At 71.9% G+C, this 57,010-nt stretch carries 45 protein-coding genes (2 of these 45 only partly in view); 28 read left to right on the forward strand and 17 right to left on the reverse strand.

What is annotated here, in order from left to right; all coding sequences use genetic code 11:
* Window positions 1-679 carry the 5' portion of an AAA family ATPase gene (locus ACLBX8_RS18495; RefSeq protein ID WP_447715609.1) on the reverse strand. 371 nt of this gene lie to the left of the window's left edge, so 679 of the gene's 1,050 nt are visible here — the first part of the coding sequence; its start codon is at window positions 677-679; its stop codon lies off the left edge, out of view.
* 257 nt (window positions 680-936) lie between these two features.
* Here ACLBX8_RS18495 and ACLBX8_RS18500 point away from each other — a divergent pair, with 257 nt between their 5' ends.
* Window positions 937-1,647, forward strand: a complete 711-nt coding sequence (locus tag ACLBX8_RS18500) for an MgtC/SapB family protein (RefSeq protein WP_056533658.1) — start codon at window positions 937-939, stop codon at window positions 1,645-1,647.
* Window positions 1,648-1,707: 60 nt separating this feature from the next.
* Here ACLBX8_RS18500 and ACLBX8_RS18505 read toward each other — a convergent pair whose 3' ends face one another.
* Window positions 1,708-2,040 (reverse strand): hypothetical protein, encoded by a 333-nt coding sequence (locus ACLBX8_RS18505; protein WP_447682144.1) that lies wholly within the window; start codon window positions 2,038-2,040, stop codon window positions 1,708-1,710.
* 347 nt (window positions 2,041-2,387) lie between these two features.
* Between ACLBX8_RS18505 and ACLBX8_RS18510 the strand changes: the two genes are divergently transcribed.
* From ACLBX8_RS18510 to ACLBX8_RS18520, 3 genes are all read left to right on the forward strand, one after another.
* Window positions 2,388-3,248, forward strand: a complete 861-nt coding sequence (locus tag ACLBX8_RS18510) for a C40 family peptidase (protein WP_447715610.1) — start codon at window positions 2,388-2,390, stop codon at window positions 3,246-3,248.
* A 136-nt stretch (window positions 3,249-3,384) separates the two neighbouring features.
* Window positions 3,385-4,386, forward strand: a complete 1,002-nt coding sequence (gene ispH, locus ACLBX8_RS18515) for a 4-hydroxy-3-methylbut-2-enyl diphosphate reductase (protein WP_091926965.1) — start codon at window positions 3,385-3,387, stop codon at window positions 4,384-4,386.
* A gap of 114 nt (window positions 4,387-4,500) precedes the next feature.
* On the forward strand, window positions 4,501-5,466 hold the full coding sequence (locus ACLBX8_RS18520) for a homoserine kinase (RefSeq protein WP_020094031.1): 966 nt from the start codon (window positions 4,501-4,503) through the stop codon (window positions 5,464-5,466).
* A gap of 262 nt (window positions 5,467-5,728) precedes the next feature.
* On the opposite strand, the gene zwf is transcribed toward ACLBX8_RS18520, so the two are convergent.
* On the reverse strand, window positions 5,729-7,255 hold the full coding sequence (zwf, locus tag ACLBX8_RS18525; protein ID WP_042672970.1) for a glucose-6-phosphate dehydrogenase: 1,527 nt from the start codon (window positions 7,253-7,255) through the stop codon (window positions 5,729-5,731).
* A gap of 116 nt (window positions 7,256-7,371) precedes the next feature.
* On the opposite strand from zwf, the gene dmeF reads away from it, so the two are divergent.
* Window positions 7,372-8,364: a CDF family Co(II)/Ni(II) efflux transporter DmeF gene (dmeF, locus tag ACLBX8_RS18530; protein ID WP_447699731.1), complete on the forward strand. Its 993-nt coding sequence runs from the start codon at window positions 7,372-7,374 to the stop codon at window positions 8,362-8,364.
* A gap of 32 nt (window positions 8,365-8,396) precedes the next feature.
* On the opposite strand, the gene ACLBX8_RS18535 is transcribed toward dmeF, so the two are convergent.
* The 5 genes from ACLBX8_RS18535 to ACLBX8_RS18555 all read right to left on the reverse strand — a co-directional run bounded on the left by ACLBX8_RS18535 (window position 8,397) and on the right by ACLBX8_RS18555 (window position 18,638).
* Window positions 8,397-9,932, reverse strand: coding sequence for an efflux transporter outer membrane subunit (locus tag ACLBX8_RS18535; RefSeq protein WP_447699732.1), 1,536 nt, complete (start codon window positions 9,930-9,932; stop codon window positions 8,397-8,399).
* Window positions 9,933-10,102: 170 nt separating this feature from the next.
* The gene (locus tag ACLBX8_RS18540) at window positions 10,103-13,570 is read right to left on the reverse strand and encodes an efflux RND transporter permease subunit (protein WP_020094027.1); all 3,468 of its coding nucleotides are present in this window, start codon (window positions 13,568-13,570) and stop codon (window positions 10,103-10,105) included.
* On the reverse strand, window positions 13,567-16,692 hold the full coding sequence (locus tag ACLBX8_RS18545) for an MdtB/MuxB family multidrug efflux RND transporter permease subunit (RefSeq protein ID WP_447699733.1): 3,126 nt from the start codon (window positions 16,690-16,692) through the stop codon (window positions 13,567-13,569). The genes ACLBX8_RS18540 and ACLBX8_RS18545 overlap by 4 nt, the downstream gene beginning before the upstream one ends.
* Window positions 16,693-16,756: 64 nt before the next feature.
* The gene (locus tag ACLBX8_RS18550) at window positions 16,757-18,163 is read right to left on the reverse strand and encodes an MdtA/MuxA family multidrug efflux RND transporter periplasmic adaptor subunit (protein WP_447699734.1); all 1,407 of its coding nucleotides are present in this window, start codon (window positions 18,161-18,163) and stop codon (window positions 16,757-16,759) included.
* A 298-nt stretch (window positions 18,164-18,461) separates the two neighbouring features.
* The gene (locus tag ACLBX8_RS18555) at window positions 18,462-18,638 is read right to left on the reverse strand and encodes a hypothetical protein (RefSeq protein WP_020094024.1); all 177 of its coding nucleotides are present in this window, start codon (window positions 18,636-18,638) and stop codon (window positions 18,462-18,464) included.
* Between the two features lie 366 nt (window positions 18,639-19,004).
* Between ACLBX8_RS18555 and ACLBX8_RS18560 the strand changes: the two genes are divergently transcribed.
* From ACLBX8_RS18560 to ACLBX8_RS18575, 4 genes are all read left to right on the forward strand, one after another.
* Window positions 19,005-20,174: an aminotransferase gene (locus ACLBX8_RS18560; RefSeq protein ID WP_447699735.1), complete on the forward strand. Its 1,170-nt coding sequence runs from the start codon at window positions 19,005-19,007 to the stop codon at window positions 20,172-20,174.
* 153 nt (window positions 20,175-20,327) lie between these two features.
* On the forward strand, window positions 20,328-20,822 hold the full coding sequence (locus ACLBX8_RS18565) for a DUF4112 domain-containing protein (RefSeq protein ID WP_056533673.1): 495 nt from the start codon (window positions 20,328-20,330) through the stop codon (window positions 20,820-20,822).
* A 97-nt stretch (window positions 20,823-20,919) separates the two neighbouring features.
* Entirely contained in the window at window positions 20,920-22,140 is a 1,221-nt protein-coding gene (locus tag ACLBX8_RS18570; RefSeq protein ID WP_100252500.1) for an ABC transporter permease, read from the forward strand.
* A gap of 391 nt (window positions 22,141-22,531) precedes the next feature.
* Window positions 22,532-23,071, forward strand: coding sequence for a MucR family transcriptional regulator (locus tag ACLBX8_RS18575; RefSeq protein WP_447682152.1), 540 nt, complete (start codon window positions 22,532-22,534; stop codon window positions 23,069-23,071).
* A gap of 132 nt (window positions 23,072-23,203) precedes the next feature.
* On the opposite strand, the gene ACLBX8_RS18580 is transcribed toward ACLBX8_RS18575, so the two are convergent.
* Window positions 23,204-24,637 (reverse strand): FAD-linked oxidase C-terminal domain-containing protein, encoded by a 1,434-nt coding sequence (locus ACLBX8_RS18580; protein ID WP_091680973.1) that lies wholly within the window; start codon window positions 24,635-24,637, stop codon window positions 23,204-23,206.
* Between the two features lie 226 nt (window positions 24,638-24,863).
* Here ACLBX8_RS18580 and ACLBX8_RS18585 point away from each other — a divergent pair, with 226 nt between their 5' ends.
* Window positions 24,864-25,889: a KpsF/GutQ family sugar-phosphate isomerase gene (locus ACLBX8_RS18585; RefSeq protein ID WP_273560757.1), complete on the forward strand. Its 1,026-nt coding sequence runs from the start codon at window positions 24,864-24,866 to the stop codon at window positions 25,887-25,889.
* Window positions 25,890-25,985: 96 nt separating this feature from the next.
* Here the strand turns inward: ACLBX8_RS18585 and ACLBX8_RS18590 are convergent, their stop codons facing one another.
* From ACLBX8_RS18590 to ACLBX8_RS18600, 3 genes are all read right to left on the reverse strand, one after another.
* Window positions 25,986-26,780 (reverse strand): SHOCT domain-containing protein, encoded by a 795-nt coding sequence (locus ACLBX8_RS18590; protein WP_447699736.1) that lies wholly within the window; start codon window positions 26,778-26,780, stop codon window positions 25,986-25,988.
* A gap of 155 nt (window positions 26,781-26,935) precedes the next feature.
* Window positions 26,936-27,535: a nitroreductase family protein gene (locus tag ACLBX8_RS18595; RefSeq protein ID WP_012321248.1), complete on the reverse strand. Its 600-nt coding sequence runs from the start codon at window positions 27,533-27,535 to the stop codon at window positions 26,936-26,938.
* A 288-nt stretch (window positions 27,536-27,823) separates the two neighbouring features.
* On the reverse strand, window positions 27,824-28,891 hold the full coding sequence (locus ACLBX8_RS18600) for a GSCFA domain-containing protein (protein ID WP_042675851.1): 1,068 nt from the start codon (window positions 28,889-28,891) through the stop codon (window positions 27,824-27,826).
* Window positions 28,892-28,965: 74 nt separating this feature from the next.
* Here ACLBX8_RS18600 and ACLBX8_RS18605 point away from each other — a divergent pair, with 74 nt between their 5' ends.
* The gene (locus ACLBX8_RS18605) at window positions 28,966-30,015 is read left to right on the forward strand and encodes a WcbI family polysaccharide biosynthesis putative acetyltransferase (protein WP_447715611.1); all 1,050 of its coding nucleotides are present in this window, start codon (window positions 28,966-28,968) and stop codon (window positions 30,013-30,015) included.
* A gap of 78 nt (window positions 30,016-30,093) precedes the next feature.
* Here the strand turns inward: ACLBX8_RS18605 and ACLBX8_RS18610 are convergent, their stop codons facing one another.
* The gene (locus ACLBX8_RS18610; protein WP_020094013.1) at window positions 30,094-30,498 is read right to left on the reverse strand and encodes a response regulator; all 405 of its coding nucleotides are present in this window, start codon (window positions 30,496-30,498) and stop codon (window positions 30,094-30,096) included.
* Window positions 30,499-30,847: 349 nt separating this feature from the next.
* Between ACLBX8_RS18610 and pal the strand changes: the two genes are divergently transcribed.
* The 6 genes from pal to glmM all read left to right on the forward strand — a co-directional run bounded on the left by pal (window position 30,848) and on the right by glmM (window position 38,087).
* Complete coding sequence (pal, locus tag ACLBX8_RS18615; RefSeq protein WP_012321252.1) at window positions 30,848-31,342, forward strand: peptidoglycan-associated lipoprotein Pal; 495 nt, start codon at window positions 30,848-30,850, stop codon at window positions 31,340-31,342.
* 113 nt (window positions 31,343-31,455) lie between these two features.
* Window positions 31,456-32,445, forward strand: a complete 990-nt coding sequence (gene ybgF / locus ACLBX8_RS18620; protein ID WP_447715612.1) for a tol-pal system protein YbgF — start codon at window positions 31,456-31,458, stop codon at window positions 32,443-32,445.
* 107 nt (window positions 32,446-32,552) lie between these two features.
* Entirely contained in the window at window positions 32,553-33,590 is a 1,038-nt protein-coding gene (tilS, locus tag ACLBX8_RS18625) for a tRNA lysidine(34) synthetase TilS (protein WP_447715620.1), read from the forward strand.
* A 48-nt stretch (window positions 33,591-33,638) separates the two neighbouring features.
* A complete protein-coding gene (gene ftsH, locus ACLBX8_RS18630) occupies window positions 33,639-35,561 on the forward strand; it encodes an ATP-dependent zinc metalloprotease FtsH (protein WP_012321255.1) in 1,923 nt (640 codons plus the stop codon).
* 303 nt (window positions 35,562-35,864) lie between these two features.
* Window positions 35,865-36,677: a sulfite exporter TauE/SafE family protein gene (locus ACLBX8_RS18635; RefSeq protein WP_447699740.1), complete on the forward strand. Its 813-nt coding sequence runs from the start codon at window positions 35,865-35,867 to the stop codon at window positions 36,675-36,677.
* Window positions 36,678-36,746: 69 nt separating this feature from the next.
* A complete protein-coding gene (gene glmM / locus ACLBX8_RS18640; protein WP_447699776.1) occupies window positions 36,747-38,087 on the forward strand; it encodes a phosphoglucosamine mutase in 1,341 nt (446 codons plus the stop codon).
* A gap of 50 nt (window positions 38,088-38,137) precedes the next feature.
* On the opposite strand, the gene ACLBX8_RS18645 is transcribed toward glmM, so the two are convergent.
* Entirely contained in the window at window positions 38,138-38,479 is a 342-nt protein-coding gene (locus ACLBX8_RS18645; protein WP_020094008.1) for an MmcQ/YjbR family DNA-binding protein, read from the reverse strand.
* A 236-nt stretch (window positions 38,480-38,715) separates the two neighbouring features.
* Between ACLBX8_RS18645 and ACLBX8_RS18650 the strand changes: the two genes are divergently transcribed.
* The 3 genes from ACLBX8_RS18650 (at window position 38,716) to ACLBX8_RS18660 (ending at window position 41,192) form a co-directional block, all read left to right on the forward strand.
* Window positions 38,716-39,690 (forward strand): outer membrane protein, encoded by a 975-nt coding sequence (locus tag ACLBX8_RS18650; protein WP_020094007.1) that lies wholly within the window; start codon window positions 38,716-38,718, stop codon window positions 39,688-39,690.
* A gap of 275 nt (window positions 39,691-39,965) precedes the next feature.
* Complete coding sequence (locus tag ACLBX8_RS18655) at window positions 39,966-40,910, forward strand: outer membrane protein (protein WP_056533697.1); 945 nt, start codon at window positions 39,966-39,968, stop codon at window positions 40,908-40,910.
* 30 nt (window positions 40,911-40,940) lie between these two features.
* Window positions 40,941-41,192, forward strand: a complete 252-nt coding sequence (locus ACLBX8_RS18660) for a hypothetical protein (RefSeq protein WP_331297560.1) — start codon at window positions 40,941-40,943, stop codon at window positions 41,190-41,192.
* A gap of 16 nt (window positions 41,193-41,208) precedes the next feature.
* Here the strand turns inward: ACLBX8_RS18660 and ACLBX8_RS18665 are convergent, their stop codons facing one another.
* Window positions 41,209-41,757: an HNH endonuclease gene (locus ACLBX8_RS18665; protein WP_020094004.1), complete on the reverse strand. Its 549-nt coding sequence runs from the start codon at window positions 41,755-41,757 to the stop codon at window positions 41,209-41,211.
* A 521-nt stretch (window positions 41,758-42,278) separates the two neighbouring features.
* Between ACLBX8_RS18665 and ACLBX8_RS18670 the strand changes: the two genes are divergently transcribed.
* Entirely contained in the window at window positions 42,279-44,981 is a 2,703-nt protein-coding gene (locus ACLBX8_RS18670) for a DUF3772 domain-containing protein (RefSeq protein ID WP_447715613.1), read from the forward strand.
* Here the strand turns inward: ACLBX8_RS18670 and ACLBX8_RS18675 are convergent.
* Window positions 44,934-46,034 (reverse strand): diguanylate cyclase domain-containing protein, encoded by a 1,101-nt coding sequence (locus ACLBX8_RS18675; RefSeq protein ID WP_447715614.1) that lies wholly within the window; start codon window positions 46,032-46,034, stop codon window positions 44,934-44,936. The two genes, ACLBX8_RS18670 and ACLBX8_RS18675, sit on opposite strands and share 48 nt — an antisense overlap.
* Window positions 46,035-46,220: 186 nt before the next feature.
* On the opposite strand from ACLBX8_RS18675, the gene ACLBX8_RS18680 reads away from it, so the two are divergent.
* Both ACLBX8_RS18680 and ACLBX8_RS18685 read left to right on the forward strand, forming a co-directional pair.
* Window positions 46,221-46,700, forward strand: coding sequence for a CAP domain-containing protein (locus ACLBX8_RS18680; RefSeq protein ID WP_447699743.1), 480 nt, complete (start codon window positions 46,221-46,223; stop codon window positions 46,698-46,700).
* A gap of 377 nt (window positions 46,701-47,077) precedes the next feature.
* On the forward strand, window positions 47,078-48,853 hold the full coding sequence (locus ACLBX8_RS18685; RefSeq protein ID WP_447699744.1) for a glucan ABC transporter ATP-binding protein/ permease: 1,776 nt from the start codon (window positions 47,078-47,080) through the stop codon (window positions 48,851-48,853).
* 49 nt (window positions 48,854-48,902) lie between these two features.
* Here ACLBX8_RS18685 and ACLBX8_RS18690 read toward each other — a convergent pair whose 3' ends face one another.
* On the reverse strand, window positions 48,903-49,790 hold the full coding sequence (locus ACLBX8_RS18690; protein ID WP_056533709.1) for a YihY/virulence factor BrkB family protein: 888 nt from the start codon (window positions 49,788-49,790) through the stop codon (window positions 48,903-48,905).
* A 229-nt stretch (window positions 49,791-50,019) separates the two neighbouring features.
* Between ACLBX8_RS18690 and ACLBX8_RS18695 the strand changes: the two genes are divergently transcribed.
* The 5 genes from ACLBX8_RS18695 to ACLBX8_RS18715 all read left to right on the forward strand — a co-directional run.
* Window positions 50,020-50,928, forward strand: a complete 909-nt coding sequence (locus tag ACLBX8_RS18695) for a DMT family transporter (RefSeq protein WP_447699745.1) — start codon at window positions 50,020-50,022, stop codon at window positions 50,926-50,928.
* 126 nt (window positions 50,929-51,054) lie between these two features.
* Window positions 51,055-52,617 carry an FAD-dependent oxidoreductase gene (locus tag ACLBX8_RS18700; protein WP_447715615.1) on the forward strand — a complete coding sequence of 521 codons (1,563 nt, stop codon included), beginning with the start codon at window positions 51,055-51,057 and terminating at the stop codon, window positions 52,615-52,617.
* Between the two features lie 116 nt (window positions 52,618-52,733).
* Window positions 52,734-52,940, forward strand: coding sequence for a hypothetical protein (locus ACLBX8_RS18705; RefSeq protein ID WP_012321270.1), 207 nt, complete (start codon window positions 52,734-52,736; stop codon window positions 52,938-52,940).
* Between the two features lie 232 nt (window positions 52,941-53,172).
* Window positions 53,173-54,855, forward strand: coding sequence for an acyl-CoA dehydrogenase family protein (locus ACLBX8_RS18710; protein ID WP_100252510.1), 1,683 nt, complete (start codon window positions 53,173-53,175; stop codon window positions 54,853-54,855).
* A gap of 94 nt (window positions 54,856-54,949) precedes the next feature.
* Window positions 54,950-57,010, forward strand: partial view of a putative bifunctional diguanylate cyclase/phosphodiesterase gene (locus tag ACLBX8_RS18715; protein ID WP_447699747.1) — the 5' portion only. Its footprint extends 459 nt past the window's final position; 2,061 of the gene's 2,520 nt are visible here — the first part of the coding sequence; its start codon is at window positions 54,950-54,952; its stop codon lies beyond the right edge, outside the window.

Raw genomic sequence — 57,010 nt, forward strand, 5'->3', positions numbered from 1 at the left:
CGTCGACGTGGTGGGTGATCTCGCCCTCCACGAGGTCGAGGATCGCCCGCTCGGTGGTCTCGTCGGGCATGTCGACCACGACGTGGAGGAGGAAGCGGTCGAGCTGCGCCTCCGGCAGCGGGAAGGTGCCGGCATGCTCGATCGGGTTCTGGGTCGCCACGACCATGAACGGGTCGGACAGGCGGTGCGTCGTCCCCGAGACCGTCACCTGCCCCTCGGCCATGGATTCGAGGAGCGCCGACTGCACCTTCGGGGGCGCGCGGTTGACCTCGTCCACCAGCACGAGGGCGTGGAACAGCGGCCCGGGCAGGAACTCGAAGGTGCCGCTGTGCTGGCCGTTCGCCTGGCGCCACACCGTGGTGCCGGTGAGGTCGGCCGGCATCAGGTCCGGCGTGCACTGGATGCGCGCGAAGGAGCCGTCGAGGCCGTCGGCAAGGCGCTTGACCGCGCGGGTCTTGGCGAGCCCCGGCGCGCCCTCGATCAGCAGGTGCCCGCCGGTGAGGAGCCCGATCAGCAGGCGCTCCACGAGGCCGGCGCTGCCGATCAGGCCGCGCTCGAGCCCTTCGCGCAGCGCCATGACGCGGCCGTGCAGGGCGGTGTCGGGCGTGCTGCTGGACCCTTTGTCGGGTGCGGTGTCGGGCCTGCGTTCGGCGAGGGCGCCGCTCGTGGCGCCGCTCATGCGGAGAACGATCCGGTGCGGAGCGGATCCGCCCGTCGGGCCATGTCCCGGGCCATGTCCCGGGCCTTGTCCTGGGCCGTGTGCTGCATCCTGCACGTCTCCTCGGCCGGGTCCCGGATTCTTAAGGGATCCTCAGGCTCTTGCCGGTGTGCCCGCTGCCCGGTGCGGCCGTCAATCCCGCTTCGGACACGCTTTCCGGTCCCGGCCGGGCCATGGTGTCACGGTTCCGTCACCTCTCCGCTCCCATGAGACGCCGGATGACCAGCTACGCCGCCCTCCCCGAAGAACTGAAATCCGCGATCGGCCTGCTCGTGGCCTTCGTGCTGGGCACGATCATCGGGGCCGAGCGGCAGTACCGGCAGCGCACCGCGGGCCTGCGCACGGCGGTGCTGGTCGCGGTCGGGGCGAGCGCCTTCGTGGATCTCGGCATGCGCCTGACCGGTCCGGACGGGGGCGTCCGGACCGTGGCCTACGTGATCTCCGGCATCGGCTTCCTCGGCGCCGGCGTGATCATGAAGGAAGGGATGAACGTCCGCGGCCTCAACACGGCCGCGACCCTGTGGTGCTCGGCCGCGGTCGGGGCCTTCTGCGGCGCCGACCTGCCCCTGGAGGCGGTGTTCGTGATGGTGACGGTGCTCGCCTGCAACACCGCGCTCCGGCCGCTGGTGAACGCCATCAACCGCGCGCCGATCCGCGAATCCGCCACCGAGGCGACCTACGAGGTCCAGGTCACCACGGCGCCCGGCGAGGCCGGGCCGGCGCAGGACCTGCTGGTGGAGCGCCTGGAGGCGGCGAACTACCCGGTCGGCAGCGTCGAGATCGAGGAACGCGGCGAGAGCGCGGTCGACGTGGTGGCGACGCTCACGGCCAGCGCCGTCAAGGCGGAGGAACTCGACGCCGTGACCAACGAGCTGGCCCGCATGCCCGGCATCCGCCACGCCACGTGGTCGGTGCAGACCGCCGACTGAGCGCGGCGCGCGGGCGGGGCGGCGATCCGGAGGGCCGCCCTCCGGCGGTGAGCCGGGGCGTCAACGACGGGGGTCGAGGGGCCGGCTGCGGCGCTCGATCACCACGGTCGGGCGCGTGCGGCGCTCCACCACCACGGTGCGCGGGGCGCGGCTCGGGCTCGCCTGGGTCAGGATCCGCTCGGGGGTGCGCTCCGGCCTGGCCTTCTTGGCCGCCAGGACGTGGGGGCGGACCTCGTCGGCCGGCAGGCCCATCAGGCCGGCGGCGATCTCGACCTGCTGCTCCACGTCGTCCGCGAGGTCCTGCGCGGCGGCGACCGCCTCGCTCACGGTGGGCGGCTCGCGGCGGACGCGGATCGGTGGCAGGTCGGCGAAGCTCTTCTGCGTCTTCTTCACGGGGCGACTCGCGGTCTTCATGCACCAGACATAGCGCCTTCCGGGCAGGTTGTGCAGTGCATCAAAAACGTGTGATGGGCGCCTCCCGCACATGTCTCGCCGGCGGATAGCATGGGGGAAGACGCGGAGCTGACGCGCAGTGGCGCAGCTGTAAGGCCGGCTGCCGCGCGCTTGGGCAGGCTCGGGCCGCTTCGGGCATCCGGTGCCCGATCTGCCGGAGTTTCGGGCGTCCCCGCGGGCGAGTGCCGGCTGCTCCGGCCCGAAGGTGCGCCCCGATGCGTCATAGTGGCGCAGTCCGGCGAGCCCGCGCTTACCTGCGCTTCAGCCCGGCATGGTAGGGTCCGCGCATGACCGAGAGCCTCGATCCCCGGCTGACCCCGGCCCGGCCGCACGTCGCCGATCTCCGCCTGCGGGACCGCGTCCCGGCGGCGCGCTACGTCGCCGGGACGCGGCGGCGGGTGACCGTCCCGTCGGCGCCGCTGCGCCGCGCACCGGCCGCCGACGCGGGGCTCGACACCGAGGCGCTGCTCGGCGACGCGGTCGATCTCTACGACACGGCGGACGGCTTCGCCTTCGTGCAGCTCGCCCGCGACGGCTACGTCGGCTACCTGCCGGCCGACAGCCTCGGTCCGGCCGATCCGGAGCCGACGCACCGCGTCACGGCCCTGCGCACCTTCCTGTATCCCGAGCCGGACCTGAAGCGGCCGGTCCTCGGCCATCTCAGCCTCGGCGCACGCCTCGCCGCGACGGGGGAGGCGGGCGCCTACCTGGAGACGCCGGGCGGCTACGTGTTCGCCCGCCACTGCGCGCCCGTCGACGCGCGCGAGCCGGACTACGCCGCGACGGCCGCGCGGCTCGCCGGGACCCCCTATCTCTGGGGCGGCCGCACCAGCCTCGGGCTCGACTGCTCCGGCCTCGTGCAGCTCTGCCTCGACGCGGCGGGGCTGCCCTGCCCGCGCGACGCCGACATGCAGGAGCGGGCCCTCGGGCAGGCGCTGACGTTCGACCCCGCGCGCCCGGAGCTCGCGGGTCTGCGCCGGGGCGACTTCGTCTTCTGGCGCGGCCATGTCGGGCTGATGGTCGATCCCGAGACGCTGATCCACGCCAACGGCCACCACATGGCGGTCGCCGCGGAGCCGCTCGCCGGGGCGGTCGCCCGCATCGCGGCGCACAGCTTCGGCGCCGTGACGGGGATCCGGCGGCTCTGAGGGAGCCGGCGCGGGTCCCATTCCCGCGGCAATCGTGCTACAGAGGGGCCACGGAGGGGTTCCGCTTCCCTCTTCCCGCCCGGTTCCTGGGCCAGTCCTGTTGACAGGACAGCCCCGCCCTCGCCACATCCCCCGCATGACCGCCGATATCGCGACCCCCGAGCCCGTCCCGGGCACCGCCGGCAAGCCGCCGCTGGAGATCCTGCTCTGCGCCCCGCGCGGCTTCTGCGCCGGCGTGGTGCGGGCCATCGACGTCGTGGAGCGGGCGCTCGCCATCTACGGGCCGCCCGTCTACGTCCGCCACGAGATCGTGCACAACAAGTACGTCGTGGAGAGCCTGAAGCGGAAGGGCGCGGTGTTCGTCCGCGAGCTCGACGAGGTGCCGGACGGCGGCGCCCCGGTGATCTTCTCCGCCCACGGCGTGGCCAAGACCGTGCCGGCCAACGCTGATTCGCGCGGGCTGACGACGATCGACGCCACCTGCCCGCTGGTGACCAAGGTCCACCGCGAGGCCGAGATCCACCACAAGCGCGGCCGCCACGTGCTGCTCGTCGGCCATTCCGGCCATCCCGAGGTGGTGGGCACGATGGGCCAGCTGCCCAAGGGCTCGATCACCCTCGTGGAGGATCTCGAGCAGATCGCCGCCCTGACACCGGACAATCCCGACAACCTCGCCTGGGTCACCCAGACGACCCTGTCGGTCGACGACACCCGGCACATCGTCGACGCCCTGAAGAAGAAGTTCCCGAACATCACCGGGCCGCACAAGGACGACATCTGCTACGCCACCACCAACCGCCAGGAGGCGGTGAAGCAGGTGGCGCCGCTGGTCGACGCCCTGATCGTGGTCGGCTCGTCGAACTCGTCGAACTCGCAGCGCCTGCGCGAGGTCGCCGAGCGCGTCGGCTGCCCGATCACCCGCCTCGTGCTCCGCGCCGAGGAGATCGACTGGCCGGCCTTCGAGGGCATCCGCAAGCTCGGCCTCACGGCCGGCGCCTCGGCCCCCGAGGTCCTGGTCGAGGAGATCATCGACGCCTTCGCGGCCCGCTACGACGTGATGGTCGACACGGTCTCGACCGTGATCGAGGACATGGTCTTCCCGCTGCCGCGGGAGCTGCGCAGCGAGGCCGCCGAGTAGGCGGTCCGGTCCGACAGCGCCGACGCCCCGGGCTCGGGGCGCGCGGCGGGCTTTATGCGGGGGCGCTTCGGCGCCCCTTGCCGTATCGAACTTCCGACATCAGAGCGCAGACACGTGGCCGTCTACACCGAGGTATCCGACGCGGCGCTCGCCGAGTTCCTGTCCGCCTACGCGATCGGCAGCCTGCTCTCCTTCAAGGGCATCGCGGAGGGCGTCGAGAACTCGAACTTCTTCCTGCACACGACCGAGGGCGCCTACATCCTGACGCTCTACGAGAAGCGCGTCCGGGAACAGGACCTGCCGTTCTTCATCGGGCTGATGGAGCACCTCTCGGCCCGCGGCCTCGCCTGCCCGCAGCCCGTGCGCGACCGGGCTGGCCAGGCCCTCGGCCAGCTCTGCGGCCGGCCCGCCGCCATCGTGAGCTTCCTGGAGGGGGTCTCGGTCAAGGCGCCGGGCGTCGAGCATTGCCGGGAACTCGGCCGGGCCCTCGCGGAGCTGCACGCCGCCGGCCGGGACTTCCCGATGGTGCGGGACAACAATCTCTCGGTGTCCGCGTGGCGCCCGCTCTTCGCGCAGGCCGAGGCCCAGGCCGATTCGGTCGAGCCCGGCCTCGCGGCGCGCACCCGGTCGGACCTCGCCGTCTTGGAGGCGCACTGGCCCCGGGACCTGCCGGGCGGCGTGATCCACGCGGACCTGTTCACCGACAACGTCTTCTTCATCGGCGACGCGCTGTCGGGCCTGATCGACTTCTACTTCGCCTGTACGGACGCCTTCGCGTACGACCTCGCGGTCTGCCTGAACGCGTGGTGCTTCGACCCCGACGGCACCTTCCACCGCGACATGGCCGCCGCGCTGATCGCCGGCTACGAGGCCGTGCGGCCCCTGGAGGCCGCCGAGGTCGCGGCCCTGCCGATCCTGTGCCGGGGCGCCGCGCTCCGCTTCATGCTCACCCGGCTGGTCGACTGGCTGAACGTGCCCCCGGGCGCCCTGGTGAAGCCGAAGGACCCGCGAGAATTCGATCGCCGGCTCACCTTCCACCGCCAGGCGCGGGACGCGCGCGATTACGGCCGGGCGGGCTGAGACGCGGATGAGCCGGCGACCGGCTGGACAACCGGGTCGATCCATCCGCCGCGACCGGTTTGACAGGGCCGAACCCCGTCACCGCGAGCGCAGCGCCGTGGCCCAAGGTGGCGCGACGCTCGTCGCCGTGGCGCTGCCCTGGATCGCTTCGCTGCACGCGCACTGACGGCTGGGGCGCAGGGGGCGGCAGGCGGCCGCACCGCTTCGGGAAGGGGAGGCGCGCAACCGCCGACCCTCGCGTTCGAACGAATCGTCGGGCCGCTCAGTCGGTCTCGCCGTCCAGACCCAGCCAGTGGCGGCCGTCGCGGGCGAGCAGCGCGTCGGCCTCCGTCGGGCCGGCGCTGCCCGCGGGGTAGAAGTTCACCTCCGCCTGCGGCCAGCCCTTGAGCAGGGGATCGACCGCGGCCCAGCCGGCCTCGATGTTGTCGGCGCGCTGGAACAGCGTCGCGTCGCCGGTCATGCAATCGTAGAGCAGCGTCTCGTAGCCGACATTCGGCCGGTCGGCGAAGAAGTCCTTGTAGCGGAAGCCGGAGCGCACCCGGCCGATCTTCATCTGCGGCCCCGGCACCTTGACGTTGAACTCGGTGCTCACCCCGTGATCGGGATCGATCTGGATCCGCATCACGGTGGGCGCGAGGTCGGCCGTGGGCGTGTCCTCGAACATCTTGAACGGCGCCGGCTTGAACAGCACGGCGATCTCGGTGCGCCGCCCGGTCATGCGCTTGCCGGTGCGGACGTAGAACGGCACCCCGGCCCAGCGCCAGTTCTCGATGTTGAGCTTCAACGCGATGTAGGTCTCGGTGACCGAGTCCTTCGCCACGTGCGGCTCGTCCCGGTAGGCGGGCACGTCGCGCCCCTCCGAGGTGCCGGCCGTGTACTGGCCGCGCACCGCGTCCTCGGGCGGGATCGGCTTCACGGCCTCGGCGAGCTTGGCCTTCTCGGTGCGCACGGCCTCCGCGTCGAAGGAGTTCGGTGGCTCCATGGCGACCATGCAGAGCAGCTGGAACATGTGGTTCGGCACCATGTCGCGCAGCGCCCCGGTCGGCTCGTAGAAGCCGCCCCGCTCCTCGACGCCCACGGTCTCGGCCGCCGTGATCTGGATGCTGTCGATGTATTCCCGCCGCCAGACCGGCTCCAGCAGGCCGTTGGCGAAGCGGAACGCCATGATCGACTGCACGGTCTCCTTACCCAGGAAGTGGTCGATCCGGTAGAACTGGCTCTCGTCGCCCTGGCGGAGGATGCGGGCGTTCAGCTCCCGGGCCGAGGCGAGATCGGAGCCGAACGGCTTCTCGATGACCACGCGCCGGAAGGTGTCGCCCTCCTGCTTGAGCAGGCCGGCCTGGCCGAGCCCGTCCACGATCGTCCCGAAGAAGCGCGCCGCCACCGCGCAGTAGAACACCGCGCTGCCGGTGACCCGCTGCTTCACGGCCGCGAAGGTCTCGGGCTTCTCGAAATCGCCCTTGAGGTAGTGGAGCCGGTCCCGGATGAAGCCCCAGCTCTTCGGGTCGATATGGTCGGCGTGGAACTCCGAGGTCGGGTCCTTGCTGAACGCCTCCAGGGTCTGGGTGAGATTCTCGCGGAGCGATTCGTCCGTCCCGTCATTGTGATCGATGCCGAGGATCGAGAAGCCCTCGGACAGCAGGCCGGCGCCGGCGAGGTTGTAGAGCGAGGGCATCAGCAGGCGCTTGGTGAGGTCGCCGCCAGCCCCGAAGATCACCAGCGTGCAGGGCGGCGCCGGCTGCGTGCCGCAGGCTGCCGTGTCCTTGAGGGCTGTCGTCGGCTCGGCCATCCCTGACTCCCGTGTGGCTGCACTGCACCAAACCGGCCTGACAACCCGCCGCGGCGAGGCCCGTTCCGGTACCCGCTGGGCTATGCTGCGCCGAGGTTAGGATCAAGGAACCCCGCATGCATACCCATTCCCTCGAGCCCTGGGCCCACAGCCACGTCTTCCTGGGCGACCGGCACGATCGGCACGCCCGCCGGACCTGGGCGGTGGTCGCGCTCACGGCCGTCACGATGGTGGCGGAGGTCGCCGGCGGCACGTGGCTCGGCTCGATGGCGCTGGTCGCCGACGGCTGGCACATGTCGACCCACGCGGCGGCCCTGGGCGTCGCGGCGCTCGCCTACCACTTCGCCCGGCGCCACGCGGACGACCCCCGCTTCAGCTTCGGCACCGGCAAGTTCGGCGACCTCGCGGCCTTCGCCAGCGCGCTGCTGCTCGGCCTGATCGCCCTGCTGATCGGCGCCGAGAGCCTCGACCGGCTGCTGCACCCGGTGGCGATCGGCTTCGGTCAGGCGATCCCGATCGCCGTGCTGGGGCTCGCCGTGAACCTCGCGAGCGTCTGGCTGCTGCACGACGACCACGACGACCACGGCCACGACGACCACGCTCACCATCACGGAGGCCACGCGCACGGAGGTCACGCGCACGCGGGCCACGCGCATGGCGGCCACGGCGGCCACGACACGAACTTCCGGGCCGCCTACGTCCACGTCCTGGCCGACACGCTGACGTCGGTCCTGGCCATCGTGGCGCTGCTCGGCGGGCGCTATCTCGGCCTCGCCTGGCTCGACCCGGCCATGGGCCTCGTCGGCACCGCCGTGATCCTGGCGTGGTCGTGGAGCCTGCTGCGGACGGCCGCCCTCGTGCTCCTCGACGCACGGCCCTCGCCGGCGGCCACCCGGGAGATCCGGGAGCGCCTGGAGATCGGCGGCGACCGGGTCAGCGACCTGCATCTCTGGCAGATCGGGCCGGGCCACCGGGCCGCCGTGATCGCCCTCGTCAGCGACGATCCGCAACCGCCCGCCCACTACAAGGCGCGCCTCGCCGGGGTGAAGGGCCTGAGCCACGTCACCGTCGAGGTCCAGCTCTGCGGGGGGCACGCGGCGGCGGCCTGAAGGTCCCGCGCGGGCGCTCGGCCCGGCGGCCGCTACTCGTCGGGGCGGACCGCCTGGCCGCCCCGGTCGATCGGCAGGCTCGGGCCCTTCAGCTCGGAATCGCTCGGCAGGGCGCGCACGTCCCAGCCGCCGCCGAGCGCCCGGATCAGCGTGACCGCCGCAGTGAAGCGGTTCAGTCGCACCTGAAGGGCGTTGACCTCGTTGTTCACGAGCAGGTTCTGCGCGGTCACCACCGTTGTAAAGTTCTGGGTGCCGGCCCGGTATTCGTTGAGGGTGATCTCCACGGCCCTGCGCGACAGGTCCACGGCGGTGTCCTGCGCCCCCTGCTGCTGGCCGAGGATGCGCAAAGCCGCCATCTGGTTCTCGACCTCCGCGAAGGCGGCCAGCACCACCTGCCGGTAATTGGCCACCGCCGCGTCGTAGCCGGCCTCGGCCGAGCGCAGTGCCGCGGTGCGGGCGCCGCCGTCGAACAGCACCTCGCTGCCGGAGGCCGCCACCGACCAGACCTGGTTGGCCGCCGAGAGCAGGCCGTTGCGGGTCGCCCCCGAGATGCCGCCCTGGGCCGAGATCGTCACGGTCGGGAAGAAGGCCGCCACCGCCACGCCGATGCGCTCGCTCTGCGCCTGGACGAGGCGCTCGGCCTGGGCGACGTCGGGCCGCCGCTCCAGCAGGTCGCCGGGGATGCCCACCGGCACGCCCGGCGGGCTGCGCCCGATGCCGGATACCGGGATCGACACCTCGGAGGGCGGGCGCCCGATCAGGGTGGCGATAGCGTTGACGAACTGCACCCGGGTCAGGCGCACCGCGATGGCCTGGGCCTGGATGGTCTGGACCTGGGTCTGCGCGGTGATCACGTCGGAGCGCGCCGCGACCCCGGCGGCGTACTGGTTCTCGGTGATCGCCAGGGTCCTCTTGAAGTTCTCGACGTTCTCATCGAGCACCTTCTCGAGGGAATCGGCGTAGCGCACCGTCAGGTAGTCGGCCGCGATCTCCGCCTGGATGCTCAGGCGGGTCAGCGCGATCGTGGCGGCGTCGGACTGCGCCAGGGCCGCCTCGCTCTCGATGGTGCGGCGCGTGCCGCCGAACAGGTCGAGCTCCCAGCTCGCCTGGCCCAGCAGCGCCACGTTGGTGCGCGTGGTGGTGCCGCTGCCGGTCCGGGTGATGCTCGGCGCGCCGATCACCGTCGGGTACAGGGCCGCCTGCGCGGAGGCGACGAGCGCCCGCGCCTGCCGGTAATTCGCCACCGCCTGCCGGAGGGACTGGTTGTCGACGTCGACGAGGCGGATCAGCCGGTCGAGGGTCGGGTCCTTGAACACCCGCCACCAGTCGCCGCGCTCGACCGCGTCGCTCGGCCGGGCCTCGCGCCAGCCCTTCTTCCGCGCCGCGACGTAGGCCGGGCTGTCCTCCCGGACACCGCCCTGCTTGTAGGCCAGCGGCGTCTCCACGGAGGGTCGGGTGTAGTCCGGGCCGACCACGCAGCCGGCGAGGAGCGGGGCGGCGAGGAGCAGGGATGCGAGGGTGCGGAGCCGTTGATGGGTAAAAAGCGCACCTTCCACCCTGAACCTCATCCTGAGGTGCCGGAGCGTAGCGGAGGCCTCGAAGGAGCCCTCCAGGAAGCGCGCGCCTGGCTGGAGCCCTCCTTCGAGGCTGCTGTGCAGCACCTCAGGATGAGGAGGTGGGTTGGAGGAACCCCCGCGCGCGATCGCGGCCGCCGCTGTTTCACGTGAAACCTTAACCATCACTCTCCGGCCGGCAGCGCCGCTTCTCCGCTCCGCCCGCCGCGCCTGCGCCGGTTGAGCACCCTGTGCCGGAGGCGATCGAGGGTGAGGTAGACGACGGGGGTGGTGTAGAGGGTCAGGATCTGGCTCACAATCAGCCCGCCGACGATGGCGATGCCCAGCGGGCGGCGCAGCTCCGCGCCCTCGCCGTTGGCCAGGATCAGCGGCACGGCGCCGAGCATGGCGGCCAGCGTCGTCATCATGATCGGCCGGAAGCGCAGGAGACAGGCCTCGCGGATCGCGTCCACGGGATTCGCGGCCCGGGTCCGCTCCGCGTCGATCGCCACGTCGATCATCATGATCGCGTTCTTCTTCACGATGCCGATGAGCAGGAACACCGCGATCAGCGCGATGATGGTGAAGTCGGTGCCCGTCACCAGCAGGGCCAGCACCGCGCCGACGCCGGCCGAGGGCAGGGTCGAGAGGATCGTCAGCGGGTGCACGAAGCTCTCGTAGAGGATCCCCAGCACCGCGTAGACCGCCAGGATCGCCGCCAGGATCAGCAGCGGCTGCCGCGACGCGGAGGCGACGTAGTTCTTGGCCGCGCCGGCATACTCGCCGTGGATCGTGGCGGGCAGCTGCAGGGAGGCCATGGCCCGGTCGATGGCGTCCGTGGCGTCCGACAGGCTCTTGCCCGGGGCGAGGTTGAACGAGATCGTGGTCGCCACGAACAGGCCCTGGTGGCTCACCTGCACGGGGGCACTGCCGGGCTCGATCCGCGCGAAGGCCGAGAGCGGCACCATCGTCTCCTTGGCGGCCGAGACCGGCGCGCTCGACGAGGCGCCGCCCTTGCTCGCCGCGATGGCGTTGGCGGAGGCGTTGCGGGCCGAGTCGGACGCGATGGCGGCGGCGTTCGAGGCAGTGTCGGCCGTGCTGGCGGAAGCGGCGGCGGCCGCCGCCGCGACGGCGCCCGCGGTGCCCGAGCCGCCGACGGCGCCGGAGCCCGTGGCGACGCCGGTCGCGGCGCTCGCCGACGACCCGCTGCCCGGGCTGCTGGTGCCGGTCGCCGCGTTGGTGTTGACGGTCCCACCCGCCGCCACCGTGCCGGCGACCGCGTTGGTGGTGGCCGAGCCCGGCGCGTTGCCGCCCGAGGTCGAGACGTAGATCTGCTTGAGCGTCTCCGGCGTCTCCAGGTAGCGCGGCGCGATCTCCATCACGACGTGGTACTGGTTCAGCGGGTTGTAGATCGTCGAGACCTGGCGCTGGCCGAAGGCGTCGTAGAGGGTGTTGTCGATCTTGTTCGGCGTGATGCCGTAGCGGAACGCGGTCGCCCGGTCGATCACGACCCGGCTCTCCAGCCCGCCCTCCTGCTGGTCCGAGGTCACGTCCGCGAAGGTCGGGTCCTTCTGCAGGGCCGCCACCAGCTTCGGGGCGGCGGCGAACAGCTCCTCGGCCGTGTCGCCCTGGAGGGTGTACTGGTACTGGGCGAAGCTCTGGCGGCCGCCCATCTGCAGGTCCTGGCGGGGGAAGACGTAGAGGCGCGCGCCCGCGACCTGCGCGAGCTTCGGCCGCAGCCGCGCCATCACGGCCGAGATCGGCGCCCGCTCGTTGAGCGGCTTCAGGCCGACGAAGACGTTGGCCGAGTTGGTGCCGCGGCCGCCCGTGAAGCCGACGACGCTCTCGACCGCCGGATCCGCCCCGACGATCGCGGTCGCCTGCGTGAGCTTCTTCTCCATCGACTGGAACGAGATGCGCTGGTCGGCCTGGATGCCGCCCATCATCTGCCCGGTATCCTGCTCGGGGAAGAAGCCCTTCGGGACGATGATGTAGAGGTAGACGTTGAGCCCGACCGTGGCGAGCAGGCTCAGCAGGACGAGGCGCGGATGGGCGAGCGCCACCTCTAGCGTCCGCGCGTAGGCCCCGAGCAGCCGGGCGAAGCCGCCCTCCAAAATCCGGATCAGCAGGTTCGGCCGGCGGCCGGCCGGCGGTTCGCCATTGGGACCATGCCCTTCGGCCCGGAGCAGCCGGGCACACATCATCGGCGTGGTCGTGAGCGAGAGCACCAAGGAAATCAGGATCGACAGCGACAGGGTCACCGAAAATTCCTGGAAGATGCGGCCGACGAGGCCGCCCATCAGCAGGATCGGCAGGAACACCGCGATGAGTGACAGGCTCATCGAGATCACCGTGAACCCGACCTCCCGCGCGCCGATCAGCGCCGCCTGGAGCCGGGGCTTGCCCTCCTCGATGTGCCGCTGGACGTTCTCCAGCACCACGATGGCGTCGTCGACCACGAAGCCGGTGCCGATGATCAGCGCGGTCAGCGACAGGATGTTGAGCGAGTAGCCGAGCAGATACATCGCTGAGAAGGTGCCGACGATCGAGATCGGCACGGCGACCGCCGGGATCAGCGTGGCCCGCCAGGAGCGCAGGAAGCCGTACACCACCAGGATGACGAGGCCGACCGCCACCAGCAGCGTCTCCTCGGTGGCCGCGAGGGAGGCGCGGATCGTGGCGCTGCGATCGCCGGTGAGCTTGATGTCGATGCCGCCGGGCAGGGAGGCGGTGATCTGCGGCAGCGCCTCCTTCACGGCGTTGATGGTCTCGACCACGTTGGCGCCAGGCTGCTTGTAGACGAACAGCAGCACGCCCGGCTTGCCGTTGACGATGCCGAGGTTGCGCTTGTCCTCGACCCCGTCGAGCACCTGCCCGACATCGGTGAGCTTCACCGCGGCGCCGTTGCGGTAGGCCACGATGATGTCGCGGTAATCGGCGGCCTTGCGGCCCTGGTCGTTGGCGTAGAGCTGGTAGCGGCGGTCGCCCGCGTCGATCTCGCCCTTGGGCGAGTTCGCGTTCGCGGAGGCGAGCGCGGCCCGGATGCCCTCGAGCCCGATGCCGTAGTTGAACAGGGCCGTGGGATCGAGCTCGACCCGCACCGCCGGCAGGGACGAGCCGCCGATATCGACGTTGCCGACGCCCGGCAGCTGCGACAGCTTCTGCTGCACTACGGTGGCGGCGGAATCGTAGACCTGGCCGCGGGTCAGCGTCTCCGAGGTCATGCCGAGGATGATGATCGGCGTGTCGGCGGGGTTGAACTTCCGGTAGGTCGGGTTCTGCCGGAGCGACGCGGGCAGGTCGGCGCGCGCCGCGTTGATGGCGGCCTGGACGTCGCGGGCCGCGCCGTCGATGTCGCGGTTGAGGCCGAACAGCAGCACGATCCGGGTCGAGCCGAGGGAGTTCGTGGACGTCATCTCGTTGACGTCCGCGATGGCGCCGAGCCGCCGCTCCAGGGGCGCCGCCACGGTGGTGGCCATGGTGTCGGGCGAGGCGCCGGCCATCTGGGCCTGGACGAGGATCACCGGGAAGTCGATCTGCGGCAGCGGCGCCACCGGCAGCTTCAGGAAGGCGAACAGCCCGGCGAGCAGCACGCCGATCGTGAGCAGCGTGGTCGCCACCGGCCGCCGGATGAACGGCTCGGAGATGTTCACGGCAGCGCCTCGCCGGGCGCGAGATCCGGCCCCCGCCGCCCCGAGATCCGCCGCTCCAGCCGGTCGAAGGCCAGGTAGATCACCGGCGTGGTGAACAGCGTCAGCACCTGGCTGACGATCAGGCCGCCCGCGATGCAGATGCCGAGCGGCTGGCGCAGCTCGGAGCCGACGCCGGTGCCGAGGATCAGCGGCACCGCCGCGAAGAGCGCCGCCAGCGTCGTCATCAGGATCGGCCGGAAGCGCAGCAGGCAGGCCTGGAAGATCGCCTCGCGGGGCTCGAGCCCGTCCTCGCGCTCCGCCTGGAGCGCGAAGTCGATCATCATGATGGCGTTCTTCTTCACGATGCCGATCAGCAGCACGATGCCGATCACCGCGATGATGTCGAGCGACAGGCCGAACAGCATCAGGCCGAGCAGCGCCCCGATCCCCGCCGATGGCAGGGTCGACAGGATCGTGATCGGGTGGATGAAGCTCTCGTAGAGCACGCCCAGCACGATGTAGACGGTCACGATCGCCGCTAGGACCAGGAACAGCTCGTTGCCGAGCGCCGACTGGAAGGCGAAGACCGAGCCCTGCGGCACCACCCGGAACGAGGGCGGCAGGCCGATCTCGGCCTTCACCGTGTCGATCGCCTCGACCGCCTGCCCCAGCGCCGCGCCGGGGGCGAGGTTGAACGACACGGTGGTGGCCGGGAACTGGCCGAGATGGGAGATCAGCAGCGGTGCCCGTCGCTCGCTGATCCGCGCGACCGCCGAGAGCGGCACCTGTCCGTTGGTCGCCGTGGAGGAGGGCAGGTAGATCGCGTCGAGGCTGCGGAGCGTCGTGTGCAGCTTCGGGTCGGCCTCCAGGATCACCCGGTACTGGTTGGACTGGGTGAAGATCGTCGAGATGATCCGCTGGCCGAAGGCGTCGTAGAGGGCGTTGTCGATCGTCGCCGGGGTGATGCCGTAGCGGCCGGCGGTGGGCCGGTCGATGGTCACGTAGGCGGCGAGCCCCTGGCCCTGGTGGTCGCTCGCCACGTCGGTGACCACGGGCGACTTCGCCAGCGCCTCGGTGAAGCGCGGCACCCAGGTCTCGAAATCGTCGATGTTCGGGCTCTCGAGGATCACCTGGTACTGGGTCGCCGAGACCGCCGTGTCGATGGTCAGGTCCTGGACCGGCTGCATGTAGAGCCGCATGCCGGGCTGGTTGGCCGCCGCCGCCGAGATCCGCCGGATGATCGCGCTGGCCGTCGCGGTGCGCGCGTCCCGGGGCTTCAGGTTGATCAGCATCCGGCCGGAATTGAGCGTGACGTTCTGGCCGTCGACCCCGATGAACGACGACAGGCTCGCCACGTCCGGGTCCTTGAGGACGATCTCGGCCATCCGCTGCTGGCGCTCGGCCATGGCGGCGTAGGAGACCGACTGGTCGGCCTGGGTGATGCCCTGGATGACGCCCGTGTCCTGCACGGGGAAGAAGCCCTTCGGGATCACCGCGAACAGGTAGATTGTGAGCCCGAGCGTGCCGAGCGCCACCAGCAGCGTCAGGCCCTGGTGGTTCAGGACGACCCGCAGGGAGCGGCCGTAGGACTCGATCGTGCCGTCGACGGCGCGCCGGCCCAGGCGTGAGAGGACGCCCTCGCGGCGGCGGTGACCGGCTTCCGGGACGTGCTTCAGGAGCCGCGCGCACAGCATCGGCACCAGCGTCAGCGAGACCACCGCCGAGATAATGATCGTGGCCGCCAGCGTGATGGCGAATTCGTGGAACAGCCGCCCGACCACGTCGCCCATGAACAGGAGCGGGATCAGCACGGCGATCAGCGAGACGGTCAGCGAGATGATGGTGAAGCCGATCTCGCGGGAGCCCTTGAGCGCCGCCTCCAGGGGCGAGTCGCCCGCCTCCACGTGCCGGGCGATGTTCTCGATCACCACGATGGCGTCGTCGACCACGAAGCCGGTGGCGATGGTGAGCGCCATCAGCGACAGGTTGTCGAGGGAGAAGCCGTACAAGTCCATGACCGACAGGGCGCCGACCAGCGACAGCGGCACCGACAGGCTCGGGATCAGGGTCGCCGACAGGCTGCGCAGGAACAGGAAGATCACCAAGACGACCAGCGCGATGGCGAGGCCGAGCTCGAACTGCACGTCCTCCACGGAGGCGCGGATCGTGGTGGTCCGGTCGGTGAGCGGCGCAACCGCGACGGCGGCCGGCAGGCTCGCCTGGAGCTGCGGCAGCAGCGACTTGATCTTGTCGACGGTCGCGATGACGTTGGCGCCGGGCTGGCGCTGGATGTTCAGAATCACCGCCGGCGTCGCGTCCGCCCAGGCGCCGAGCTTGGTGTTCTCCGGCCCCTCGACCACGTCGGCGACCTCCGAGAGCATCACCGGGGCGCCGTTGCGGTAGGCGATGATCGCCGCGTCGTAGGCCTTCGGGTCGCGGATCTGGTCGTTGGCGTTGATCGCGTAGGACTGCTTCGGCCCGTCGATCGTGCCCTTCGGCGTGTTGACGTTGAGGTTGGTGATGGTGGTGCGCAGGTCGTCGATGTTGAGCCCGTAGGCGGCGAGCGCCCGCGCGTTGAACCGCACCCGCACGGCCGGGCGCTGGCCGCCCGAGATGCTCACGAGGCCGACGCCCGCCACCTGGCTGATCTTCTGCGCGAGGCGCGACTCGGCGAGGTCGCGCACCTGGGTGAGCGGCAGGGTCTTGGAGGTGAGCGCCAGCGTCAGGACCGGCGCGTCGGCCGGGTTGACCTTGGCGTAGATCGGCGGCGCCGGCAGGTCGGAGGGCAGGAGGTTGCCGGCGGCGTTGATCGCCGCCTGGACCTGCTGCTCGGCGATGTCCAGCGGCAGGTCCAGGCTGAACTGCAGGGTGATGACCGAGGCGCCCGCGGAGGATTGCGAGGTCATCTGGTTGAGGTTGGCGAGCTGGCCGAACTGCCGCTCCAGCGGCGCCGTCACCGAGGAGGTCATCACCTCGGGGCTGGCGCCGGGATAGAAGGTCTGGACCTGGATCGTCGGGTAATCGACCGCCGGCAGCGCCGAGACCGGCAGGTTCAGGTACGACACGCCGCCGACGATCAGGATCGCCAGCATCAGCAGCGTCGTGGCCACCGGCCGCAGGATGAACAGGCGGGACGGGTTCATGACGCGCTCCCGTTATCCCTTCCCCCGCGGAGGGGGGAGAGGGAGCGTCGCGCCAGAGCCGTCCTCACTGCGCCTGACGGCGCCGGTGCCGACGACCGCCCTCCGCTGTCCCTTGGGAATCCGCCGCCGCGTCGGCGGGCGCGCCGGGCTTCACCTCCCCCTTGCCGTCAGCTTTGCCGTCCTGCTTCGCCGCCGCGGCCTTGCCGTCGCCCGCGGCCGCCGGCGCGCCCTCGGTGATGCGCACCGGCGCGCCGTCCTTCAGCCGGTCGGTGCCGTCCGTGACGACGCGGTCGCCCGGGTTCAGCCCGGAGACCACTACCGTGTGGGTCCCGTCAGTCTCGCCGGTCTTGATCGGCCGGACCGTAACCTTGCTGTCCCCGTCCATCAGGTAGACGTAGGTGCCGGGCGTGCCCTGGAGCAGGCTGGAATTCGGCACGAGCGTCGCGCCCCGCACCGTGTCGACGGTCAGCTTGGCGTTGACGAACTGGTTCGGGAACAGCTCCTCGTCGGAATTGTCGAACAGCGCGCGCAGCTTCACCGTGCCGGTGGTCGTGTCGATCTGGTTGTCGACCGTGTCGAGGCGGCCGGTGGCGATCTCGTGGGCGTCGCCGCGGTCGTAGGCCCGCACGGTGAGCTTCGTGCCCGCCCGCACCTGCCGCATCACCCGCGACACGTCGTCCTCCGGAAGGGTGAACACCACCGAGATCGGGTGGAGCTGGGTCACCACCACGATCGCCGTGGAGGCGGCCGAGATGTAGTTGCCCTGGTCGACTTGGCGCAGGCCGACGCGGCCGTCCACCGGCGAGACGATGTGCGTGTAGGCGATGTTGAGCTTCTGCTGGTCGACGAGCGCCTGGTCGGCCGCGACCGTGCCCTCGTTCTGCTTCACCAGGGCGGCCTGCGTGTCGACGTTCTGCTTCGAGATCGAGTCCTGCCGGTTCAGCGTCTGGTAGCGCTGCAGGTCGAGCTTCGAGTTCTGGAGCAGCGCCTGGTCGCGGGCGAGCTGGCCCTGGTACTGCGCGAGCAGCGCCTCGTAGGGGCGGGAATCGATCCGGGCGAGCTCGTCGCCCGCCTTCACGTTCTGGCCCTCCCGGAACTGCACCTGCGTGAGGTAGCCGCTGATCTGCGACTTCACCGTCACGGTGGCGAGCGGCGTCACGGTACCGAGGCCCTGCAGCACCACCGGCATGTCGCCGGTCGTGGCGCTGGCGATGCCCACCGCCTGCGGCATGTCGGCCCCGCCGCGCCGGCCGCCGTGGCCGCCGGTGTGATGCGCCGTCGCGGGCTCGGCGCCCTTGCCGGTGCGGGCCTCGTACCAGCGGTGGCCGATCGCCCCGGCGCCGGCGAGCAGCACCAGGATCACGAGCCAGCGGATCGGGCGGAAGCGCCGCGTCCGGACCTCGCGCGCGGGCGCCTCGCCGGGCTGGTAGGCGCGGGCCGTGTCGGTCCGGATCGGTGAACTCTCGTTCATGCCTGACTAGAGCACAGGACGGTCGTCTGTGCGACCGGCGGCACCCTATCCCTCGCTGTCCAAGCCCCCATGCCGCCCCCGGAACGCCGCGTCCCGGAAGCCCGTCCTGAAGCCGCCCGGTCCCGCGGGACCCGACGGCTCCGATCCCGTGTACGGGAGCGTAAGCCCATAAAGCTGTCCGGGCCCCGAACGGCTCCTTACCGCGGCGTCATGGACACCCGCGGCCGCGCCGCTCGCGCACCTCGCGGCGCCCTCCACCGGTGCCCGGCCAATGCGCCGTCACTAGGGCGGCGACGTTTCACTCGTGTTGCTGGGGCCCGCCGGACGCGTCCGGTACCGCATAAGCGCGCAGCACCGCCCGGAACGCGGGATCGACCGGGGTAACGGCCACGGCGCGGCGCAGGCCGAGTCCGAGGCCGCCGATCAGCAGCGCCAGCACCAGGCAGCCGAGGAACGCGCGTGAGGAGGGCCGCATCGTCGTATCCGGTGGCCGACCCAGCGAGCGGGGCGTGAGCGGGTGCGGCCGCGTCCGGACATGCCGAAAGGGCCACCGACCCGCAAGTCGATGGCCCTTCTGGGGACCGGAGCGGCGCCCCGCTGACGGAGCGAGGGGGCGAAGCTCCGTCGGCGTGTGCGCCGCTCCGGCCGTGATCCAAACCTAAGAGACGGGTGATGAATGTCAACATTCGTCAGTAGGCCTCGGCGCGCCGGAGACCGGGTCTGTGCGACCGCGCACATTCCGCAACGCGCGACGGCCATGTTACAGGCCGGCGATGCCGAGACCCGCCATGCCGACTCTCTCGATGCCCGGCGCCGCGTGCCGTACCGTGTGCCGCGCCGCATGAGGTCCGCCGTCATCAACCCCGTCTTCGACGTGCTGCCCACGACCGTGTTCGAGACCATGTCGCGTCTCGCGCGGGTCCACGGTGCGATCAATCTCGGCCAGGGATTCCCGGACGATGCCGGGCCGGCGGATGTCCGCGAGCGGGGCGCGCGGGCGCTCCTGGACGGCTGGAACCAGTACCCGCCGATGATGGGCCTGCCGGCCCTGCGCGAGGCGGTCGCCGCCCATTACGCGCAGCACCAGGGCCTCGTCCTCGACCCGGAGACCGAGGTGATGGTCACCTCCGGGGCGACCGAGGCCCTGGCCGGCGCGCTCCTGGCGCTGATCGAGCCCGGCGACGAGGTCGTGCTGTTCGCGCCCATGTACGACGCCTACCTGCCCCTGGTCCGGCGGGCGGGCGGCGTGCCGCGGATCGTGGCGCTCCGGCCCCCGGACTTCCGCCTCGACGAGGCCGCGCTCGCGGAGGCTTTCGGGGCGCGGACCCGGGTCGTGGTGCTGAACAACCCCCTCAACCCGAGCGCCACCCTGTTCGCGCCCGAGGACCTCGACCTGCTCGCCCGCTACTGCCAGCGCTTCGACGTGACCGCCCTCTGCGACGAGGTCTGGGAGCACGTGGTGTTCGACGGCGCGCGCCACCGGCCGCTAATGGCGCTGCCCGGGATGCGGGAGCGGACCGTCAAGATCGGCTCGGCCGGCAAGATCTTCTCCCTCACCGGCTGGAAGGTCGGCTTCGTGATGGCCGATGCCCGGCTGATGCGCGGGCTCGCCAAGGCGCACCAGTTCCTGACCTTCACCACGCCCCCGAACCTCCAAGAGGCGGTGGCCTACGGGCTGGGCAAGCCGGCCCCGTGGTTCGAGGCGATGCGGGCCGGCTACGCCCGGTCCCGCGACCGGCTCGCAGACGGCCTGCGCGGCCTCGGCTTCACCGTGCTGCCGGCCCGGGCCACGTGGTTCCTCAACATCGACATCGCCGCCCGCGGCCACGCCGACGACGTGGCCTTCTGCGAGGCCCTGGTCACCCGTCACGGCGTCGCGGCGATCCCCGTGAGCGCCTTCTACCCGGACGCCTCCGTGCGCGGCCTCGTCCGGCTCTGCTTCGCAAAGGACGACGCGACCCTGGATGCGGCGCTCGACCGCATGCGCGGGCTCCCGGGGGCCGGGGCATGAGGGTCGGCTCGAGGGACGGCATGACGGGCAGCAGGACGGGCATCACGGCGGGCATCACGGCGGACCGCGCGCGCCGAGCGGGCACCGTCCTTGCGGGGATCCGGGCGGGGGGCCACATCGTTGGGGACGATGGCTTCCCGACGGATCCCGACCATGGACTTCACCCAGGCTGCCCAGGCCGGGCGTTTCGCCCGTGCCGAGACCTTCCCCGGAGGCGAGACCCGCGCCGGCCCCCGGCCCCCCTACCTGTCGGCGGATCTCGGCCGGGAGGCGAGCCTCGCCCGGCTGGAGACGCTGGCCCACCTGATGGACACCGCCTTCGTCATCCCGGGCATCAACCGGCGGGTCGGGTTCGACGCGCTGATCGGCCTCGTGCCGGTGATCGGCGACCTGGCCGGCATGGTGATCTCGTCCTTCATCGTCTACGAGGCGAAGCGCCTCGGGGCGCCGCGCTGGCTGGTGGCCCGGATGGGCCTGAACGTGGCCTTCGACGGGCTGATCGGCGCCGTGCCGGTGGCGGGCGACCTGTTCGACGCCGCCTTCAAGGCCAATCGCCGCAACGTCCGTCTGCTGCGCCGCTGGCTGGAGCGCAGCGGCAACCTGCGTCCCACCGAGATCGACGGCACCGCGACCCGGCTCGACGGCTGAGCGTTACCGGCCTCCGTCCCGCGGCCGACCGGTCGCGGGGCCGCCCGGATATCGGGGCGGCCGGCGCGCGCGCGACGCGGCCCGGGAGGCAGCACGGATGAACGAGGTCACGCGTCCCGGCGACAGCGAGGTCGTGCCCGCGCCGATGCCCGGTGCCCAGCCGCTGGTCCTGCGGCCGGACGAGGGCGCGCCGCCGCCGGTCCTGCCCGGGGCCGCCGGCCGGCGCGCCCGGCTGTCGCCGCTCAACCGGCGCCGTCTCGACAATTTCCGCCGCAATCGGCTCGGCTACGGGTCGTTCGTGATCTTCACGGTCCTGTTCGTGCTCAGCCTGTTCGCGGAGTTCATCGCCAACGACCGCCCGATCGTGATGTCCTACAAGGGCGAGTGGCTGGTCCCGGTCCTGGTCGACTATCCGGAGGAGAAGTTCGGCGGCTTCCTCGCCACGACCGACTACCGCTCCCCCGAGATCCGCCGGGAGATCGCGGCGAACGGCTGGGCACTGTGGCCGCCGATCCCGTACGCGTACGACACGATCAACGAGGACCTGCCGACGCCGTCGCCGTCGCCGCCGACCTGGATGCTCACGGACGCGCAGTGCAAGCCCGTCGCCGAGAAGCTCGGCGGCTCGACCTGCGCGGACATTCCCCAGCACTGGCTCGGCACCGACAACACCACGCGGGACGTGCTGGCGCGGGTGATCTACGGCTTCCGCATCTCGGTCCTGTTCGGTCTGATCCTGGCCGCGGTCTCGTCGGTGATCGGGGTCATCGCGGGGGCCGTGCAGGGCTATTTCGGCGGCTGGGTCGATCTCGCCTTCCAGCGCTTCATCGAGGTCTGGGGCGGCATCCCGACCCTCTACCTGATCATCATCATCTCGGCCTTCATCGCCCCGGGCTTCTTCGTCCTGCTCGGGATCATGCTGCTGTTCTCCTGGGTCGCGCTGGTGAGCGTGGTGCGCGCCGAGTTCCTGCGGGCGCGGAACTTCGAGTATGTCCGGGCCGCCCGGGCGCTGGGGCTGTCGAATATCCGGATCATGACGGTCCACCTGCTGCCGAACGCCATGGTGGCGACGCTGACCTTCCTGCCGTTCATCCTGAACGGCTCGATCACCACCCTGACCTCGCTCGACTTCCTCGGCTTCGGCCTGCCGCCGGGCTCGCCGTCCCTCGGAGAGCTTCTCGCTCAGGGCAAGGACAATCTGACCGCGCCGTGGCTCGGATTGACCGGTTTCCTGGTCATCGCCGTGATGTTGAGCCTGCTCGTCTTCGCCGGCGAGGCCGTGCGGGACGCCTTCGATCCGCGCAAGACTTTCGCCTGAGGCCGCGCGGGTTGCGAAAATGACGCAGGGCCTCGCCCCGCGCTCGCACAACTGTACGAAGATTGCGCATTGTGCCCGCACGACCGGGCGGCAATCGTATACGACCGTCTAGAGCCGGCCCCTGACCCGGGGGTAAAGGTCTCTGCCGGCTGCGAAAACCCGCTTCGAGGAAGCGACTAGAATTCGCCGGGCGGACACCGATAAAGCGTCTCAGAAGTGTCCCTTAAGTGCCGCCAATGCAACCATACCCTGTAAGCCTCGCCGCGTGATGCAGAGTTAGACTTCGGTCTCATCACAGATAATTGTATGGCGCGGCTTGCATTTTTCGGACGCTGACTTAACTCGCGAAAAGTGGGGATCCCATCAGGCATTTGTGCCGAGGAACGAGAGAATGTCAGAAGCTGCGCCGACATCGCAATTGGATTTCATCGAGCGGACCGTGGACGTCGTCGCGGCCTACGTTTCCAACAACTCGCTGCCCTCGGCCGAATTGCCGGCCCTGATCGCGAGCATCCACGAGGCGCTGAACACGATCGGGGCCGGCCCCGTCGCTCCGGCGACCGAGAGCGTCGAGCGGCCGACGCCCGCCCAGATCCGCAAGTCGATCCGTCCCGACGGGCTGGTCAGCTTCATCGACGGGAAGTCGTACAAGACGCTGAAGCGTCACCTGACCAAGCACGGTCTCGATCCGCAGACCTACCGCGAGCGCTACGGCCTGCCGGCCGATTACCCGACCACCTCGGCGAACTACTCGGCGCAGCGCTCGGCCCTCGCCAAGAGCCTCGGCCTCGGCCAGCCGGGCCGGTCCCCGTCGGGCGACAAGGCCGCCGCCCCCGTCGAGGAGGAGGCTGCCGCCTCCGCCCCTGCCTCCGGTCGCCGCAAGACCGCCGCGACCAAGACCCGGGCGAGCCGCAAGGTCGAGGCCGCCTGAGCGCGGCCGCGAGGCCCGGACGGGGGCGGGCGATCGGAGACGATCGCGCCCGCACCGGTCCGGGCTTGTTCGCCAGACCTCTTGGCCGGGCTCTCGGCCAAGCTCTCGGCCGGACCCCTCGCGCGGCGCGGCTCAGGCCGCGAGGCGCCCGTCCAGCGGGAACACCTTGGCGGGGTTCAGCATCCAGTCCGGATCGAACACCGCCTTGACCCGCATCTGCTGCTCGAGATCGACCTGGTCGTACTGGAAGCGCATCAGCTCGCGCTTCTCGATGCCGACCCCGTGCTCGCCGGTGAGGCAGCCGCCGACCTCGACGCAGAGCTTCAGGATCTCGTCGCCCGCGGCCTCGGCCTTCTGCAATTCGCCGGGCGTGTTGATGTCGAACAGGATCAGGGGGTGCAGGTTGCCGTCGCCCGCGTGGAACACGTTGGCGACGCGCAGGCCCTTCTCGGCGCAGATGGCGCCGATCCGCTCCAGCACCGGCCCGAGCTGGCCGGTGGGGATCGTCCCGTCCATGCAGATGTAGTCGGAGATCCGGCCGGTCGCCCCGAAGGCCGACTTGCGGCCCTTCCAGATCGCGGCCGATTCCGCCTCCGAGCGCGAGACGCGCACGCTGGTCGGGCGGAAATCCTTGGCGATCGTCTCGATCCGCGCCAGCATCGCGTCGCACTCGGCGTCCGAGCCCTCGACCTCGATGATCAGCATCGCCTCGGCATCGCGCGGGTAGCCGGCCTGGGCGAAGTCCTCGGTGATGAGGATCGCCTCGCGGTCCATGTACTCGATCGCCACCGGGATGATCCCGGCCGCGATGATCGCCGCGACGCAGTCGCCCGCATCCTCGACCTTCGAGAAGCCGACCAGCACCGGGCGCGCGCCCTCGGCGGCGCGCAGGATCCGCACGGTCGCCTCGGTGACGATGCCGAGCTGCCCCTCCGAGCCGCAGACGAGGCCGAGCAGGTCGTAGCCGCCGCTGTCGAGGTGCTGGCCGCCGATCTCCACCACGGTGCCGTCGTTGAGCACCAGGGTAACGCCGAGCAGGTTGTTGGTGGTCACGCCGTATTTCAGGCAGTGCGCGCCGCCCGAATTCATCGCGATGTTGCCGGCGATCGTGCAGGCGAGCTGGCTCGACGGGTCGGGGGCGTAGAAGAAGCCCTCGTGGCTGACCGCCCCGGAGATCGCCAGATTGGTGATGCCGCTCTGCACCCGGGCGGTGCGGTTGGCGAAGTCCATGTCGAGGACCTGGGTCATCTTGCCGACGCCAAGGATGATCGCGTCGGCCTGCGCGATGGCGCCGCCCGCGAGCGACGTGCCGGCGCCCCGGGGCACGACCCGCACGCCGTTGGCGTGGCAGTAGGCCATCACGGCGGCGACCTCCGCGGTGGTGGAGGGCAGCACCACGGCGAGCGGCATCTGCCGGTAGGCGGTGAGCCCGTCGGTCTCGAAGGCCCGGCGCTCGTCCTCGCTGACCACCAGCGCCTCCGGCGCGACCAGGGGCGCGAGGCCGGCCAGGATCGCCTCGCGGCGGGCGAGGATCGCGGGATCGGGGTCGGGGAAGCGGATGGTCATGGGGCTCTTGCCCTCCTGGGGCCCGCGGCGCGGGACGGCGCGGGGTGGCGTGCCGGGAGCATGGACCCCGGCGGCCGCGCCTTCAACCGGCGTGCGGCGCTGCGTCGTCCCCGCGTCACATTTCAACCACGACGGCTGCCTAGCGTCGCCGGAGACGCCTCGCTGCGCCGCTCCCCGATTCCGGCCCCCGGTGCCGGATCCGGTCGACGGGTCAAGAACGGACACGATGAACGCTCCCGCCTCCAGCGCCCTGCGCGACGACCGCTACGACGCGCCGTCGGCGCATCTCGCCACCACCCGCGACCTCGGGATCCGCAGCCTCCAGCTGGGCATCGCGGCCCTGCAGGAGGCGAGCGCCGCCTTCCAGGGCCGGCTCGGCGCGGCCTTCGAGGAGGCGGTGCAGACCATCCTGCAGAGCAAGGGCCGCGTCATCGTCAGCGGCATCGGCAAGAGTGGGCATGTCGGGCGCAAGATCGCCGCGACGCTGGCCTCCACCGGCACGCACGCCTTCTTCGTCCACCCGACCGAGGCGAGCCACGGCGACCTCGGGATGATCGCCCGGGACGACGTCATCATCGCGCTGTCGTGGTCGGGGGAGACCGCGGAACTGTCCGACCTCGTCGGCTTCAGCCGCCGGTTCTCGATCCCCCTGGTGGCGATTACCCGCAACGGCGAGAGCACCCTGGGCAAGGCCGCCGACGTGCTGCTGGAACTGCCCCGCGTGCGGGAATCCTGCCCGCACGACCTCGCGCCGACCTCCTCCAGCCTGATCCAGCTGGCGCTGGGCGACGCCCTGGCGGTGGCGCTCCTGGAGCGGCGCGGCTTCACCTCGGCGCGCTTCCACACCCTGCATCCGGGCGGCACCCTCGCGGCCCGCCTCAGGACCGTGCAGCAGGTGATGCACGGGCCCCAGGACATGCCGCTGGTGCACGAGACCGCCCTCATGTCCGAGGTGCTGATCGAGATCGCGGCGCGGCGCTACGGTTGCGTCGGCGTCACGGACGCGGCTGGCCGCCTCGTCGGCATCGTCACGGACGGCGACCTGCGCCGCCACATGGGTCCGGCCCTCCTCGACACGCCGGTCTCGACGGTCATGACTCGGGACCCGGTGACCGTGGAGCCCCACAAGCTGGCTCAGGCCGCGCTGGAACTGATGAACCGCCGGCTGATCACGGCGGTCTTCGCCGTCACCGACGGCCGGCCGGTCGGCATCGTGCACGTCCACGACCTGCTGCGCGTCGGCATCGCCTGAGGCCGTCCGGACCCGGCAGGGTCCGATCCGCGCCCGCATCCCGCGAGGCCTCCGCGCCTCGGGACGGGGCCGGCGGGTACGGCGACCGGGCGCCCCTCACAGTCGGGCCAGCAGCTCCGTCTTCTTGGTCGCGAACTCCGCGTCGGTGAGCACGCCGCGCGCGTGCAGGTCGGCCAGCCGCTCGATGGTCGCGAGGATCGCGTCCGGAGACGACCGGTCCGGGGCCGCCGAAGGGGCAGCCGCAGCGGCCGGCGAAGCGGCGGGGGCGGCCTTCGGCGGGATCTCGGCCGGGTCCGCTTGGCGCGGCGCCGCGATCTCCGCCTCGATCCGGCGCAGGCGGTCGAGGGCGACGGCCCCGGACGGTCCCGTGAAGCCGAGGCTGCCGTTCGCCTGGGAGACGCCGGTGATGCGGTGCTCGCCGGTGTCGTAGAGCGCGATCCCGGACCCCGCGTCGACGGCGAGCCGCCGGCTGTCCGGGAAATAGGCGTAGCGCAGCCCGTCCTGCGCGCCGGTGCTGGCCGGATCTCCGAGGCCGGCCGGCCACCATTCGCCGCCGCCGCGGCGCGCCGCGGGCGCGGCCTCTGAGAAGCCTCCCGCGGGGAGCGCCCCGGCCAGCTCGGTGCAGAGCGCGTCGACCCGCGCCTTCAGCGCGTCGTCGAACATCCGGCCGACCATCACCATCCCGCCGGAAAACCACTGCCCCATCCCGCCGAGATCGGGATGGTCGAACTGCGCCATCGTGCCGTGGCCGCGCTCGAGGGCCCGGACCAGGTGGCGCACCGCGTCCGGGCTGACCCCGTGGCGGTCGGCGACGGCCTGCAGCCCGGGGACGGGGTCGAACGGCCCGTCGTCCCGGAACGGGTCGGACGCGGCGGTGTCGGACGGATCCATGAGCCAGCTCCCGAAGCGTCGGAGGGCGGACAGGAGGCGCGGGGCGGCGGCCCCCTGCCGGCCCGGGTCGAGCCCGTGGGCCTGCGCCCACGGACCTGCGACGGCGTCGCGATGCGGAGCCAATCCCCGGTCGTCCGAGCGGGTTCCGGCCCGTCTCAGCCGGCGGCCGGCGGGAACGGTCCCGCGATGGTGAAGTCGGTGATCGGCCGGCGCCCGTTCGGGGTCTCGCGGGGCCGCTGCTCCTCGGTGAGGTCCGCCTCCGGGATCTTGCGGCCGACCGCGAAGGCGGCCTCGATCCGGTGATTCTCGGGCAGGCGCAGCACCGCGGGCGCGCGGACGTGGTCGAACCCGACCATGCCGTGGGCGTGCCAGCCCTGGTGGATCGCCTGGAGCTGGAAGGCCAGCGAGGCGGTGCCGGCGTCGAAGGAGTGGCTGTAGGAGGGCTTCAGCTCGTCGCCGACCTTCATGAGCCCGTTCGAGACGAGGAACAGGATCGCGCCGGTGCCGGACACCCATTTCTGATTGCCGGGCACCAGCAGGTCGAAGAACGTGTCCCAGTGGGCGTCGCCCCGGAGCGCGTAGAGGAAGCGCCAGGGCTGCGAGTTGTAGGCGGAGGGCGACCAGCGCGCCGCCTCGATCATCCGCATCAGCTCGGATTCGGGCACGGCCTCGCCCGTGAAGGCGCGGGGCGAGTGCCGCTTCACGAAGACCGGATCGATGTCGTGGTCGGCGCGGCGGGGCGGGGGCAGGCTCAAGGGATTCGTCTCCGATAGGCGCGAGCGCCCGGGCGGCCGAGCTTGCCCGAAAGGCCGGGCTGGAGGCAAACGCGGGATCGCCCCGGCCGCCGTGACGGTCGCGAAGGGCTCGAGCGTTTGCCCGGCGGGATCTTCGGAGCGCTGCCGTCTTTGCGAGCGGAGCGAAGCAATCCAGGCAGCGCCACGACTGTCGATGTCGCGTTACACTGGGTCACTTCGCTACGCTCGTGAAGACGATGCAGGCCGCCCGATGGCCGCGGCTGCTCCGGTGACGATCTCGGCCCCCCGTCACGCCACGCTGCGCTCGATCTCCTCCTCGTCGCAGATCACGCCGGCATTGCCCTCGAACTCGGCCGCGAGGTCGACGGGGGCGTGGGTCGGCGCCGGCGAGACCCGGTCGCGGGCGAAGGTCGCCAGGAACAGGCGCATGACGTGGCGCACGCCCGCGTCGTTGATGGTGCGCTGGTCCTCGTTGTAGTAGCGCCCGGCATTCACGTTGCTCGTGACGATGTCGTAGGCGGGGAAGTAGACCGCCCGCGGGTCGCCGCGGCCGACCACCTCGCCGGCCGCCACCCGCAGCACCGACTTGGAGTAGCTGTTCGACTCCATCACGTGCCGGTCCATGTAGGTGGCGATCATCGGCACCGGCGAGACCGTGAAGATCACCCGCGCCTTCGGGTTCACGCTCCAGAGCCGGTCGAGGAAGCCGTTGAGGTCGCCCAGTACCTCGCCCGCGCCGGCATTCACGCACTCGTAGAGCGCGGGGTCGAACGTGCCGCCCGCGACGCCGGGGGCGAGCGGCAGCGCCGCGCCGTCGGCCCGCCAGCGCCAGCCCTCGGTGAGGCCGAGCGTCAGCACGAACACGTCGAGCGTCTCGAACAGGCGGCGCACCTCGGCGAGGTGCGCGTCGCGCGCCGCGACCACCTCGGCCTCGCTGGCGAAGCCCGCCGGCTCGACGGTCGGGCGGAACGGGTCGACGTAGCGGCCGTCGTCGCGCAGCCACGCCTTCAGCTCCGGCTCGAACGTGCCGTAGGCCCGGTCGAACAGCTGCACGAACTGGCGCGTGTAGTAGAGATTGCCGTAGCGCGCCGAGAACGTGCCGAACTGGCGGGCATTGGCCTCCTCGGCGCTCATGCCGGGGGTCGGCGGCTCGGTCAGGTAGTAGTTGAACCCGGCGCCGCGCACCGCCTCGGCCACCCGCTGGGCGAAGCACGAGCCGCCGGTGGCGACCTTGTCGGTCGGCCCGATCACGAACGTGTCCTTCGGGTGCGGATTGACCGCGAAGGGCGGCACGTTGGTGACGACCTTGCGCCAGAATCGCTCGGCCGGTAGACCCGTATACGGATTCAACGCCATCTTCGAACCCTCTTCTTCACGACGGCGGCAGGCCCTCGGGGGCGCTGTTCCGTCCGCTGACACCGGCACGCGACGTGGCCCTGAACGACCTGCCCCGGCGCGCCCGCAGCGCGTTCACCCGCTCGGCGCCCGATTGGACGCCTACCCGTTGGGCCCCCACCTGGGCGACACCATGGCGGAACCGCGCCCGCACCGCCACGACCCGTGACGGGCCGAGCATCGCGGTGCTGGGCAATTGCCAGGCCCGGGGCATCGCCCGGGCCATGCGCCTGCTCGCGCCGAAGAGCCCGGTCCGCTACCTGCCCATGGGCTCGCTGAAGCGCGACCACGGCCATGTCGACGGCTTGATCCGGACCCTGCGCGCCCACGACCACGTCTTCTCGCAGGCCTTCCCGGCCGGGCTGATCCCGGGCGGCGACGTCGCCACTCTGCGCGCGGCCGACCCGCGGCTCAAGCTGTTCCCGTCGATCGTGTTCTCGGCCTTCCACCCGGACATGGTCTATGTCGGGCAGGCCTCGGACCTCGCCGCGCTGAAGCTGACGCCGTCGCCGCTGGGCCAGTACCACTCGGCGATCGTCGTCACCGCCCACCGGCTCGGCCTCGATGCCGGCCGCACGGCCGCCCTGTTCCGCGAGGACGTGTTCGCCCGCCTGGGCTACCTCGACCACTGGGACCCGGCGGTGCGCGAACTCGTCGGCGCGGCCGACGCCCTGGGTTTCGGGCTGGAGCGCGAGGTGACCCGCTGGGCGCGCCGCGGCGCCTTCATGCACCTGATGAACCATCCCAAGGTCCACGTCCTCGGCGACATCGCGCGGCGGCTGCTGCAGGAGAACGGGCTCACGCCCGAGCCCGTGGCGATCGAGGATTACCTCGGCGACGAGCTGGCCCAGGACGTGGTCTGGCCGATCTACCCGCCCATCGCCGAGCATTTCGGCCTGACCGGCTCGTACCTGTTCAAGACCAAGCCGCGGGGCGACGACTTCCCGGTTCTCTACGACCTGCCGGGCTTCGTCGCGGCGAGCTTCGCCCTCTACGACGCGATGCCCCCCGGGGATCTCGCCTGCCCGCGGGTCGAGGCGTGGCTCGCCGCGCCGGAGATCGTCGCGCTGTTCCGGGGCGGCTGAGGCCGCCTCCGGGCGCCGCGGCGTCCCGGGTCGCTTCGCGGCGCGCGCGACGACAATCCCGCTCGGAAGGGTCCGTGCTCAGCCCGCCGCGCAGAGCCGGCTCTCGGAGCCGGCCTCGCCCAGGCCCTCGACCATCATCCGGACCAGGCGGTTGACCTCCTGCATCTGGAAGGGCTTGCGCAGGAACAGGCTGCCCGGCACGCCGCTGCGGCCGTGCGTGTCGGTCGAGGTGTAGACCACCGGCCGGTCCGGATGGATCGCCCGGAAGGCGTGGGCCACCGTCCAGCCGTCGATCAGCCCGGGCAGGTGGATGTCGGTGAACAGCCAGTCGATCGCCGCGCCCCGGTCGCGCAGGACGGTCAGCGCGGCCTCGCCCGTCGAGGCTTCGATCACCCGGATGCCGTGCGTCTCGCACAGGCTCGCGACGATCTCGAGGAGCAGGTAGCTGTCCTCGACGATGAGGACGCTCTGGGCGGGGCGCATGCGGGAGGTCCGGTCTTCGGCCCGCCGATAAGGGACCGATAGGGTTGAGGATCTCTTAAAGCCCGGCCCGCGACCGTTACCGGCGGAGGCCCGGCGCCTGTTGCAGCGCCGCAACCGGGGCGGCCGAAATGGCGCGTCGCGGCCCGCCGCCCCGCCGCCGCCGCATTCCGGGCGCGTCCGGGTGCGTCAGCGCACGCCGTCGATCGGTGCGGACCGTCACCACGCCCCCGCGCCGCCCGGCGGAACCGTCGCTTAACCAACCCCGCCTACCAACGGCGCCAGGATTACGCGGACCCGCCTCGAAGACCAGCAGCCGGCCTTCGGCACCGCTCGAGGAGTTTTTCAGACCATGCCCCAGCGTTTCCGCGCCGCCGCCCTCGGCCTCGCGCTCGTCGCCGCCCTCGGCCTGGGCGCCTGCAGCAACGACAAGGACCTCGCCGACGCCTCCGCCTTCGGGGCGGGCGCCGCCACCCCGGGCAGCGCGCAGGACTTCGTCGTCAATATCGGCGACCGGGTCTTCTTCGAGTCGGACTCCACCGACCTGACGCCGACCGCGACCGCGACCCTCGACAAGCAGGCCGCGTGGCTGCAGCGCTACCCGCGCTACACCTTCATCATCGAGGGCCACGCCGACGAGCGCGGCACTCGCGAGTACAACTTCTCCCTCGGCGCCCGCCGGGCCCAGGCGGTGAACGACTACCTCGCCACCCGCGGCATCGCGGCGAGCCGGATGCGGACCGTGTCGTACGGCAAGGAGCGGCCGGTGGCGGTGTGCAACGACATCTCCTGCTGGTCGCAGAACCGCCGCGCGGTGATCGTCCTCGACCGCGGCGCCGGCGCGTAGGCCGCCGCGCGAACGAGTCCGGAGGCGGCATGCGGCCGCCTCCGCGCCGCAGTTTTGCCGCGGTGCGGCGCATCTGTTAGGGCCTCGCGCCGACACCGGACCGCAGCCGAACCATGCCCGCCCACCTTCGCACCCGCCTCGCCCTCGCCACCGCCCTCGGTGCCGCGCTCCTCGGCCACCCGGCCGCCGCGCAGGACGCCTCGGAACTGGTGGTGCGCCTCGGCCGCATCGAGAACCAGTCCCGGATGATGGCGGGACAGATCGAGACCCTCCAGTACGAGAACCGCCAGCTCAAGGAGCAGCTGCGCAAGTTCCAGGAGGACGTCGAGTACCGCCTGAACGAGGGCAAGGGCGGCAAACCCGCGGCCGCGCCCGCGCCGTCGGGGCCCGTCAACGGCGGCAATCCGGGCGCCGGCCGCCCCGGGAAGCGCGGCGACGCCTTCGACCCGTCGCAGGCCCCCGGCGCCCCGGGCGCCCCGATGCAGCTCGGCAGCACGCAGCCCTCCGCGCCGCTGCCGCCCCGCGAGGCCGAGGAGGCCGCCGAGGCGGCGCCCCGGCCGCAGCGCCTGCCCCAGGGCGCGCTCAACGAGTCCGGCGAGGACGACGCGGAGGCCGGGACCTCCGGCTACGACGAGCCCGTGGACCTGCGGCCGCCGGCCCGCACCGGGGCGATCCCGGCGCGGCCCGCCGAGAGCGTGGCGGCGACCCGGACCGGCGATCCGGCCGCCGATTTCGACGCCGCGGTCGAGCTGTACCGCGCCAAGCAGTACGAGCAGGCCGAGATGGGCCTGCGCCAGTTCATCCAGTCGCACCCGCGCGACAACCGGGTCGCCGGCGCGACCTACTGGCTCGGCGAGAGCTACCTCGCCCGCGGCCGCAACCGCGAGGCCGCCGAGCAGTTCCTGAAGGTCTCCACCGACTACGCCCGCTCCGCCCAGGCCCCCGACGCCATGCTGAAGCTCGGCGTCACGCTCAACGCGCTCGGCGCCCGCGAGCAGGCCTGCGCGACCCTGGCCGAGCTGGACCGGAAGTTCCCGAATGCCGGCACCGGCGTCCGCCAGGGCGTCGCCCGCGAGCAGAAGCGCGCCCGCTGCGGCGCCTGAGCGTCTCGGGCGCTCTGAGCGACTTGGGAGACTCGGGCGACCCGGGCGACCCGGTCCTCGGCGCCCTCCGCCCCTGGCTCGACCGGGCCGCGCGCGGCGGGCGGGGCGTGCTCCTCGCCGTCTCGGGCGGTCCCGATTCGAGCGCCCTGATGCACGCCGCCGCGCGCCTGCGCGACGCGACCGGCGCGTCCCTGCGCGTGGCGACCGTCGATCACGGCCTGCGGTCGGAATCCGGCGCGGAGGCCGAGGGCGTCGGCCGCGCCGCCCGGGCGCTCGGCCTGCCCCACGCGACCCTGCCCTGGGCGGGCGCGAAGCCCGGCACCGGCCTGCAGGACGCGGCCCGCACCGCCCGCTACGCACTCCTCGCCGCCCATGCCGGGGCGGTCGGCGCCGGGCTCGTGCTGACGGGCCACACGCGGGATGACCAGGCCGAGACGGTGCTGATCCGGCTCGCGGCCGGCAGCGGCCCCGCGGGGCTCGCCGGCATGCGCGCCGAGCGGGACCTCGGTCCCGGCCTCGCCCTCGGGCGCCCGTTCCTGTACCTGCCGAAGGCGAGCCTGGAGGCGTGGTGCGCGGCGCGCGGCATCGGGTATCTGCGCGATCCCGCCAACGGCGATCCGCGCTTCGCCCGCGGCCGCCTGCGCGCGGCCTGGCCGGCCCTGGAGCGCGAGGGCCTGACCCGGGCGCGCCTCGCCCGGCTCGCCGAGCGCGCCGCCCGCGACGAGGCCGCGCTCCGGGGCGCGGCCGAGCAGGCCCTCGACGGGGCGCTCCGGCCCGGGTCGGAGACGGGCGCGGGCCTGCGCCTCGACGGGCGCGCCCTGGCGGTCCTGCCGGACGCCGTGGCCCTGCGCTGCCTGGATCTCGCCCTGGCCCGGGCCGGCGCGGCGCCGCGCCGCCTCGAGCGACTCGAGGCCCTCGTCCTCGATTCGCTCCTGCCGGCCCTGCGCCGCCGGGAGCCGGTCCGCCGCACCCTCGCGGGGATCCTCGTCGCCGCCGACGCAGGCGGGGGCGTGAACCTCGCCCCGGCGCCGCCGCGCCGGCACGGACCCGCAGGTGCTGCCCTCGCCGCAGGGTCTCCCGACTTACTTGGCAAGGGAGAGCCCCCCGCCTACATTGGCGGAGTGTGCACGGATGGATCGGAATAGCCGCGTGGCGGGTCCGTCCTGGGGGTCGCACGCGCCAGGGATTGATCGATGAACCCGAATTTTCGCAACTTTGCCTTGTGGGTCGTCATCTTCCTGCTGGTGCTGGCCCTCGTCACCCTGTTCCAGAACCCGGGTCACCGGGGCGGCGGCAGCGAGATCGCCTACAGCCAGCTCCTGAACGACGCCGATGCCGGCAAGATCCAGTCGGTGGTGATCTCCGGGCAGGACGTGTCCGGCACCTACGTGGGCGGCGGCAACTTCACGAGCTACGCGCCCAACGACCCGAGCCTGGTCTCCAAGCTCCAGGGCAAGGGCGTGCAGATCACCGCCCGCCCGCCGTCCGACAACACCCCCTGGTTCATCCAGCTCCTCGTGAGCTGGCTGCCTATCCTCGTCTTCATCGGCGCCTGGATCTTCCTCTCGCGCCAGATGCAGTCCGGCGCCGGCCGCGCCATGGGCTTCGGCAAGTCGAAGGCCAAGCTCCTGAACGAGGCCCACGGCCGCGTGTCGTTCGACGACGTCGCCGGCGTCGAGGAGGCCAAGGAGGACCTGCAGGAGATCGTCGAGTTCCTGCGCGACCCCCAGAAGTTCCAGCGGCTCGGCGGCCGGATCCCGCGCGGCGTGCTGCTCGTCGGCCCGCCCGGCACCGGTAAGACCCTGATCGCCCGGGCGGTCGCGGGCGAGGCCAACGTGCCGTTCTTCACCATCTCGGGCTCCGACTTCGTCGAGATGTTCGTGGGCGTCGGCGCCAGCCGCGTGCGCGACATGTTCGAGCAGGCCAAGAAGAACGCGCCCTGCATCATCTTCATAGACGAGATCGACGCGGTCGGCCGCCACCGCGGCGCCGGCCTCGGCGGCGGCAACGACGAGCGCGAGCAGACCCTGAACCAGCTCCTCGTGGAGATGGACGGGTTCGAGGCCAACGAGGGCGTCATCATCATCGCGGCGACCAACCGCCCCGACGTGCTCGACCCGGCGCTGCTGCGTCCCGGCCGCTTCGACCGCCAGATCATGGTGCCGAACCCGGACGTCACCGGCCGCGAGCGCATCCTGCGTGTCCACGTCCGCAAGGTGCCCCTGGCCCCCGACGTCGACCTCAAGACCATCGCGCGCGGCACCCCGGGCTTCTCGGGCGCCGACCTGATGAACCTCGTCAACGAATCGGCGCTCCTCGCCGCTCGACGCGGAAAACGCATCGTGACGATGCACGAGTTCGAGGACGCCAAGGACAAGGTCATGATGGGCGCCGAGCGGCGCACCCTCGTGATGACCGAGGACGAGAAGCGGCTCACCGCCTACCACGAGGGCGGCCACGCCATCGTAGCGCTGAACGTCCCGGCCACCGACCCGGTGCACAAGGCGACCATCATCCCGCGCGGTCGGGCGCTGGGCATGGTCATGCAGCTGCCCGAGCGCGACAAGCTCTCCATGAGCTTCGAGCAGATGACCTCGCGGCTGGCGATCATGATGGGCGGCCGCATCGCCGAGGAGATGATCTTCGGGCGCGAGAAGGTGACCTCGGGCGCGCAGTCGGACATCGAGCAGGCGACGCGGCTCGCCAAGATGATGGTGACCCGCTGGGGCTTCAGCCCCGAGCTCGGCACCGTCGCGTACGGCGACAACAACGACGAGGTCTTCCTCGGCATGTCGATGGGCCGGCAGCAATCGGTCTCCGAGTCGACCGCCCAGAAGATCGACGCCGAGGTCCGCCGCCTCGTGGAGACCGGCTTGGAGGAGGCGCGCCGCATCCTGGCCGAGCACAAGGACGACCTGGAGGCCCTGGCCCAGGGGCTCCTCGAGTACGAGACCCTCTCGGGCGAGGAGATCCGCAACCTGCTCAAGGGCCAGCCCCCGATCCGCGACGGCGGCGACGTGCCGCCGACCCCGGCCCGGGGCTCCTCGGTCCCCTCGGCGGGCCGCGGCCGGCCGAAGGAGAGCGACGGCGGCCTGGAGCCGCAGCCGCAGGCCTGAGACCGCACGGTCGGACGAGCGAAGGGGGCGCCGCGAGGCGCCCTTTTTCGTTCCGTGCGGCCTCCTTCGACGCGCGTGCGGATTCGGCGCGCTTTCAGGACGCTGTCAGGACCGCGCGCGGGGCCGCGTCGCGCTCCCTCATCAGCGGCGGCGTTCGCCGGCGACGCGTGATCGTCGCCGCGTCTCCCGTGACAAACCGGCCCTCCTGTCGGCGGATCGCGCGCGTCAGCTTGGCCGGAGGCTCGGCGGACTCCGCCGAATCGGAAACACAGGTCCCTTCCACAGGCCGCCGCGAAACCCCCGATGCCGGTCTCGACCTATCTCGTCGTCGCCCTCGGCGCCGTCGTCGCCGGCTTCGTCCAGGGCCTGTCGGGCTTCGGCTTCGGCCTCACGGCCCTGTCGTTCTGGGCCTGGGTGATCGACCCGCAGCTCGCCGCCGTGCTGGCCGTCTCCGGCGCCTTCACGGGCCAGGTCATCGCGGCGGTCTCGGTCCGGCGCGGGTTCGAGACTAGGCGCCTCGCGCCCTTCGTCCTCGGCGGCCTCGCCGGCATCCCCCTCGGCGTCCTCCTGCTGCCGCGGCTCGACGCCGACTGGTTCAAGACGCTCCTCGGCCTCCTGCTGATGGTCTGGTGCCCGACCATGCTGTTCGCCCGGAACCTGCCGCGGATCGCGGCCGGCGGCCGGCTCGCCGACGCCGCGGTGGGCCTCGGCGGCGGGATGATGGGCGGGCTCGGCGGCTTCACGGGCGTGCTGCCGACCCTCTGGTGCACCCTGCGCCGCTACGAGCGCGACGTGCAGCGCTCGGTGATCCAGAACTTCAACCTCGCGATGCTCAGCGTCACCCTGGCGACCTACCTCGCCGCGGGGCTCGTCACACGGGCGACGCTGCCGATCCTGGCGGTGGTCCTGCCGGCGATGCTGGTCCCGACGCTGCTCGGCACCCGGATCTATCTCGGCCTCAGCGAGGTCGCCTTCCGCCGGCTCGTGCTCGGCCTGCTGACCGTCTCGGGCCTCGTGCTGGTCTCGGCCTCGGCGCCGCGGCTCCTGCAGCGCGCCGGGCGCCCCATTTCGACCGCCTTTGTCGGGGAGCACCCCGTTGACTCTGCCGGCCGGTGAGCCGCCGGCGGGCGCGATAATCTGCTAAGCTGTGCCGGGTCCGCGAGACCGGGCGCCGGAGACGTGATGGTGCGCAAGTATTTCGGAACCGACGGCATCCGGGGCCGGGCCAACGGCGTGATCACGCCGGAGCTCGCCCTCAAGGTCGGTCAGGCCGCCGGCCTCGTGTTCCAGCGCGGCGACCACCGCCACCGGGTGGTGATCGGCAAGGACACCCGCCTCTCGGGCTACATGATCGAGACCGCGCTCGTCGCCGGCTTCACCTCGGTGGGCATGGACGTGCTCCTGCTCGGGCCGGTGCCGACGCCGGCCGTGGCGATGCTGACCCGCTCGATGCGGGCCGATCTCGGCGTGATGATCTCGGCCTCGCACAACCCGTTCGAGGACAACGGCATCAAGCTGTTCGGGCCCGACGGCTTCAAGCTCAACGACGCGATCGAGCACGAGATCGAGGGGCTGATCGAAGCCGACATGCACAAGCGCCTCTCCGGCTCGAACGACCTCGGCCGGGCCAAGCGCATCGAGAGCGTGCACGCCCGCTACATCGAGTTCGCCAAGCGGACCCTGCCGCGGCAGGTGACGCTGGACGGGCTGCGGGTCGTGGTCGACTGCGCCAACGGCGCGGCCTACCGGGTCGCCCCCGAGACCCTGTGGGAGCTCGGCGCCGAGGTGATCGCCATCGGCACCGAGCCGGACGGGTTCAACATCAACCGGGATGTCGGCTCGACCGCGCCCGCGGCCCTGATCGACATGGTGCGCGAGCGCCGGGCCGATATCGGCATCGCGCTGGACGGCGACGCCGACCGGGTGCTGATCGTGGACGAGAAGGGCCAGGTGGTCGACGGCGACCAGCTCATGGCCGTCGTGGCGCGCTCCTGGAAGGAGGACGAGCGCCTGACGCAGCCGGGCGTGGTGGCGACGATCATGTCGAATCTCGGCCTGGAGCGCTTCCTCGGCGGTCTCGGCCTGACCCTGGCCCGCACGGCGGTGGGGGACCGCTACGTCCTCGAGCACATGCGGGCGCACGGCTACAACCTCGGCGGCGAGCAGTCCGGCCACATCATCATGTCGGACTACACGACCACCGGCGACGGCCTCGTGGCCGCCCTGCAGCTGCTGAGCGTGGTGCAGCGGCAGAACCGGCCCGTGAGCGAGGTCTGCCACTGCTTCGACCCGCTGCCGCAGATCCTCAAGAACGTCCGCTACCGGAGCGGCGAGCCCCTGCGCGAGGACAGCGTGGTCAGCGCCATCGAGCACGCCCGCGAGCGGCTCGGCAATGCCGGCCGCCTCGTGATCCGCCCGTCGGGCACCGAGCCGGTGATCCGCGTCATGGCCGAGGGCGACGACCGCGGCCTCGTCAACGCGGTGGTCGACGAGGTGGTCGACGCCGTCACCCGCGCGGCGGCCTGAGGCCGGAGCCCCGGAGGGGCGCGGCTCGACTCCGAAGGGGGCAGCCCGAGTCAGCCCAGATCGGCGTAGGCGGCGCGCAGCTCCGCGGGTGCGGTCATCCGCCACGCCGCCAGCAGCGCCGCCCGCAGAACCTCCTCCGCGCACGGGTCGAGGTCGAGATTGGTCCAGCCCCGCCGCCCCCAGGCGCCGTCGAGCGGCGCGAACAGGTCCGGCTCGGCCTCGCAGAGGGCGGCCTGATCGGCGGGCGCGAGGCGCAGCACGACCCGCGCCTCCTCGACCCAGAGGGTCGCGAAGACCCGGCCGCCGACCCGGAAATCCGGGTTGCCGCTGTGGGCGCCCGCTACCGCCTCGGGCAGCATCAGCGCCAGGATGCGCACGTCGTCGGGTCCCATGCGGCCTCAGCCCCCGCGCCGTCCGGCCCCCATAGAAGAACTGCGCTGACCCCGGCGGCGCAGCGCAGCCGAAACAAGCAAGTCTCGCCCGGATATCGGTTTCGACAGTTCGGCAACGGATGCGCAAGCCTAACATTTAACGTTAAGCCGGATTTAAGACGTTCCTTCCATCCTGCCCTCGTACCCCGGGACCGCGCGCCGCGCGTCCGGCTCACGAGTCCAGTGAAGGAATCCTCATGGCCCGCTCCAAGCTGAACGCTTTGGTGCGTAGCCTGACGCTCGCGGCGAGCGTCGGTGCGCCCTGCCTCGCCGCGGCCGCGGATCTGATGCTGCCGCCGCCCCCGCCCCCGCCGCCCCCGCCGATTGAGGTCGGCGGCGGCTGGTACCTGCGCGGCGACGTGGGCGCGAGCATCTACACCCGTCCGCGCTACAGCGACGCCTACGACTACACCGGCTACGCCGAGTCCAACCGCGCCTTCGGCAACGCGGTCGGCGGCGGCGGTTTCGCGGGCGTCGGCGTCGGCTACCAGTTCACCCCGTTCCTGCGCGGCGACATCACCGGTGAGTACCGCTACTCCACCGGCCTGCGCGGCAGCGAGTACTACAAGGGCCCGGATTTCGACAACGGGCTCGGGTCGTACGGCGTGAACAAGTCGAGCGGCAACTTCGACTCCGCAGTGGTGCTGGCCAACGCGTATTTCGACCTCGGCACGTGGTACGGCATCACGCCGTTCATCGGCGGCGGCGTCGGCTACGCGTTCAACCACGTCTCGAGCTACTCGACCAACCAGCAGTTCACCAGCCCGACCTACGCGTACGATTACACGAATGCCGGCTGCGGCTGCATCCCGTACGCCCCGGTCTACGACCCGAACGGCAATCCGGTCTACAACACCAACAGCGGCAGCAAGTTCTACAAGGACAAGACCACCGGCAGCCTCGCCTGGGCACTCCACGCCGGTCTCGCCTACAACGTGACCGACGCGCTGAAGATCGAAGTGGCCTACCGCTACCTGAACCTCGGCAAGGCCGAGACCGGCCCGGGCTTCGTCCCGTGCTGCACCGGCAGCCTGCAGGCGATCAAGATCAAGGACATCGAGGCGCACGACGTGAAGATCGGCCTGCGCTACTACCTCGGCGGCTTCGTGGCGGCCCCGCTTCCGCCCTTGATGCCGGAGCCCATCCCCGGCCCGCTGGTGCGGAAGTACTGATCGCGCCTCGACCGCGATCCCCCTGACGGACGACGACGGCGCGGAGGGTCTCCGCGCCGTCTCGCGTTTCGGCGCCCCGTCGCGACAGGTCCGGTTCTCGGCCTGTCCTCAGCCCGTCCTTGGCCGACCCAATAACCGCCACGACGTCCCGGGACTGGCATCCTCGGATCGAGACGTGCCTCTCGCAGTCGAGAAACGGAGAATTAAGGTTACCGGCGTATCACCGTGTCGAGGCTCGATCCGCCGTCCGTCTCTTCCGTCCCAGGACGATCCCGATGCGTACCGTCACTTTCCCGCTGCTGGCGGTTCTCGGTCTCTGCGGCGTGAACACCGCGCGCGCCGCGGATCTGGATTACGATTACCTGCGCGGCGCGGATTACGACCCGGTCCCGGCCCCGGTGGTCGACTGGAGCGGCGTGTATGTCGGCGGCCACGGCGGCTTCACGTCGGGCGGCCTGTCGCAGCGCAACGCGATGCAGTCCACGCTGGCGAATTACTTCAGCTATCGCGACATCGAGACTGAGTTCAGCGTCTCTAAAATCCTGTCATTGCCGGGCACGCGAACCCACGGGGCGAGCTTCGGTGCCTTCGCCGGGTACAACGTGCAATTCGACGATATCGTCCTCGGCATCGAGGCCGACTACACGCACACGGATCAGAGAAGCTGGTCGACCAACCGCATCGGTCGCAACGTGACGACCGCCGGAGGTGTCTCCGAAGACGTGAATCTGTCCGGAACCTCGAACACGCGGATCGAGGATTACGGTACCATCCGGGGCCGGGCCGGCTACGCGTTCGGCAATCTGCTCCCCTACGTCACCGCCGGCGCCGCGATCGGCCGCGTGACCATCAACGACACCGTGGCGGTTCAGAATTACGGCTACAGCGCCACCACCTACGCGGCGAACCAGGCCCTGACCACCGGGCAGCCCGTGGCCGTCTACAATCACGGCTACGCGAGCTTCAATCCGAACTTCCCGCTCAACAACTCGACGCCGACCGGGCAGGGCGTCCAGACCGTCCCGTACGCGCCGACGACGCTGACCGCGAATGCCCGGACCAAGACCATCGGCGGCGTCGCCCTCGGCTTCGGCCTGGAATACGCCATCACGCCGAACATCCTGGTGCGCGGCGAGTACCAGTACGTGCGGTTCCAGGACTTCAACGGTCACAAGGCGGAGCTGAATACCGTCCGCGGCGGTGCGGCCCTCAAGTTCTGATCATTCCCCCGCGCCGGCCGGATCCTGACAATGACTGACCGTCCCTCGAGGCTTTGGCCCCTGGCGTCGCGCACCGCGTTGCTCGCTGGTCTCGTGCTCGCCCACGGACCGGCCTTCGCGGAGCGCCGCGGGGCGCATCACCCGACGCGCCGGATCGTCCGGGTGAGGCCGGTGCCGGCCGTTCCCGCCGTCCCCCCGCCCGTGCTGGTGCGGGGCTACCTGCCGCGCAACCACAACGTCCCGATGTACAACGAGCCGCCCCGCCGCGAGCCGGCCTGGTGAGGCCTCCGCGCCGCCCTCAGCTCTCCAGCTCGCTGTCCCAGTACAGGTAGTCGAGCCAGGTGTGATGGTACTGGCGGTGATCGAACTCGGGCTGCCGGTGGTGCAGCTCGTAGCGCGTCGGCCGCCGGGGCTCGGTCATCAGCGGCATGTCCGCCTCGTCCGGCGTGCGGTTGGCCTTGCGCAGGTTGCAGGGCGAGCAGGCCGCCACGACGTTCTCCCAGCTCGACAGGCCGCCCCGGGAGCGCGGCACCACGTGGTCGAAGGTCAGGCCGCCCGAGGGCAGCCGCAGGCCGCAATACTGGCAGCTGAAACCGTCGCGCAGGTAGATGTTGTAGCGGGTGAAGGCCGGGCTGCGGGCCAGCGCCACGTAGTTCTTCAGCGCCACGACGCTCGGCACCCGCAGGGCGCGCGAGGGCGAGCGCGCCTCGACGTCGTAGCTCGCCACCAGGGTGACGCGGTCGAGGAACAGGGCCGTGAAGGCGTCCTTCCACGACCAGAGGGAGAGCGGATTGTACGAGAGCGGCCGATAATCCGCGTTGAGGACGAGGGTTTGGAGATCCATCATCGGCGCGACTCTTCGGACTAGCTCTGGCGCGTGGGACGCGCGGGACCATGCCGCCGCCCCGCCGGCCCGTCCGAACCGGCCCGGGGCCGATGCAGGACGGGCCGGCGCGCGGAGCGACGGCTCGACGGGAGAGACGGAGGGAACAACAGGGCGGCGGGCCGGCGCGCGGGGGCGCCGGTCGATGCGGTAGCATCCGGAACGCGGCCGGGCCGGGCCGGTATCGCCACCGGCCGCGCCCTTTCGCGTAGCAACGAAAAGGCCCTGTCCATCAGGTGTTCATCTAATCCCAGCGTGACACCCTTGTGAAGCTTTTCCGGATGAGCCCCGGGGACGCACCCACAGCGGGCTCGCGGGGGTGGGACCCGGCGCGGGATCCGGCCCGGGGTGGGCAGCGGCACGGTTTCGCCCTATTGCTCGCCCAGAGCGCCCGGCCGCCAGGAGGCCCGCCCGGTCCCCGATCGCCGCCGATTCGCCGATGCCGGACTCCGGCCGGCCGCCGCGCGCCCGACGAGAGGTTGCTCATGCATCGTATCCCAGCGCGGACCCGGAAGCCGGAGGGCGCGCCGCGCCCGTCCCGCGCACTCGCCCTGCTCGCCGCGCTGGTGTTCGCAACCCCGGCGGCCCTGACCCTGCCGGCCTTCGCCCAGGATCCGGCGCCCGCCGCCAAGTCTTCCGATCAGAAGGCCGCCGACACCAAGGCCGCGCCCGAAGCCAAGCCCGCGGACGGCAAAGCGCCCGACGCGAAGGCGCCCGACGCGAAACCCGCCGAAGCGAAGCCCGCGCCCCCGCCGGCCGCCAAGGCCGAGGTTCCCGAGCAGTTCAAGAAGGTCCGAGCCAAGCTCGACGCCGCCAAGACCGAGCTCGACGCCCGCGAGAAGCAGCTCGGCCACACGGAGCTGACGGTGGCCGACCTCACCGCCATCCGCGACAGCGCCGTGACGGTCACCGACGAGATCCGCACCCTGGTCACCCGGCTCGACGCGCCGCTGGAGGCCGCGCGCGAGCGCCTGGCCCAGCTCGGGCCGAAACCCAAGGATACCCAGGAGAGCGCCGACGTCGCCGCCGAGCGCGCCGAGCGCGAGGCCGCCGTTACCCGCATCGACGAGACCCAGCGCCTCGCCCGCTCCCTGGTGGTGCAGGGTGACCAGATCGTCGACCGCGTCTCGAATCGCCGCCGCGAATCGTTCACCCGCGACCTGCTCCAGCGCTCCCAGCCGCTGGTCGGCCCCGGTCTCTGGACCAAGGTGATGGGCGACGTCCCCCGGGACACGCGCGCCCTGCAGAGCGCCGTGTCGGATATCGGGCTGCTGTTTTCCCGCAACGGCAACCTCGCCAACCTGCTGTTCCTGGGGCTCGCCTTCGGGATCTCGGTGGCGCTGTATTTCGGCCGGCGCAACATCGCCCCCAAGGGCGCCCGCCGGGATGCCACCAAGACCGACCCGTCGCGGCGCGCCGTGATGCTCGCCGCCTGGCGGGTGATCCTGCTCGGCACGGTGCCGGCGGTGGCCGGATCCTACGCGGTCTACTACGCCCTCGATTCCACCAACCTGCTGCCGTCCCGGCTCCTGCCGGTCGCCGCCGCGATCCTCGGCGGGCTGGCCTTCATCGCCTTCGTGGAGGCCCTCTGCGACGGGCTGCTCAGCCCCGAGAAGCCGGCGTGGCGGCCCGCCCCGGTGAGCGACGCGGCGGCCACGCGCCTGACCCGGCTCGCCGTCGGCATCGCCACGGTGATCACCGTGGTGAAGTCCGTCGAGGCCCTGAATTCCGGGATCTCGGCGGCCCTGCCGATCTCCATCGCCACGCGGGGCATCGGGGCGGTCGCCACCGCGCTGATCCTCGCGGTCGGCCTCCACCGGTTCGCCGACACCGAGCAGGAGGAGGAGGCCTGCTTCGGCCCCTACGTGCCGACCAAGACCACGACGGGCATCGGCGGGCCGGCGCGGCTCCTGGGCTGGGCCGCGGTGGCGCTGATCGGGCTCGGCGCGCTGGTGGGCTACGTGGCCTTCGCGGCCTTCCTGATCGACCAGCTGATCTGGGACGCGGCCGTCCTCGTGCTGCTCTACCTGCTGGTCCAGAGCGTCGACATCTTCGTCGGCCGCGCCCTCAGCGACGAGACGCGGCTCGCCACCACGCTCCAGGCCAATACCGGCCTGCGCAAGCGCTCGCTCAACCAGATCTCGGTCCTGACGACCGGCGCGACCCGGCTCATCCTGTTCCTGGCGGCGGCGGTCCTCGTGCTGGCGCCCTGGGGCCTCGACTCCACCGACATCGTCTCGTCGGTCCGGCAGGCCTTCTTCGGCTTCAAGGTCGGCGACGTCACGATCTCGCTCTCCAGCATCGCCTTCGGGATCGGCATCCTGGTGGTCGGCGTGTTCATCACCCGCGGGGTGCAGCGCTGGCTGGAGAACACCTACCTGCCGGCCACCGACCTCGACGCGGGCCTGCGCAACTCGATCACCACGGTGGCGGGCTATTGCGGCTTCCTGATCGCGCTGGCGCTCGCCTTCTCGTATCTCGGCCTGAGCCTGGAGAAGCTCACCATCGTGGCCGGCGCGCTGTCGGTCGGTATCGGTTTCGGCCTCCAGTCGATCGTCAACAACTTCGTCTCCGGCCTGCTGCTCCTGTGGGAGCGCCCGATCCGGGTCGGCGACCAGGTGGTGATCGGCGATTCCGAGGGCATCGTGAAGCGGATCTCGGTGCGCTCCACCGAGATCCAGACCTTCGACCGCTCGGCCGTGATCGTGCCGAACTCAAACCTGATCTCCGGGGTGGTGAAGAACCGGGTGCGAGGCGACCGGACCGGGCGCGTCAGCATCACGGTGAGCGTCCTGCGCAACCAGGACCCGGTGCGCGCCGCCGAGATGATCACGGCCTGCGCGCAGAGCCACTCCGACATCCTGAAGGAGCCCCCGCCCCGGGTGGTGTTCAAGAAGATCGGCGACCCGTTCCTGGAATTCGAGCTGCTCGTCTGGATCGTCGACGTGAGCCTCGGCCAGAAGGTGGTGACCGACCTGAACTTCTCGGTGTTCGCGACCCTCTCGGAGGCGGGCTTCATCCCGCCGCTCGGGCCCGGCTCCAGCATCGTCACCGTTCAGGGCCTCGACACGATGCAGAGCGCCATGGGCGAGATCGCCAGCCGCTTCATCCAGCCGGCCGCGGTTCCCGAGGGCGGCGAATCAGCCCGGCCCCAGCGCGACCGCGGCCTGCGCACTGCCGGCGCCTGACCGGCCGCCGCCGAGGGCGATCCGGACGGCGTTCCCGCCCGCGTCCTTGGCGGCGTAGAGCGCCGCGTCCGCCCGGCCGAACAGCCGGGCGCGGCCCCCGCGCCCGCTGGACATCCCGGCGGCGTCTCCTACCGCGATCCCCACGGAGGCGCCGATCCGCAACTCCCGGCCGCGATACGGGATCGGCTGGCTCAGGGCGGCGACGACGCGCCGGCCGCGCTCCACCAGCGCGAGCGGGTCGACGGGCGCCCGCAGGAGCACGGCGAACTCGTCGCCGCCGATGCGGGCCACGAGGGCCGCATCCCGGCAGACGGCGGCGAGCCGCGCGGCCGAGCGCCGGAGGCACAGGTCGCCGGCCGCGTGGCCGTGGACGTCGTTGACCGGCTTGAACCCGTCGAGGTCGATCAGCAGCAGGGCGGCGAGGGAATCCGGACCGGCGCCGTCCGTCCCGGCCTCGAACCGCGCCTCGAATCGCGCCTCGAAGCCGCGGCGGTTCGCCAGCCCGGTGAGCGGGTCGCACTCGGCGCGCCGGCTCAGCTCGGCCAGCCGGGCGATCTCCTCGGTCACGTCCTGCTTTGTTCCGAACAGGCGGGCGGGGCGCCCGTCCTCGGCCTCGACCGCGGCGCGGATCCGGATCCAGCGCCGCCGGCCCCCGGCCTGGATCTCGGCGTCGAGCACGAAGGCGCCGCTCCCGGCGATCGCCCGGTGCCGGAGCGCCTCCAGCAGGCGCCGCGAGGTCGGCTCGTAGAGGTCCAGGATCCGGGGCCGGAGCAGCGCCGCGCCCCGGGGGACGCCGAACAGGTCGTGGACGCCCCCGGACCAGTCGAGGGCGCCGTCGCGCAGGCGGCAGGACCAGAGGCCCATCCCGGCGGCCGCCAGGGCACGCTCCTGCCGCGCCAGCAGGCCGGCCTGCTGGCGAAGGATCGCCCGCTGGAGGGCGCGCGCGGTCGCGGCCTCCGACGCCGCCTCAGACGCTGCCGACGGGTCCGCGCACCCGCCGACGGGTCGGTCGCGGGGTAGATCCACCGGGGTCAGGGAACGCGCGGTCGTCATCGGTGTGCAATTTTAGACGGAGGGCCTTTGAGGAAGCCCTAACCGTCCGATGCGCGGCCGAGCGGCAGCCCCTATATGGCGGCTGGGCGTTGGGGCCGTCGCAGGGATGGGTGAAACGTGACGAGACGCGATCGGGACGGTCGACATGCGGGGCGCGGGCGCGCCCGGATCAGGACCGGGGCCCGGATGGTCGGTCCGGCCGCGCTGGCGGTGGCGCTTCTCGGCGGCTGCGCCGCCCAGCCGCCGAGCAGCGCCGGGCTGCCGAGCATCTACCTGCCGCTCGCCAGCAACAGCGCGCATATCGACGTCGAGGCGGCCCGCGACATGATCTCGTCCTACCGCCGCAATCGCGGCGCGCCGCCGCTGACGGTCGATCCCGAACTGCAGCGCCTCGCCGAGGCCGAGGCGGCCGCCATGGCGCTCGCCGACCGGCCGAGCCGGGCCCAGACCGTCAAGGCCGCCGTCGAGCGGCTCGGCTACGCGAACGTCAACGCCAACCTCTCGGCGGGCTACCACACCCTGGCCGAGGCCTTCTCGGGCTGGCGCGAGAGCCCGCCCCACGACGCCACCATGCTGGCGCCCGGGGCGACCCGGATGGGGATCGCCACCGCCTACGCGCCGGGCTCCAAGTACAAGGTCTACTGGGCGCTGCTCACCGCGAAGTAGCGGAGCCCCACCGGCCGGCATGGCGGGGGGCTCCCTTGCCGGCGGCGGAGGCGAATCGGTCGTCCGGACGTCCGGCCGCCATCGGTCCTGAACGGCGCGAACGCCGCGCCGACGCCGGGCATGTCGGGCACCGCCCGCGCGCCCCGGGCGCGGCGGCTCCGCGCTAAGCTTCGGGAAACTTTGCTGAAGCAACCGTAAAGGCGACTGTTTCGAACCTGTATCGGCCCGTCATCGCCCGTTCAGGCAGGCGCTGGCATACCCGTTTCGTACGAGGGGTTTGACGCGGATCCGGCACGCATGCCGGCCGCGCGGACCTCCTCGGTGAAGGCGTGAGACCCGGGTCACACGGGCCGCGCCAGGGGTGGCGGAGCGGTACGATGGTTCGTCTGTACGGGCGGGTCCTGGGATTTCTGAAGGCGGAGCGGCGGCTGGCGATAGGCCTGGCCGTCACCAACGTGGTCCTGGCGATCGCGGCCTTCGCCGAGCCCCTGCTGATGGGCCGGATCATCGACCAGCTGACCCATCTCAAGCGCGGCGGCGACGCCATGGGCACGATGCTGCCCCTGCTCGCCGCCTGGGTGGCGTTCGGCTTCTTCACCATCGCGGCGGGCGTGTTCATCGCGCTCCACGCCGACCGGCTCGCGCACCGCAACCGGCTGTCGTCGATGGCGAGCTACTTCGAGCACGTCCTCGACCTGCCGCTCGCCTTCCACTCGGCCAACCATTCCGGCCGCGTCCTGAAGGCGATGCTGGAGGGCACGAACGGCATGGCGTGGCTGTGGCTCGGCTTCTTCCGCGATCACCTCGTCGCCCTGGTCTCGCTCGGCGTGCTCCTGCCGATGACCCTGTTCATCAACTGGCAGCTCGGCGCGATCCTGGTGGTGCTGGTGCTGGCCTTCACGGCGCTCACCACCTTCGTGATGCGCCGGACCGAGGCGCTCCAGGGCCAGGTCGAGGAATTCAACTCGGGGCTGGCCGCCCACGCCTCGGACGCCCTCGGCAACGTCGCGGTGATCCAGTCCTTCACCCGCGCCAAGGCCGAGAAGGAGGCGATGCGCGGCATCATCACCAACCTGCTCGCCGCTCAGATCCCGGTCCTGTCCTGGTGGGCGCTCGCCAACGTGGCGACCCGCGCCTCCGCGACCATTACCATGACGGCGATCTTCGTCACCGGCATCTGGCTCTACCAGGCCGGCACCACCACGGTGGGCGAGGTCGTGGCCTTCATGAGCCTCGCCACCGCCTTCGTGGCCCGGCTCGACCACGTGGTCGGCTTCGTCAACGGCCTGTTCCAGCAGGCGCCGAAGATCGCCGAGTTCTTCGAGATCTACGACACCGTCCCGGCGGTGGCCGACCGGCCGCACGCCCGGCAGGTCGCCCGCTTCGAGGGCGCGGTCAGCTTCGAGGACGTCGCCTTCTCGTACGACGGAAGGCGCCAGGCGCTCGACGGGGTCTCGTTCACCGCCAAGCCCGGCGAGACGATCGCGCTGGTCGGGACCACCGGCTCGGGCAAGTCGACGACGCTCGGCCTCCTGCACCGCAGCTTCGACCCGGCCTCCGGCGCAATCCGGATCGACGGCATGGACATCCGCGACGTCGGCCTCGCCTCGCTGCGCCACAACATCGGCGTGGTGTTCCAGGAGCCGATGCTGTTCGCCCGCTCGATCCGCGAGAATCTGCAGGTCGGCTGCCCCGACGCCACCGACGCCGAGATGCTCGACGCGCTGGAGCGCGCCCAGGCCAGCGCCTTCATGGCGCGCCAGGCCGACGGGCTCGACACGGTGATCGGCGAGCGCGGCCGGTCGCTCTCGGGCGGCGAGCGCCAGCGGCTCTCGATCGCCCGGGCCCTCCTGAAGAACCCGCCGATCCTGATCCTCGACGAGGCGACCTCGGCGCTGGACGCCGCCACCGAGCGCAAGCTCCAGGGCGCCCTGGAGACCGTGATGGAGGGGCGGACCACCTTCGTCATCGCCCACCGCCTCGCGACGATCCGCGACGCCGACCGCATCCTGGTGTTCCACGAGGGCCGGATCGTCGAGGCCGGCACCTTCGACGACCTGGTCGCGCAGGACGGCAGGTTCGCCGAGCTCGCCCGGGCGCAGTTCATGGCGGCCCAGGCGGAGGAGGACGAGGGGCTGGCGCTGGCGGCGTGAGCCGCCGCCGCCGGGGCCACCGCGTCGTCGGGGCGGGGGCCGAGAGGCGTCAGGCGCCCGGTCCCGGGACCCCCGTCCCGGCCCGGCGGCCCTCCATCTCGGCCCGGCGCGCCAGCATCTTCGCCTGCAGGCGGGTGCGGCGGGCGGCGATCACCGTGCCGTTGATCTCGCCGCCGAACAGGAACATGGCGGCGAGCCAGTAGAGGAAGACCAGGAACACCATCGCGGTGGCCAGCCCCCCGTAGGTCGACGCGTAGGCGTTGGAGAACCGGTCCAGATAGTAGCCGAAGCCGAGGCCGGCGAAGAACCACAGGAGCAGGGTCACCCCGATCCCCGGCAGCACCGACAGGATCGAGCGCCGCCCGGCCGCGACGAACTTGTGGGCGATGACCAGCACAACGGCGAGCAGCAGGGCTGTGACGGCGATCCGCCCGATCGCCACCGTGAGGCTCAGGGGCTCCAGGCCCGGCGCCACTAGGACGACGTTGCGCCAGATCAGCGGCCCCAGCACCACGAGCAGCGCGAAGGCCAGCATCGCGAAGGCTCCGCAGATCACGTAGCCGATCGATTCGAGGCGGGTCAGCCACCAGGGCCGGCTCTCGCGCAGGCCGTAGGCCCGGTTCAACCCGACCCGCAGGCTCTCGACGCCCGAGGAGGAGAAGTACAGGGCGAACAGCGCGCCGAGCGTCAGCACGCCGCTCCGCTGCTCGGTGAGCACCCGGTGCACCTCGCCGACGATCGGCTTGGCGATCTCCCGCGGCCACGCGTCGAAGATCAGCACCCCGGCCTCGTCGGCCAGCGACTGGGTGCCGAACAGGCCGGCGAGCGCCGCCAGCAGGATCAGGAACGGGAACAGCGAGGTCAGGCTCGAGAGCGCGATGTGGCTCGCGATCGCCCAGCCGTCATGGGAGACGAAGCGCTGCGCGGCGACGCCCATGACCTGTAATCCGCTGCGGAGGGGTTTCACGGGTGTCCAACGATCCTCGATCGCGCGATCCTCGGGGCGGCCCTCTCCGGGAGAGGTCCGCCGATGAACGGCGCCGGCACCCGCGCGTCAACGCCGTCGGCCCGCTCCGGTCCCGATCGGCGGCCGGTGACGCGTCCGCGCCACGCCGGTGCCGGTCGCGCCCCGCGGACGAGATCACCGTTGCGCCGGGCGCGCCGGCATGCTCCGTCCGGCGGCCATGCCTACGCTCTCCCGCCCGTCGACGCTCGCGTCCGGCGCTCTCCCGGCGCTGTTCATCCCGATCTGGGCCACGGGCTTCATCTCGGCCCGGGCGGTCGTGCCGCACGTCGATCCGCTGGCCTTCACCGCAATCCGCTTCACGGCCGTCGCCCTGGTGCTGGCCCTGATCGCCGCGGCCGCCCGGGTGCGCTGGCCGGCGGACCGGGCGGGGTGGCGCGACCCGGTCGTCGCGGGCTTCCTGATGCAGGGCGTCTACCTGTCGGGCGTCTTCTGGGCGGTGAGCCACGGGCTGCCGGCCGGCATCGCGGCGCTCGTCGGCAGCCTCCAGCCGCTGCTCACCGCGCTCCTGGCGCAACCGCTGCTGGGCGAGCGCGTCAGCGGCCGGCGGGCGCTCGGGATCCTCATGGGCTTCGTCGGCACCGGCCTCGTGCTCGCCCCGAAGCTCGGCGCCACGGACCCGTCCGGGATCCCGCCGGCGGCGCTGGCCGTCAGCCTCCTGGGGGTGCTGGCGCTGACCCTCGGCACGCTCTGGCAGAAGCGCACCGGCGGCCAGGTCGATCTCCTGGCCGGCGCGACCCTCCAGTTCGTCGGCGGCATGGCCTGCGCCATCCCGCTGGCGCTCGCCTTCGGCGGCACCGCGTTCGATCCGGCGCCCGCCCTGTGGCTCGGCCTCGGCTGGGCGGTCTTGGTCAACTCGGTCGCCGGGATCCTGCTGCTGCTGGTGCTGATCCGGCGGGGCGCGGTGGCGGGCGTCGCCGCCCTGTTCTTCCTCGTGCCGCCGGTCGCGGCCGTCCTCGGTTACCTGCTGTTCGGCGAGGTGCTGACCCCCGTGCAGGGCGCCGGCATGGCGCTCGCTGCCCTCGGCGTGGCGGTGGCGAGCCGCGGCTGAGATGGCCGCGGGCGGTCGCCGCCGAGGCCGCGACCCCTGCGACGGAAGGCGCGGAAACCCTTCGCGCCCTCGCGGTTTGATGCGCGCGGGCCGGATCGGCCCGGGCCGGCACCGCGCGAGGCGAGGATGAACCAGGACAAGCCCCGCGAGATCCGCCTCGCCCTCGACGCGATCCCCCTCGGCGGCAAGGCCGAGGGCAAGGGCGAGGGGGCCGCGGGCGACGACGCGGTGCTGTTCGTGCGCGACGCCGACGGGGTGCGCGCCTTCCAGGCGAAGTGCCCGCATCTCGGCGCGCCGCTGGCCAAGGGCGAGATCTGCGGCGGCCGGCTCTACTGCCCCTGGCACAAGGCGGCCTTCGCGGTCGCCGACGGCAGCCTGGAGGAGCCGCCGGCTCTGGAGGCGCTGACCCGCTATCCCGTCCGGATCGAGGGCGGCGAGGCGGTGGCGACCCTCAGCCCTGAGCCCCCTCCGGCCAAGCGGGCGGAAACGCCCGTCGCGCATGTCCTGATCGTCGGCACCGGTGCGGCCGCCGCCGCCTGCGTCACCACGCTCCGGCGCGAGGGCTTCGCGGGGGCGATCACCCTGGTCGGCCGCGAGGGCCACCCGCCCTACGACCGGACCAAGCTGTCCAAGCAGTTCCTGGCCAAGCCCACCCCGGCGGAGAAGACCCTGCTGGAGCCGGACTTCGCCGCCGCCCACCGGGTCGAGCGGGTCGAGGCCGAGGCGACGCGGATCGACCCGGCCGGCCGCAGCGTCGCGCTGGCGGACGGGCGGGTCCTGTCCGCCGACGCGCTGCTGATCGCCACCGGCAGCCGCGCCGTGGTGCCGGACTTCGAGGGAAGGGATCTCGACGGCGTGATGAGCCTGCGCAGCCTCGACGACGCGGTGCGCCTCAGCGCCGCGGCGGAGCGGGCGACGCGCGTGGTGGTGATCGGCGCAGGCTTCATCGGCCTGGAGGCCGCGGCCTTCCTGACCAAGCGCGGCCTGTCGGTGACGGTCCTGTCCCGGGAGGAGGTCCCCTTCGCCAAGCGCTTCGGCGAGGCCGTGGGTGCGGCGCTGAAGCGCTACCACGCCGGCAACGGCGTGACCTTCGTGACCGGCACGGTCGCGCGGATCGCCGGCACCGGCTCCGTCGAGGCCGTCGAGACCGAGGACGGCGCGCGGCTTCCGGCCGACCTCGTGCTGATCGGCGCCGGCGCCGCGCCGGAGACCGGGATCGTCGCCGGGGTGGAGCCGGACGAGTCCGGCGGCCTCCCGGTCGGCGCCGACCTGAAGCTCGCCGACAACGTCTGGGTCGCGGGCGACATCGCGGCCTTCCCGGAGTGCGGCAGCGGCGTCACGGCGCGGATCGAGCACTGGCGGCTGGCGCAGCAGCACGGCACGCACGTCGCCCGGGCGATGCTCGGCGCCACCGGCGCCTTCGCGGGGGCGCCGTTCTTCTGGAGCAACCAGGGCGACAAGCGCCTGGATTACGGCGGCTACGCGCCGGATTTCGAGCGGATCATCCTGCAGGGCGACCCGGCGGCGCTCGACTTCATCGCCTACTACGTCCGCGACAACCGCGCGGTGGCCGCCTGTAGCATCGGCCGCAACCCCGCCTTCACGGCGTTCCTCCACCTGCTGGGCGAGGGCCGCGTGCCCGCCCCCGACCGGATCGAGGCCGGTGCGGATCTCGCCGCGCTGGTGTGACGGCGCGACATCGGCGCCACGTCGGGGCGGCCGGACCGAGGGAACCAGGTCGGGCGGTCCATCTTTCGGTAGACGCCGCCCGCCGTCTCGAGAGCCGGGCCCGCACGGGAGGCCCCATGAACCAGATCATCGTCGTCGCCCTCATCTGCGCCGCCTCCGTCCAGGCCCCGGACTGCTCGCGCGAGACCGCCATCGACGTGGTGACGGGCCCGGCCCACACGCTCCAGGAATGCCTCGTCCAGGGTCCGGTCCTGGCGGCCAATGCCGGCTTCAAGGGCGAGGACGGGTCCTACCTGAAGACCCGGTGCGAGCAGAGGCGCTGAGCCGGGGCCGTCCGGCGAGCAGGTTTCGGTAGGCTGAAGGCACGATCATCAGTGTCCGGAGCGTCGCGCGTCGCCGCGCCGGTCAGGCCTTGACTTCGCAGGGCTGCGCGCCGGCCCGCCAGCCCCGGTATTCAACTTCAGTTCAAGGCGAGACAAACGAAATCTGCTTCGGCTCCGGACCGCGGCAGGTTAAAAGACCCGATCCAAGAAGACGCCACGCGAGCAGAGAACCATGTCCGCATCCCCCGCCATCCAGACCGAGCCGCAGGATCTCGTGGCCCTCACCAAGGCCGCCGGTGAAAGCGCGAAGGCGCTGGCCGCCGAGGCCACGCGCCGGGTCCGCACGCGGATCCTCGGGACGGACGGGCGGATCGACGCGGCCAAGCTCGAGGGCCAGCAGCACGCCGCCCACGGGCTCGCGTGGCTCGCGACCTACGCGGAGGCGGTGAACGAGCTCGGCGGCTACGCCGAGCGCCTGCAAGGGGAGGGCCGGTTCGGCGAGACCGAGGCGCTCCTCGTCCGGATCGGCGCCGGCGAGTATCTCGACCAGCTGTTCTCCGGCATCCCGATGAGCCAGGGCGAGATGGTCCGCGTCACCGGGTCGCTCGGTCTCTCCGCCAAGGAGGTGGCCCCGTACCGCACGGACGCGGTCGAGACTCTGATCGCCGAGGGCAACACCCCCGAGAACCGCGCCGCCCTGGTGGCGCTGATGCGCGACGGCGGCGGCTCGGCGACCGTCGGCGCCTCGGGCCTCGACGAGGACATGGAGGCAATCCGCTCCGAGATGCGCCGCTTCGGCAAGGCCGAGGTGGTCGATCAGGCGCACGAGTGGCACCTGAAGAACGCCTACATCCCAATGGAGATCGTGCAGAAGATGGCCGAACTCGGCGTCTTCGGCTTGACGATCCCCGAGGAGTACGGCGGCATGGGCCTGCCGAAGACCGCCATGTGCGTGGTCTCGGAGGAGCTGTCCCGCGCCTATATCGGCGTCGGCTCGCTGGGCACCCGCTCGGAGATCGCCGCGGAGCTGATCCTGTGCGGCGGCACCGAGGAGCAGAAGCAGCGCTTCCTGCCGAAGATCGCCTCCGGCGACATCCTGCCCACCGCTGTCTTCACCGAGCCGAACACCGGTTCCGACCTCGCGAGCCTGCGCACCCGCGCGGTGAAGGAGGGCGACGTCTGGAAGATCACCGGCAACAAGACCTGGATCACCCACCCGGTCCGCGCCGACATCATGACGGTGCTGGTGCGCACCAAACCCGAGGAGAAGGGCCACAAGGGCCTCTCCATGCTGATCGCCGAGAAGCCCCGCGGCACGGATGAGGATCCCTTCCCGGTCCAGGGCCTGTCGGGCGGCGAGATCGAGGTGCTCGGCTACCGCGGCATGAAGGAGTACGAGCTCGCCTTCGAGGGCTTCGAGGTGCCGGGCGGCAACCTGCTCGGCGAGGTCGAGGGCAAGGGCTTCGCCCAGCTGATGCAGACCTTCGAGTCGGCCCGCATCCAGACCGCGGCCCGCGCCATCGGCGTCGCCCAGTCGGCCCTCGACGTCGGCCTGCGCTACGCCGAGGAGCGGGTCCAGTTCGGTAAGGCGCTGGTGAACTTCCCGCGGGTGGCCGACAAGCTCGCCATGATGGCGGTGGAGATCAACATCGCCCGCCAGCTCACCTACTTCTCGGCCCGCGAGAAAGACGAGGGCAAGCGCTGCGACCTAGAGGCCGGGATGGCGAAGCTGCTCGGCGCCCGCGTCGCCTGGGCGGCGGCCGACAACGCCCTCCAGATCCACGGCGGCAACGGCTTCGCGCTCGAGTACCCGGTGAGCCGGATCCTGTGCGACGCGCGCATCCTCTCGATCTTCGAGGGCGCTGCGGAGATCCAGGCGCAGGTGATCGCCCGCCGGCTGCTCGAGTCTGCCTGAAATCCTGGCTAGAGCTGGGGAATAGTACGTATCATGGGATTATAAGTCGGCATATGAACCCGGCTTAAACGAAGTCCCTGCTTCCTGGCACCTGGTGAACAACTGGGGCGGCTCGGTGAGCGCGCAGCACGACGACGGACAGACGGGCAAGAACCTCCTCCGGCACTGGCAGGATTGCCGGACGCCGGGGGCGCCGATCCCGTCCTACGAGGCCGTCGTGCTCGGGAGCCTCGGCCGCCTCGCCGACCGGGCCGCCCTGGTGACGACCCGCGACGGGCGGGCCGCCCGGATCCTCTGGGCGGGCCAGGTCTTCGGCGCCTGGCTCGCGCAGGGTGCCGAAGGCGCGGAGGGCGCGTTGTCCGGGATCGTCCCGGCCGAGATCATCCCGACGGAGACCCTCCCAGTCGACGCGCTCCCGATCGAGCTGCGCGAGCCCGTCGACGAGATGGTCGCGGCCGCCCTCACGTCCGGCCAGCCCGCCTACGCCCGGTGCGATCGCCTCGCCGTCGGGGTGGTGACGTCGACCCGCCTCGTCGGCGTGCCCCTGGGCAACCGCTGGGGCGAGCCGTTCGTGCTGGTCGGGTTCGACGGGGCGAGCGTCCGGACCGAGCTGGTCCAGGCGATGTTCACCGCCACCGACCAGGGCATCCTGGCCCTCAGCACGGTCCGGGACGCGGCCGGCCGGCCGGTCGATTTCAAGATCGTCGCCCTCAACCGCGGGGCCGAGCGCCTGCTGGAGCGCCCCGCCGCCGCCCTGCAGTGGCAGCGCGTGGGCCAGCTCTTCCCGGGGGCCGTCACCGCGCGGACGATCGCGACGCTCGCCGCCATGGTCGAGCGGGGCGGGCGCGCGGCCTTCGAGCTGAGCCGTCCCCGCTCCGACGGCGGCACGCTCTACCTCAAGGTCGAGGCGGGCTGCGTCGGCGATCTCGTCTCGGTCACGATGACGGATGTCGGCGACATCAAGGCCCGAGAGGCCTCGTTCCGGCTCCTGTTCGAGAACAACCCGGTGCCGATGTGGGTCGTGGCCGACGCGCGCGACCGGTTCCTGGCGGTCAACGACGCGGCCGTCGCCCATTACGGCTACAGCCGCGAGCAGTTCCTGGAGCGGGCGCCGGCCGATCTCGCCATGGCCGCCGACGCGGCGCCGGCACCCGGCCTGCCGCCCACCGGCACCCTCCACCGTCGCGCCGACGGCTCCGCGATCGAGGTGTCCCTGTTCCAGCGGGCGATGCCGTTCGAGGGGCGGCAGGCCGTGCTCGAGGCCGCCATCGACATGACCGAGCGGCGCCGGGCCGAGGCCCGCATCGCCCACATGGCCCACCACGACGCGCTCACCGGGCTGCCGAACCGCGTGCTGTTCCGGGACCGCCTCGCCGAGGCGATCGCCCGCCACGCCCGGGACGGCGAGGCGGCGGTGCTGCTCTGCCTCGACCTCGACAAGTTCAAGATCGTCAACGACACGCTGGGCCACCCGGTCGGCGACGCGCTGCTGCGCGAGGCGGCCGAGCGGATCGCCGGCTGCCTGCGCGAGGACGACCTCGTGGCCCGGCTCGGCGGCGACGAGTTCGCCATCCTGGTGCGCGGGCCGGACCTCCCGGCGCTGGCCGACGGGCTGGTCGCGCGGGTGATCGCCGAGCTCGGCCGCCCCTTCCGGCTGGACGGCCAGGATTGCCACATCGGCACCAGCATCGGCGTCGCCTGTCTGCCCCGGGACGGCACTGATCCCGAGACGCTGATGAAGAACGCCGACCTCGCCCTCTACCGGGCGAAGGCCGAGGGCGGCGGCACCTTCCGGTGCTTCGAGCCGGAGATGGATGCCTGGGTGCAGGCGCGGCGGCGGCGCGAGAACGAGCTGCGCGAGGCTTTCGCTCGCGGCCAGTTCTCGCTGGTCTACCAGCCGCTGATGGATGCCCGCGCCGGTCGGATCCTCGCCTTCGAGGCGCTGCTGCGCTGGCACCACCCGGAGCACGGCTCGGTCTCTCCGGCCGAGTTCGTGCCGCTCGCCGAGGAGACCGGCCTGATCGTGCCGATCGGCGCCTGGGTGATGCAGACCGCCTTCGCCGAGGCGGCGACCTGGCCGGAGGCGATCCGGCTCGCCGTGAACCTCTCCCCGATCCAGTTCCGCAACCGCGACCTGGTCGAGACCGTGCGTGGG

Source organism: Methylobacterium sp. D48H, assembly GCF_053345715.1.

Bases quoted from the DNA above. Each gene is read 5' to 3' on its own strand.
- ACLBX8_RS18500 (WP_056533658.1), top strand. From the start codon at position 937: ATGACCAGCTACGCCGCCCTCCCCGAAGAACTGAAATCCGCGATCGGC.
- ACLBX8_RS18510 (WP_447715610.1), top strand. From the start codon at position 2,388: ATGACCGAGAGCCTCGATCCCCGGCTGACCCCGGCCCGGCCGCACGTC.
- ispH (WP_091926965.1), top strand. From the start codon at position 3,385: ATGACCGCCGATATCGCGACCCCCGAGCCCGTCCCGGGCACCGCCGGC.
- zwf (WP_042672970.1), bottom strand. From the start codon at position 7,255: ATGGCCGAGCCGACGACAGCCCTCAAGGACACGGCAGCCTGCGGCACG.
- dmeF (WP_447699731.1), top strand. From the start codon at position 7,372: ATGCATACCCATTCCCTCGAGCCCTGGGCCCACAGCCACGTCTTCCTG.
- ACLBX8_RS18535 (WP_447699732.1), bottom strand. From the start codon at position 9,932: ATGAGGTTCAGGGTGGAAGGTGCGCTTTTTACCCATCAACGGCTCCGC.
- ACLBX8_RS18545 (WP_447699733.1), bottom strand. From the start codon at position 16,692: ATGAACCCGTCCCGCCTGTTCATCCTGCGGCCGGTGGCCACGACGCTG.
- ACLBX8_RS18550 (WP_447699734.1), bottom strand. From the start codon at position 18,163: ATGAACGAGAGTTCACCGATCCGGACCGACACGGCCCGCGCCTACCAG.
- ACLBX8_RS18555 (WP_020094024.1), bottom strand. From the start codon at position 18,638: ATGCGGCCCTCCTCACGCGCGTTCCTCGGCTGCCTGGTGCTGGCGCTG.
- ACLBX8_RS18560 (WP_447699735.1), top strand. From the start codon at position 19,005: ATGAGGTCCGCCGTCATCAACCCCGTCTTCGACGTGCTGCCCACGACC.
- ACLBX8_RS18565 (WP_056533673.1), top strand. From the start codon at position 20,328: ATGGACTTCACCCAGGCTGCCCAGGCCGGGCGTTTCGCCCGTGCCGAG.
- ACLBX8_RS18570 (WP_100252500.1), top strand. From the start codon at position 20,920: ATGAACGAGGTCACGCGTCCCGGCGACAGCGAGGTCGTGCCCGCGCCG.
- ACLBX8_RS18575 (WP_447682152.1), top strand. From the start codon at position 22,532: ATGTCAGAAGCTGCGCCGACATCGCAATTGGATTTCATCGAGCGGACC.
- ACLBX8_RS18580 (WP_091680973.1), bottom strand. From the start codon at position 24,637: ATGACCATCCGCTTCCCCGACCCCGATCCCGCGATCCTCGCCCGCCGC.
- ACLBX8_RS18585 (WP_273560757.1), top strand. From the start codon at position 24,864: ATGAACGCTCCCGCCTCCAGCGCCCTGCGCGACGACCGCTACGACGCG.
- ACLBX8_RS18590 (WP_447699736.1), bottom strand. From the start codon at position 26,780: ATGGATCCGTCCGACACCGCCGCGTCCGACCCGTTCCGGGACGACGGG.
- ACLBX8_RS18600 (WP_042675851.1), bottom strand. From the start codon at position 28,891: ATGGCGTTGAATCCGTATACGGGTCTACCGGCCGAGCGATTCTGGCGC.
- ACLBX8_RS18610 (WP_020094013.1), bottom strand. From the start codon at position 30,498: ATGCGCCCCGCCCAGAGCGTCCTCATCGTCGAGGACAGCTACCTGCTC.
- pal (WP_012321252.1), top strand. From the start codon at position 30,848: ATGCCCCAGCGTTTCCGCGCCGCCGCCCTCGGCCTCGCGCTCGTCGCC.
- ybgF (WP_447715612.1), top strand. From the start codon at position 31,456: ATGCCCGCCCACCTTCGCACCCGCCTCGCCCTCGCCACCGCCCTCGGT.
- ftsH (WP_012321255.1), top strand. From the start codon at position 33,639: ATGAACCCGAATTTTCGCAACTTTGCCTTGTGGGTCGTCATCTTCCTG.
- ACLBX8_RS18635 (WP_447699740.1), top strand. From the start codon at position 35,865: ATGCCGGTCTCGACCTATCTCGTCGTCGCCCTCGGCGCCGTCGTCGCC.
- ACLBX8_RS18645 (WP_020094008.1), bottom strand. From the start codon at position 38,479: ATGGGACCCGACGACGTGCGCATCCTGGCGCTGATGCTGCCCGAGGCG.
- ACLBX8_RS18650 (WP_020094007.1), top strand. From the start codon at position 38,716: ATGGCCCGCTCCAAGCTGAACGCTTTGGTGCGTAGCCTGACGCTCGCG.
- ACLBX8_RS18655 (WP_056533697.1), top strand. From the start codon at position 39,966: ATGCGTACCGTCACTTTCCCGCTGCTGGCGGTTCTCGGTCTCTGCGGC.
- ACLBX8_RS18660 (WP_331297560.1), top strand. From the start codon at position 40,941: ATGACTGACCGTCCCTCGAGGCTTTGGCCCCTGGCGTCGCGCACCGCG.
- ACLBX8_RS18665 (WP_020094004.1), bottom strand. From the start codon at position 41,757: ATGATGGATCTCCAAACCCTCGTCCTCAACGCGGATTATCGGCCGCTC.
- ACLBX8_RS18670 (WP_447715613.1), top strand. From the start codon at position 42,279: ATGCATCGTATCCCAGCGCGGACCCGGAAGCCGGAGGGCGCGCCGCGC.
- ACLBX8_RS18675 (WP_447715614.1), bottom strand. From the start codon at position 46,034: ATGACGACCGCGCGTTCCCTGACCCCGGTGGATCTACCCCGCGACCGA.
- ACLBX8_RS18680 (WP_447699743.1), top strand. From the start codon at position 46,221: ATGGTCGGTCCGGCCGCGCTGGCGGTGGCGCTTCTCGGCGGCTGCGCC.
- ACLBX8_RS18685 (WP_447699744.1), top strand. From the start codon at position 47,078: ATGGTTCGTCTGTACGGGCGGGTCCTGGGATTTCTGAAGGCGGAGCGG.
- ACLBX8_RS18690 (WP_056533709.1), bottom strand. From the start codon at position 49,790: ATGGGCGTCGCCGCGCAGCGCTTCGTCTCCCATGACGGCTGGGCGATC.
- ACLBX8_RS18695 (WP_447699745.1), top strand. From the start codon at position 50,020: ATGCTCCGTCCGGCGGCCATGCCTACGCTCTCCCGCCCGTCGACGCTC.
- ACLBX8_RS18700 (WP_447715615.1), top strand. From the start codon at position 51,055: ATGAACCAGGACAAGCCCCGCGAGATCCGCCTCGCCCTCGACGCGATC.
- ACLBX8_RS18705 (WP_012321270.1), top strand. From the start codon at position 52,734: ATGAACCAGATCATCGTCGTCGCCCTCATCTGCGCCGCCTCCGTCCAG.
- ACLBX8_RS18710 (WP_100252510.1), top strand. From the start codon at position 53,173: ATGTCCGCATCCCCCGCCATCCAGACCGAGCCGCAGGATCTCGTGGCC.